Genomic DNA, 44,807 nt, shown 5'->3' with positions numbered 1-44,807 from the left:
AAACATAAAAAGCCTCCGCAAACATGCGGAGGCTTTTTATGTTTTCCACCCCATTAACTGAGATGAACCCATATATAAAGCGCATGCTGCATCAAAACGCAGCCTGCGCTTGAAACTCAAGCGGTAATTAAGCTTCCCCTGACTTAACCCAGGCTGAATGCTGCAAGGCTGCGGTATGAATCTGATGTTTGGACTGTAGAATGTTATCTTTCACATCTGCTAAAATCATAACGTTCGCCTCCCTTTTAAAATTCAAGATATTTGTAAGGTTACCGCAATTAGAAGTTATTGTCAATTACATTTTTATACTATTCAAATTATTCTAAACGCAAGAGCCTCTAACCTTGCTTGTAAAGATGAACTTGCACAATCTAATTTATGTTGCATTCAGCGATTCATTCCACCTGAAACTAAGCTGGTATATATCGAATAATTTTTGCCGAAGATGAAGGTAAAAATGGAAACCAGGTGAACTATGCGGGGCCTTTCACTCATTAACCCAAACTGCTCTCACAGTACAGCAACAAAAGAAGAATTCTTCGACATACAAAAAATACTTACTGCTGCTTATATCAAGGAAAATTGTATCAAGGAATTTAAATTGAATCCTTACCAGGTTTATAGCTACTACACCATTCCACATGCACTGCTTTATGATTTCCAAAAGTCCGGCATAAACAGCCTGGATATTCTCGTCATCTACTCTTTCTCTGTCATTGAACGATTTACTGAACTTTATCCGGAAAAATGGGAACAGCTTAAACAATGCTTTGGAGAGATTGTCTTTCTTTCGGAAACTTTGCCCGTTTCCCATTCAGCTGCCCCATAACTATGATAATTCCTGCTCTGTTGCGGTATGAAGTTCTATTTTTTTTTCAAAAGGCACTTTTATTAAAGTTTGTTGTTTTTTAATATGTTCTGTAAAGCGATCCCGTTGTTAAACCGGGTTGATTGAAGTGTAAGGTGTGAGTGTGAGACCCCGCACGCACTCCCCCGCGGAAAGCGGGCATCCTGGAGCGGAAATCAGCCCCTGTTCAGGTAGCAATAAAGTTTACGAAAACAGCCTTTCAAAAACAGAACGTAATGTAATATCTCTTCGGCACGGCAGTAAAACGAAAAAATAGCCAAGACACTGAAAAATCTGTCTTGGCCATGATTTATATTTTTTCAATAATATCTTTATAAATCATACGTATGGCATCTCCCCGGCTTACGACCCCGACCACTCTGTTTTCGGTGTCAACGACAGGTATCTTCTTGAAATGGTGCTTTGATATCAGGGATACAGCTTTGCTCAGGTCATCATCCTCGGAGAGTGTGACAATTTTTCTATTTTTCAAAAGCCGGGAGACAGGCTGCTGCAAGCTGGTTTTTACAGCTGTGCTCAAGGTTACATCAGGAATGACGGTGATGTGCAGGAAGTAATCATGGATGGTCTGCTTCCTTGGGGAGATATACCTTAGGATATCTCCATCACTGATCATTCCAAGAAGTTTCCCGTTTTCATCTATTACAGGAACTCCCCCGATTTTATTTTCAATCATGATGGTTAACAACTCTTTAATGGTTTGTTCAGGATGTGCAGTAAACACATTTTTAATCATAATTTCATTTACTAGCATACTAATCACCCCTTCTATATCCATTATACTCCTTACCTCTGCCTTTTTCCCTGCAGAAGCTCAAGTACAAGGGTATTATTTCGGGATTCCTATTTCATTTAACGGCCACACCTGCAATTTCACCTTCCCAATTACAGACTTTTGGGGAATAAAGCCGAAGATCCGGCTATCATTGCTGATTGGCCGATTATCCCCAAGCACAAAAAGCGAATCCTTTGGAACCTTTGTCCGTCCAGTTATTTCTTTAAGAGTAAAATCGCCTGTATATTTCTCTTTAAAAGGAAGTTTTTTCTTTCCCAGATTAAGATATGGTTCTTTATAGACAATTCCATTAACATATAACGTATCGTTTTTCATCTCCACAGTGTCTCCAGGCAGGCCGATTACCCTTTTTATATAATCTTCCTTTGAGTCTGTTGCATGAAACACTACTTCATCAAATCGCTTAGGCTCACCGATTTTACTGATGATCAGACAGTTTCCATCCTGCAGATTGGGCATCATGGATTCTCCCTTTACCAATGTTGGGGTAAAAATATATGTGCGGCAAATAACTACAATTATAAGAGCGATCAGCGCCGATTTAATCCAGGATAGCACTTCGTCAAAAACAGGATTTTTTTTCAAAAAACTCATCTTCCTTTACAGATATTTGAAAAACTTGCTGATATTCATTTTACCATATTCTTTAAGATTGACAGATAGTATTCCATTAATTTAAGAGTTTTACCAAAACACAAGCCATTCCAAACAGGCGTCAGGTTTACATTTGCCAGTATAATGGAATTGTAATAGAAGAATGATTGTTTTTATCTTACAATAAAGAAATAACTCAACTAATGGAATGGAGGTTTTTATTTGAATAATCACAAAATTGATTACAGGATCTATGGAGACGATATGCAATTTGTTGAAGTGGAGTTAGATCCCGAGGAAACAGTGGTAGCTGAGGCTGGGAGCTTTATGATGATGGATGACCGTATAGCCATGGAAACCATCTTTGGCGACGGAGCTGGAACAACTGGATTAATGGGCAAGCTTTTCAGTGCAGGCAAAAGAATGCTGACTGGAGAAAGCCTGTTCATGACTGCCTTTACCAATGAGGGCACAGAGAAAAAACACGTTTCATTTGCTTCACCATATCCAGGAAAGATTATCCCAATGGATTTGAGCGAGCTAGGCGGAAAGATCATTTGCCAGAAGGATGCCTTTTTAGCTGCTGCCAAGGGGGTTTCTGTAGGCATCGAATTTCAGAAAAAACTGGGAACAGGTTTCTTTGGCGGAGAAGGCTTTATTATGCAAAAGCTTGAGGGAGATGGAATGGCGTTCGTCCATGCCGGCGGAACCATTCAGAAAAAGGAATTGCAGGAAGGCGAAACGCTTCGGGTCGATACCGGCTGCCTTGTTGCCATGACATCAGATGTCAGCTATAGCATTGAAATGGTGAAAGGTGTTAAAACAGCATTATTTGGAGGAGAAGGTTTGTTTTTGGCAACAATGCAAGGTCCAGGAGCTGTCTGGATTCAATCTCTTCCCTTCAGCAGGCTCGCAAGCCGTGTATTTGCTGCTATGCCGCATAATGGCGGCACAAAAGATGAAGGGAGCATCGCTAAAGGATTATTCAACCTTTTGGATGGAGATTGAAGATGCAGGCGCAGCTTGCCTGCAATCCTGCTGTGAATTATTGTCAAGAGTCCGGGCTCCTGATCCAATAAAGAACACTGATAAAACAAGAGGACAGCTCATTTTCAGGATGCTGTCCTTTTGTTTTTGTACATGTTTTAAAGGGTATATGTGTATATATTGCCTAACAGGAGGAATAAGATTGAAGCTGCTTAAATGGTCATACCTCAGGAGGAATACGATAAAGACAAGCTTTGACATCTATCCTAATTCTTCTGTGATATTCCGCAGAATCAGAAATTACTACTTTATTTATAATGTTCAATGGTCCTATCCTGATCCGGCTGTAAATGAAGCAGAATTAAGGGAAATGGAACTTTTGCTTAATAAGGAATTGGGTTTTGAGGAGGGGTATAAAAACCGGAAATCCAAAAAGATGGATTAGTCCGGCGGCTTTTAAATGGTATTTTCAAAGGAAATACCATTTTCTCTGATCAGATTCTGAAAAACCCCTGCACTGCGTATAAATCCATCTTCCGGGATTCCCGAACTGCCTATGGACCAGCAGGAAGCCAGCACAGCATGGCAGAATCCCCATAATAAGATTCTATCCCTGTTCAAGTTCAGCTTTTCTGCAAATATATCTATCCTTTTCCTGATGGTGTATTCAGCATTAACTGACGGCAGTTCATTGATCAGAAACTGAATGGTATCATATTCCCTTTCTCCAGCAAGCCCTTTTGGATCAATTGCCGCCCAGCTTCCGTTTTCTCTCTTCAATATATTCCCATGATGCAGATCACCATGAAGATAATATAATTCTCCCGCCGTTGTATTCATATAAGCAAAAACCTTTAAAGCTTCCTTAATAGTTTCTGCAGAAATATCTCCTAAACCATCACTATGCTTCTTGCTCTCCATGATCAATTCCTTTTCTCTGTCCCTCACAGAATTTACCTTCCGAACTGGCTCAGCGGCTCTCCAAAGCTGTTTAAGGAGAGCCGCTGCAATTTCAGTCTTTTGTTCATCATCCATACAAATGGCTGCTAAGGAAACACCGGGTGTGATTTTTTCCAGAATCAGAAGGCCCATGTCTCCGTCATAATCCAGCAGCTCAGCTATATAAGGACCCCTCAGGTATTGAAGAGCCTGCAGTTCACTGATAAACTCACCACCCGGCACGGCCAGCTTTACAACTGCCTCCTTTCCGTTCTTAAATTCAGCAGATGCCACATAGTTATATGATAAATCAAAAATCCCGGTCATTTTCAGGGACCAGCGCCGTTCACATTCCTGCAATAAGCCATCAAGGTCTGCCAGCCACTTTCGCCCTTTCTCCCCATGAGAAGAAATCACATTATCAATAAAGGTTTTAGGCAAATCCATTCCCGCCAGCATACTTTCCTTTTTCACTCCTCGTAAATCATCTTCCTTGTCATTCCTCCATCTATCACCATGTTAATTCCTGTAACAAAGTTATTTTCATGAGCTGTCAGATACAAGCAGGCCCGTGCTATATCGTCCGGCTTTCCAACACGCCCGGAAAAATGCTGTTCATGGTCTTTGCCGCGGAGCCTTGAATAATCTCCTGTCTCTATCCATCCCGGGGAAATGGCATTCACAGTGATCTTGAATTCACTGAGTGATGCAGCAAGAGCATGTGTCAAAGCCACTATTCCTCCTTTTGTTGCTGCATATGCTTCTGAATCCGGCTCCGACATAGTAGCACGGGTGGAGGCTAAATTTACAATAGATCCTCCATGCTCATTTTCCCTAAAATATTTGGATGCCTCGCGTGATGCCAAAAACACACTCCGCAGGTTAGTATTTATAACATCATCCCACTCTTCTATGGATAGTTCATAAAGAGATTTAAACACAGCTTTTCCGGCATTATTGATTAAAATATCGATGGATTGATAAGTTTTTTTCGCTTCCTCCATCATGCTGGCGATTTCACTTTCTTTACGCACATCTGTTTTAATGAATCTGGCTTTCCCGCCATTTCGGCGGATTTCTTCAGCTGTTTCCTCACCCCTAGCTTCTTCTACATCAGCAATGACAACATTTGCTCCCTTACGCCCATAAGCTATCGCAATTCCTCGGCCAATACCGCTGGCAGCTCCAGTGACAATAACGGTCTTATTTTTATAATCCATGAAAGTCCCTTCCTTCATTTAATCTTGATTTCTGCAGCATGCAAAATTTACTTTCTGCCTATCTATGGGTCTACTTTCTTTATCCCCCATAATCCTGTTTAATAATCTCCTTCACCCTCTGCCGTATACTCTAAGCTATTGGAACAAACGCTGTGTAAAGCTTGTTTGTTTCCCGCTTCTTCCCCTATCAATTTGATGTCAAAATAATCATGAAACATAAAATACTGCAGCCGAACGAAAACCTATTTCCATTTTAAGAAAGGCTCTTTTCGTAAATATCGTTTAATATATATTTAAAGAAGGCAAAAGACAAGTATTATGAAACAAAGGAGTAATGAATTTGAGTAATGAAAATGGATTATTTAAAGCAAAAACTGTGATTGGAAACAAGGTGAAATTACGAATTTTAAAAAAATAGTATTGGTTCGTAATTAGCAAAACGAAATCAATCCGTGTTTTTCTCTATTTAATCTATTTTAAATCATAATAGTTCTCCGCTGTATAAACCGGCCAACTCCAGAAATTATCACCCTGGGACACAATATAACGATCCAAAAACAATTCAAAGTTTAATTCTAATGGCTCAAATAACTCTTCAGCTGGTATAGAGGAGATCATTAAATAATTTGGATTCTGTTCGTTAAGTCTTTTTATACTGATAACTAAAAAATGTTCCAGAACAGACCCTATAGGTATAAACGCCTCGTCAGTCTGTAAATCTTCATAGGTACTTTTAATTTCTTCTAAAGAATAGATTTCAAGCCCTCCACCTATATTTTCCCCTTCATCAAGAGTATCAAAAATCGTACACCCATTATGAAGAAGCAAAAACTCTATAAAATCCTTCGGTAAAATCCAATTTGTATCCATTTCAAATTCTCTAATTTGTTCCATAGTAGCTGGTTCGTTAAAGGAACAAACAACTTGTCCGTTTTCCCCTTCTGGTCTTGATACAATCATACTAAATTTTTCATCTAACCGATTTTTCAGACCTGTTAAAGTTTGTTCGATAAATGCCATATACATTCTCCTTATTTGTAATTATGCCACCAAGGGGAAACAAGTCTAGAATGCAGTTTCACTGGAAGAGGGAAAAGATTACCGAATGCGTTAGTTCCTCCGTATTCCAAAGGAATGATGTGATGTATTTGAGTAGTTTTACCGGTCTAATCCCATTTTGTTTTTCTCATGCTGAGCCTTCCCGATTTCTTCATATTGAGCTTTCAATAAACCGTACATAGTAACATCATAAAAACGGCTGTTTTGATGCATATATTCCTTCAATACACCTTCCTTTTCAAAACCGAGCTTCTGTAATAGCCTGTTGGAGGCCTCATTTTCTATGTAAACAATCGCCCCGATTCTATTAAACTTCATATGGAAGAAGCCATACGAAAGGACCGCCTCTATAGCTTCTTTAGCAAAACCCATCCTCCAGAAATCAGGATGGATTTCATATCCGATTTCTGCTCTTTTATGCGGCAGGGCCATATTGTTAAATCCTATGGAGCCAATAAGTCCATTCTGACCCTTCCGCTGGATGCCCCAGCGTATTCCCCGTTTATTTCTCCTGCTTTCTGCAAAAAATTCAATGAGTTTTCTGGCTTGTTCTATTTCCCTCATGCTGTCCTGCCCATAAAATTTTGTAACATCGTCTCTTGAAAAGCTGGCAAACATATCATTTGCATCACTTTCCTTTATTTCTCTAAGCACAAGCCGTTCTGTTTCCAGCTCTTTAAACATTTTATATTCCTTCCTCTCATATGGACAATGTGCCCCATCCACCTTTACCTAATTTGCATTGTACCTTTTCTGCTTCAAAAACAGTGTATGCTCAATAATCGCAGATTTGAGAGATAACATGTAAGTATGTATCATTTTCCAGAGGGCGGATGACTATCGGTTTCAGATTTCCGTAAAAACAGAACTTCACATTTTCTTCTTCAATTTCTTTTAATGCATCAAGCAGGTACTTTCCATCCATTGTTATTTTCAGCCTGCATATCCCGCTGCTGCCAAGCAATGGCTGTTTTTCGATGATTTCTCCCAGCTGAGGACCGGCTGCGGATAGCATCAAACTCGATGGTCCCTTAACTTCCAGCTTAACATTATGGTTATGCGAATCTGAAGACAGGAAATAAGACCTCTCGATACCCATCAAGAGCAGCTTCGCATTCAGTGCAATTTCTGTTTCAGGATGATCTGGAACCAGCTGATGCACATCCGGGAATCTCCCTGCAATAAGTCTTGTATATACCATGAGCCCGCCTGCTTCAAACCTGATATACTGCTGTGAAATATGGATGATGATTATCCTGTCTTCACGCCCCAGCAGCTTTAACAGTTCATGTACACTGGTTCCTGGGATAATATATGAGCCTTCAATTTGCTGTTCATTTATTTTAATTTTCGTCAGTGCCAATCTGTGGGAATTGGTAGCTGCACAATATAGAAAACCATCTTTAAATATCAGGTTCACTCCTGCGAGAACAGGGTTTCTAATTTGATTGGCTGCAGCAAACTTTGTTTGTTTAAAAAGCCGGGCAAGCACTTTTTCTTCCATGGATATAGAATAATCCGGGTCCATCTCCGGCAACTCCGGAAAGTCGCCAGCATTCATTCCCTTCCATTTCACTTCTATATCACCTGCTTTTAAAACAATTGATAATCCATCACTCTTGATCCAAACTTGACCTTTGGGCAATCTCTTGAACAGCTCAGAAAAATGTTTGAATGGCACAATAATTTCTCCTATTTCCACTATCTCCAGCACCTCGATTGTCTGATTGATGAATCTTGAGATGAAAATATCAAAATCGCTGCTTATGAGAGTAAGGCCTTTCTGTCCGGCAGATATTTTTATTCCGGTTATTATAGGATGAACAGAAGAAACGGAAACCGCCTTGCCCGCATCCGCGATGGCTTTTAACATTACTTCCTGTCTGATGGTAAACTCCATTTTTCCCTCCAGGTGTTTTTTATTTATTTTAACATATAGAAATTTCAGTAAATTATAAAACAGAAAGTCTGCTAAAAAAGTCATGTATGTATTTGCATTAATTAAACACAATAACATGAAGCAGAAGGAGGAGTATCAATGGATCAAACCCTAGGATATCTAAGAGAAATTTTGTCCGGCCATACAGATAGTGACCATGCAGGAAAGATTCTTTACCATAAACTTGTGAAAAACAACTATAAGAATGAAGAAGCATTCGTCAGGGATTTATCAAGTTCAGAAGGAGATTATTTGAATAAGGTACTTAAAGAAGCAATTGATTATTCCGAACAAGAGGGAGACAGCGAAAGAGCAGGGCAGCTGAATGAAGTGTACGAGCTCTTAATTCTCTGAAGGAGTAAACAGCTGGCCGAGGGGGGCATAGCCTCCCTTTTTCAAGCCTGTTTAAAATTACAAATCCATATACAAGATGAATTGTTCCCCTTTTTTTCCCATCACCCGATTTCCTCTATCTTCGAAACCGCATGCTTTATAAACATGCTGGGCAGCATGATTGCTGTGATTTACAGCCAGAACAATTTCATTTTTATCAGGGAAGTTTTCCTTTATAAAGGATGGTAATAGCTTAATTGACGCTTTGGCTATTCCTTTGCCCTGATGCGGCGTGTTAATTGAATAGGCCCGAAGCAAAATGCTATCCTGATTTTTACTGTACTGTTTGACCCCTTCCTTTTCATGAAGCACGAAAAATCCGGCTGGGGTGCAGCCATCCATGATCATAACCGGGTATCTTTCATGGTCAGTTTCGCATACTTGCAAGGCCTCTGCTGGCAATGCTGTAAATTGGTGCTGCTCCCCATCCAAATAAAAACGTTCTATTTCACTCCTATATCTTTCATTATAAAATCTAAGTGAGATTACATTATTTAATTGATTCATTGTTTGGCCTCCTTAATCTTCTGAAGATGCAATTCATCTGTTATTTTCGCGCATTGCTACTCTGTATCCTGCCAACTTTCGTAAAAAATTCCATTTTGTCTTTTGAGGATAAAAAAAAGAGCCCGGTTTCGGACTCGTTTTTCTAATTCGTGCTGCTGACATTATTTTTATTAAAGGTCATCAATTTTCTGATGGATATGATTAAAGCTCCCGCCCATAGAATGATAAAACCAGTATAAATGGAAGGATAATGGCTGGAATAGTTCGGCAGCCAGGTATTCAAAAGGGTTCTTGCATTCAAAATTATGATGAAGCCTCCAACGAAGACTCCCATCAGCTGTGCTGGAATAACTCTGACCAGCCAGGCAGCAATCGGCGCAGCAAAAATGCCTCCAAGCATTAAAGCACCAACCCATAGCCAATTGACCTGATTCCAGCCCAGTGAAATAATAAAGCCCAATGTTGCCGAAATAGAAACAGCAAATTCACTGGTATCAACAGTTCCAATTACTTTGCGGGCAGTCATTCCTTTTTTGGAAAGAAGGATTGGCGTGGAGATTGGCCCCCAGCCGCCTCCTCCTGTTGCGTCGGCAAAACCGGCAATCAAACCGAGGGGGATGGATTGCTTATAGGGCAAAGGAGGCAATTCCCTGTCTTCTGATGGCTTGAACAGAAACAGAAAACGTATGATGATATAGGCTCCTAGGATCAATAAAAAAGTCGAAACGTAAGGTTTTACAGCATCTCCAGGCAGGTTGCTTAAGAAACAGGCGCCAGTAAATGCCCCAATCGATCCAGGAATGATAAGGCGAAAAACCATTTTTTTGTCTACATTTCCAAAACGGATATGTGATATTCCGGAAGCTGCAGTGGTGACAACCTCTGAGAAATGAACTGATGCTGAAGCGACTGCAGGAGTGATGCCAAATGCCAATAGAAGAGAAGACGAAGTTACTCCATATGCCATCCCTAACGATCCGTCTATTAACTGTGCAAGCAATCCGATAAACGCCAAAATCAGAAGTTTCTTCATATTATACCTCCTTTTCCTACCTTAATAATTGGTTTTTCTTTGATAACTTCCCCTCATTTTCTCACTAAGAGCTCCATAAAATCCTTCCTATTCAGTTCGGAATGTCTATATTCTTCATCTGTTATTCTTAGGAGCAGCTCCGATTTTTCCTTATGTCCCAATTCGCTTTGATTAATTTTCTTGCGCGCTTTCCACAGAAAATCCGTATATTCAATATAGGATTCATCAAATCTGTCCAGCAGGTCTTTTTTTATTTTTTTAGCAAGATGAGGACTTGCTCCGCTTGTTGATATACCAATCGTAAGCCTCCCCCGATGGATAGAAGCAGGGATATGGAAATTGCCAAGTTCATGATCGCTTACAGACGAGACAAGCTGATTTTCCTGAGCGTTCGAAAGGATTTCTTCATTTAGGATTTTAGAATTTGTAGCAGCCACCAACAAGAAGGCATGATAATAATCTTCCTTTACTGCTTCCTTGTGCAGCACCTTTATTTTCCCCCTGCTCAACAACTCTTTCATGTCATCGCACAGCCCGGGGCTTATTACTGTTACTATGGCGCCTTCTGAAACAAGTGGCAGCACTTTACGATAAGCTATTTCGCCTCCGCCTATAATCACACATTCCTTGCCGGATACATTAATCATGACTGGAAACATGTGAGGCTCCTTCCGAAAGCTCTGCTGCCCGCTGCTGCAGGATATCCCCAATCCTCGGATGATATCCGAGATAATTGCAAAGGATAAACTGCTTTCCGGCTTCCCGCGATAGGGTGCTGATAGATTTTTGGATGGTCTTCATCAATATGCCCGTGAACAGAAGATAAGGTATGATCAGGACATTCTTGTAGCTGCTTTTTCCTGCAATCTCAAGCCCTTCCTCCAGTCCCGGGGAAGCCGCTGTTAAAAAGCAGACTTCCACTGCGGGAAAACCGGTTTTTATCTTCAGCCGATCTGCTATGGAGGTCAAATCCCTCTTAACACCGGGATCGCTGCTTCCCCTCCCCACAAGCAGAACAATGGAATTTTCAATGTCTGTTTGCCCTGTTTCTGCTATCCGCTCTTTCAAAATATCAATCATATAATCATGAGCCCCAATAGGAGCACCATATTTAATCTCTATAAAAGGAAAACGCTTCTGGATTCTTTTAAGTTCGTTCGGGATATCTTCCTTCGCATGCATAGCCGCCAACAGCAAAACCGGAAGTACAATGATTTTTTTTGCCCCTCTTTTGACACAGTTCGCGAATGCCTGTTCAATAGAAGGTTCAGCAAGCTCAAGAAAGCCATATTCCTGTATCGCTGCCGGATGCTGATTAATGCACTCCTTAATAAATGAAACTGCCTCCATGCGGGCCTTTTCCACCCTGCTTCCATGGCAGATGTAAAGAATTGCTTCCATTTAAAAGCCCTCACTCACAAGCAGGCTTTCACTGAATGTAAGCTGCTCAAACCAGCTTATTTTCTTTCTCATTTTTACGACTTCACCAATAATGATCAAAGAGGGGTTAACTACCTTTTCTTTTGCCGCCGTTTCTGAAGCTTTGCAAAGAGTGGTTACTACAGTTCTTTGTTCCTGAAAGGTTCCCCAGTGGATAAAGGCTACAGGCGTTTCCGGATTTTTCCCATGCTCAAGCAGCTTTTTCTGGATGTATTGAATATTTTTCACTCCCATATAAACTGCAAGAGTATCGATGCCCTTAGCGAGTGCTTCCCATTTATAGGTATCTTTTTCTCCATTTTTTTTATGGCCGGTAATAAAAGCGAAGGATGAGCCATAGTCACGGTGCGTTACTGGAATCCCGGCATAGGCAGGAGCAGCAATTCCGGCTGTGATGCCGGGTATAATTTCAAATGGAATCCCGTTCATGGCGAGTGCTTCCGCTTCTTCCCCGCCTCTGCCGAATACAAAAGGATCTCCTCCTTTAAGTCTTGTAACCACATTCCCTTTTTTGGCATATTTCACAAGAAACCGGTTAATTGTTTCCTGCTGCATCAAATGAAAATCTGGAAGCTTGCCGCAGTATATCAATTCTGCTCCAGGCTTTGCGTTTTTCAGCAGCTCCTCATTGACCAGGCGATCATACAAAATCACATCCGCTTCCTGGATGGACCTTAAGCCCTTCACGGTAATTAAATCTGGATCTCCTGGACCCGCGCCAGTCAGGTAAACCTTTCCCATAATACTCACCCTTTCTCTGCAAAACTAAAAAAACTTCCATGGGCAGGTGCTTTACACATTCCCCATTGATGGCCAGTTAACGAAGCATTTTATCTGCCTCCTGTTTCGGGTGAGCATCACTGTCCCGATAAAACAAAACCCGCTCCTTTTCTGATTTTCTTTTTTTCATGAAGAGAAATATCATCAATAACTGGAAGCCTTAAATAATGTTTTTCCAATTCTATGTCAACCATTTCAAATGCTGCTTCATCATTTTCTGCGGCAATAATGACATGAATCACTTCTTTATCTGCTGTAACCTCAAAACGATATAAGTTCATATTCCCACCTGCCAATTTCTAGACTGCCACGCTCTCCAGGTATGTATCGAGCCTTTCCTGAAGCTTGCCAGTCCCCGTTCTTTCGACATATTCAAAGAAAGTTTCTCCAGGGATTTTTGTTTCATGGAAAAATACCAAAAGGTCTTTTAAAACATGCTTCAGCTGCTCCGCTGCAATCTTGCCTTTCAGCTTTTCATTGAACTTGCCGCCTTTATGCAATGTGCCTCCTACGTAAATTTCAAAGGCTTCCACCATAACCTTATCTTTATTTTTCATTTTGATTCCTTGAAGGCCAATTTCAGCTATTTGCCTTTGGCCGCATGAATTTGGACAGCCTACCATATGAATCCTTACAGGAACATCGAGTTGGAGCTCCTCATCCAGAGCTTCTGCCACACGTCGCATTCTTTCCTTCGTTTCTACCAATGCGAGATTGCAATATTCGATTCCCGTGCAAGAAACCGCATAACCCAGTATTTTTTTTGGAGACACCGGGAACTTTTCAAAAATCGCTTCTTTTAAAAATGATTCTACACTTTCATCAGGTATATTTGGTATGATCAGATTCTGCGAGTTGCAGTTTCTGATTTCCCCGTTGCCGTATTTTCTTGAAATGCGGGCAAGTTCCAAAACCTCATCAGGTGTCAGCCGGCCTACAGGAATATGAATCCCGGCATAGTTCAGCCCTTCCTGTTTTTGCTTGTGGACACCATAAAAGTAACCTGCATTCCAGCCTTTTGAAGCATCTTCCCCTTTTTCCTGAAGAGGTCCAGTATACTCAAGCAGCTTTTCCTTGAATTTCTCCGGACCCCAGTCGGCAACTAGAAATTTCAGGCGTGAATGGTGCCGTTTTTCTCTGTATCCATAGTCCCTGAAAATCGTTGTGACGGCAATGGCCACCTTCAGTGTCTGATCTGGAGTGATAAATATATCCAGTGTTTCCGCAAGCTTCGGAACGGCTGATAGTCCCCCGCCAACTTTCACATGGAAGCCCTCGATTCTTGCACCATTCACTTCCTTATACGCCGGCACAAAGGAAACATCGTTGATTTCGGAATTGGATGCATTATAAAGATTGGCTGAGACAGAAATTTTGAATTTTCTTGGCAAATTAGAAAAATCTTCATTCTTGCTGAAATAATGAAAAAGTTCATTGACCGATTCTCTTGTATCAAATAATTCTTCAGCATCTATCCCGGCAAGCGGACTTCCTACAATATTCCGGGTGATATCCCCGCATGCCCCCGCTGTCGTCAAGCCTGCTTTTTCAAGGCGGCTGAAAATATCGGGTATTTGATCGATGGTCAGCCAGTGAAACTGCACGGCCTGCCTTGTTGTAATATCATATACCCCGCGTCCGTAATCCCTGGCAATAAGGGCCAGCGTTTCTGCCTGTTCGTTAGTCAGGATGCCTGATGGGATAACGACCCGCATCATAAAGTAGCCATCCTCTTTAGGCCTCTGCAAATAAAGGCCAGCCCACTTAAACATATCCCATTGTTCCTTTGGAATTGATTCAAATCCGTTTTCAGCATAAAAAGGAATATCTTCAAAAATCCTGAGGCCATCTTTTTCAAGCTTCTTGATTTCTGTTTTATTTAGTTTAGGATGATCCTGCCAATTTTTTTCGTAACCCATGTCCCGTTCCCCCCTGCTTAAATAAAATTTCTGCTAGTTAAATAGTGCAGTAGCTGGCTGACACATTCTTCGATGGAATAACGTTCTGTTTCAAGAATGATTTCTGGATTTTGCGGTTCCTCGTAGGGAGAATCTATGCCGGTAAAATTCTTGATCAGACCGCTCCGGGCTTTCCGATACAGTCCTTTAGGATCACGGCTTTCACATTCTTCAACCGGGCACCTGACGTATACCTCAATAAATTCGTTATTTTCAAGCAGGTTTCTGACTGTATCGCGGTCCTCCTGGAAAGGAGAAATGAAAGCAGTCAAAACGACCTGGCCGCTGTCGACGAAAAGTCTTGAAACTTCTCCAATACGGCGGATATTTTCCTTTCTGTCACTGTCAGTAAACCCTAAATCCTTATTCAGTCCATGACGGATATTGTCACCATCGAGAACATAATTGCCGATTCCATTTTTGTACAAAGCATTTGCCAGTTCATTTGCTATCGTTGATTTGCCTGAACCAGAAAGCCCTGTGAACCAAATGACAAAGCTATGATGCGCATTTTGCACTCTTCTGAATTCCTTTGATAATGATAATTCATGCCATGTAATATTTAAACCTGTCTCCAAAACCGTGTCCCCCTTTTTCTAATCAAACCTGCACTTCATCCTTTTTCATCCCTTTAATCAGTACTTCGATGACTTCCCTGCGGCTGAATTCAGCCGGAGGAATTTCTCCGTTCCGAAGCATTTCCCGTACTTTTGTGCCTGATAAAATAACATGATGCTCTGAGTTATGCGGACAGGTTTTGGCAGAGGCCATGTTTTTGCACTTGCTGCAATAAAAGCTATGTTCAAAGAATAAGAGGGTAATTCCAAGCTCTTGTTCTGTAAAATTCGAAAAGATTTTCTGGGCATCATATGTGCCGTAATAATTGCCGACACCTGCATGATCGCGGCCAACTATGAAATGCGTGCAGCCATAATTTTTGCGGACCATTGCATGAAATATCGCTTCTCTTGGTCCTGCATAGCGCATCGCTGCCGGAAAAACGGACAGAAATACTCTGTCTTTTGGATAGTAGTTTTCAAGGAGCACCTGATAGCTCTCCATCCTGATGTCTGCAGGGATATCATCTGACTTCGTCTCCCCTACCAGAGGATTAAGCAGCAATCCATCTACAATTTCCAGTGCCGTTTTTTGGATATATTCATGGGCACGGTGGACCGGATTTCTTGTCTGGAAGCCTACTATTGTATTCCAGCCCTTGTCAGAAAAAATTTTTCTGGTTTCTTCCGGATCTCTGTAAAAATTCCTGAAGCCCTTCCTCTCGACTCTTTTAGTCAGCTTTATTTCTCCGCCTATATACATGTCCCCCCTGCTGTAAAGCTTTTGTACCCCCGGGTGTTCGATGCTCCCAGTTCCATAGACACTGCTTGCTTCTTTGCTTTTATCAGGTTCATAAATATCAGCGATAATTATGGTTCCGTACGTGATGCCATCATGGACCAGCCTTGCTTCTTCACCTATTGACAGGCTTTGTGCTGCTTCCCTGGAGGCGGGAAGAGTAATAGGAATGCTCCATACCGCTCCACTCAAAAGCCGCATATTTTCAACCACGGAATCATAATCCTTTTGTGCCAAAAATCCCTCAATCGGGCTGAAGCCCCCGGTTCCAATCAATTCAAGATCACTTAATGAAATAGCATCAAGCTCTATTTCTTTTTTTATATGTGCTGTCTCATAATGGGGATTCCACTTATTGATAAGTGTTCCTCCATGCGGTTTGCTTAGTGTCACGTTTTCTGGCCTCCCATGTTTTCTTGTGTTCTATTTTTGTGGCTCTTTTTTAATTTTTTTTATGAAGTATGAAGCCCGCACTCCGTTTTCCCGGTAGCTGACCATCTTCCTGACCTCAGGTCATCTTCATTCACAGCAGCGGCCGTACACGTTTCACAGCCAATGCTTGGATAGCCTTTATCATGCAAAATGTTATATTGCAGATCATTTTTATGGGCATACCGCCAAACATCCTTCCATGTCCAATGAATAAGCGGACAAATCTTAACAGATTTGAACTTATTGTCTTTATTAAAGTACTCGGTATTACCTCTGGATGGGGATTGTTCCCGCCTCAGACCAGAAATCCAGGCAAGCGGCATAGAAAGGACTTCATTCAAGGGAATGATTTTTCTGAGTTCGCAGCATTTATCAGGCTCCCTTTTCCATAATTCAGGTCCATATTGTTCTGCCTGTTCTGCAAGCGTCAGTTCAGGCTTCTTCATTTCAATCTGCAGATTCGGGTACCTTTCACTTACCCTTTCAATTAATTGATACGTTTCCTTGAAATGCAGGCCGGTATCTAAGAAAACAATTTTTGCCCTATCCGTTATCTTTGAAATCAAATCGATCATAACAATACCTTCTATTCCGAAACTGCAGGCATATACCAATTCATCAGCATAGGTTTTATAGGCCCAATCTAAAACTTCAAGAGCTCCTTTCGTTTCGCTGCCTGCTGGAAAATCAACAGGGGCATGTTCATCAAAATTCTGATACACCAATATACTATTGCCCATAAACAGCCTCCTTTTATTGTTCATTCCTGATTTTTGAATAAAAAAAGGCAGCATTAACAAAAACCCGCTAATACCGCCTCTAGTTGTCTAGTCAGCTATTTTTATTCATTTGTGAGCAGAGATTTTTATAAAAAAAAATCTTCCGCTTTGGAAAGATTTTGGCAATGTCATATAAACATATACCTTATCTCCCAAAATGCATCACATTTTGTTGGAGTTAGCACCTTGCATGCTATGCAGGTTGCCGGACATCATCGGGCCAATTCCCTCAGTCTCTCTAGATAAGTTTGATTATTAAGAATAATAACACAACAGGAAAATATGTCAATAAGTTATCTTATTTATTTACTTGGATATTAATTATCATCTCTTAAAAATATTACTATGCCGACGGACGCCATTTTGGACCTTTCATTTTGCATTTCACATATATTGCATCATGCGTTAATTTTAAGGGGGAATTTATATTTTTCCGATAAAGACACTTTTGAATTATATCATGGCTTCAGCCCAGAAAAAAAATGAAGCCTCAAAAAACCTGCTGAACCCCCAGACATTCACTGTGTTAAACACTCTTATAAAAAAAGAATTGGCTTTTCCTGCAGAAATCGATAAAGGCCTCCTGCCTCACGAAACAGCAATTGTAAGCAAGGTACGGGAAGAAACCAAACAAGCGAATCGGAATAACCTGACCCGAACGAACGCTTATCTTGATTGCTATGAAAAAAATCCGGAACTCCATTGGTCCCTGCTTGCCCATTTGGTATCCAGAAACGGCGGATATCATATGACAGATTTAAAAGGGGAGAGCATGAACCATCTTTTCGGCAAGGATGATCAGCAAATATTCTTCCGCTTTTTAGAGCATGCAAATGCAGCCATCTTTTCAGATGCCTATCCGCAGCTCCTGTTATATGAAATCTATAAAGAAAAACCCTTTAAGCTCAGGAAGCTTCTAAACATCTTTCATATTTCCCGATTTATGCATCCAATCTGGGAAATGTTCGCGGCAGAGAAAAATCCTCCCCTGCTCACTGCTGCCATGATAATAAATGAACAAAGGATGCTTGAAGATCGCATATTAAAGCGTACCAGCCATGGAGAAGTTCTAAAGAGAATTGATTTTCAGCTCCAGGAATTTTTAGGTTTCACTACAGTCATTTTTCCATTTTCCTATAAAAAAACGGCACCAAGCTCCCTGACCGGCCTCACAGTAAAACGCTTTGCCGATTTGTCCCATCGAATTATGACTGGCAAGAAGCTGTACGCAATCCTCTTTCAGCATCCTGAAATTCATAAAGGAATTTATCACTTTTCAAAGTCAATCCCTCATACAGGATCAAGAGCGGATTATTGGCCCTATATATTCGGGAAAAATAAGCAGCAAGGCAAAATTCACAGCCCCAGCTTAACGGATGCATGGCCGGATGAACAGCTCCCGATTATTCCGATGCTTGACTGGTTTAAAAATGAGGACTGCATGGATGACCTTATCGAGCTGCCTGCCATGAAAAAACTGGACATAACAGAAACCGTGATAAATAACCTCCGCCAGCTGCAGCTAATCAATGAAATAAAGGCCATTATATAAAGCCCCGTACTCATTTCTTTATGATTATGCTGAACGAGCCGGACTTTTACTGGCAATTGATCAAAATGGCGGGGGAGTTTCCGCGAACATAATCATTCTGCCTATATTCCGCTGTTTACAATCTCATTTTGCTGCTGTTGCAAACATTTTTTTTGCGTTAAAAAAATCCATTTCCTTATTCAGGAAACGGAAACTCTTCAGGCATGTACTCCCGTTTGTAATGGAGCATTTTTCTTAATGAACCTCGGCAGGATGATGCTATAGAATATACCAACAAAGAACAGGCAGGATCCGACAAGCCAAAATAAAGATTCAACTGTAATATATTTAGGATAAAAGCCTGCAATCAAAAGCAAGGTACCCGATTGGGACATCATCATCAGGGGATTGACCCAGCCCTGTACCCGCCCCATCATTTTGGGATCAACAATCCTTGGCATCCATCCTCCAATCGCTACGTTAATCATTGGAAGAGATAGGGCGACCGCTCCAGAACTGATTAAATACAGCATTGTGGAAGGAACCACTGCCCCCCATGCCGTTGCTATCCCAGAAAGCAGCAAACCGAGCACAAGCATTTTATAAAGCTTCATCTTCTGTGCAAGCATGGAAGCCATTACACTGCCGGCAAGCACTCCTGCACCAAAGACAATTCCGAGGACGATGCTATACTCTTCATAATGGCTAGGCTCCAACTTGTACTTTAATATGAATACCTGCATGACTGAAAAGGCTCCATTGATAATTCCAAAAACGATGAACCCGCAAATCAGGCTTGCCAGCAGCTTGTTTTTAAGAATGTAAAAGATTCCGACTTTAAAGTCACTCAATACAAAGGAGAAATTCAAATCCTTCAATGAATGGTTTCCATTCGGAAGGCGCACTTCCTTGCTTAACCTGCAGGACTTTATTAAAAACCCGCTTATAATGAAACCAAGCACATCAATCAGGATGGCACCGCGGATGCCAAAGTGCCAATAGCAGAAAATTCCAAGTCCAGATCCAAACAGCATGAACAAACTTGAAACCATCTGGTTCAGCCCGGCAGCTGTCGTATAATCTTCCGGTGTTAATATGCCTTGTATAATCGCCGATTCTGCGGGGGAGAAAAAATTCCGGACTGCACTTCTTAAAAACAAAAGGGCGAAAGTAAGCGGAATCCATTGAATAATTAATGAAAGAATAAACAGGAGAGATAACCCTGCACATATCCAGTCACAATAAAGCGCTACCTTTTGGCGGTCCAGGCGGTCAGCTGCAACACCTACCATGAAGAAAACTGCCAATGCAGGCAGAGAAAACATCAGCTCCGTTATCGTCGCATATACCGGCTGATTTGAGTAGCGGTGAAGCAGATAAAACATAAACGCAGTAAGGCCAATCGTACCGCCCATTTGTGATGTAAAGGCGGCTAAGAATAGCTTTGTGAAATTTTTTTCGCGGAAAACACTTGCCATTTTGTTCATATTAAACCTGCCTCTTCTTAATATTTATTAACATAATTATACAGAAAAAGGATAATTTTAATATATAGCCTGCCGCTGGTTTTTCTCTCCACCTATAGTCTGAGAAGAATGTCCGCATGCAGTATTACCAATGGCTTAAAATACAGTGTTTTATTAATAATTATTCCTCTTCAAACGTTCCCCTTATCAAGGCTCGGCCATTTTCGACCATCATCCTCCCTTTGGCAAATACCGTTTCAATTTGATATGTCTTTTTATGCATGAGCAAAATATCTGCATCTTTTCCAGCTTCTATTCTCCCTTTTTGGGAAAGTTTTAAAATATTTGCAGGGTTTTCTGTAACTGCCCGAAAGCTATTCTCTGCCGATACTCCATCAATAGTGATCGCATCCTTAACAGCTTCATATAAAGACATGCATTTTCCTATACTAAGCCCTGCTAATCTTCCGGCGCTGTCAAAATCGGGAAGGCTTGCCTGCCCATCAGATGTAAAGGTCATTCTGCTGATGTCCACACCTGCTTCAAGTCCCAGCTTTAGAGCAGTACTTGCCTTCACTTCTCCATCTTCAATGAATTTTTTGATGGTACTTGTCGTAAAGTCAATATATCCGCCATTTTTTGCATATTTAATTCCTGCATGAAATAAATGATGATTTCTGTTAATATGTGTCGGATAGAATTGGCTGATTGGCACCTCGGTATTTTCTACGACTTGCTCAATCACTTCAAGATGATCCATACTGTCTCCAACATGGATATTGACAACTCCTGATTTTCCGGATAACAAGCCTCCAACACGTGCCTCTGAGGAGAGTCTTGCAATTTCCTCCGCTGAAGGCTGTGATGATCTGTGGTCTGCTATGGCTATTTCCCCTACTCCGATAATTTTATCAATTAGAATTAAATCATCCTCTATTTTTCCGGTTAACGTTTTAACTGGCACTTGATAAGAGCCTGTATGCACATAGCAGGTAATTCCTTCTTCTTCAAGAGCTCTTGCCTTGGCAAGCAGTGCAGGCATGGTTCTTGTCGTTCCATCTGTGCCAATTACTCCAACCAGTGTAGTAATGCCTGCAAGTGTTGCATCTGTCAGCTGGATTTCCGGTGTTCTTGTTTTGTAACCTCCCTCGCCTCCGCCGCCTATAATATGAACATGGGCATCTATAAAACCCGGTACTACAAGCTTACCTGATGCCTGGATGACTTTGACTTGATTAAAGGATTCTGGAATTTCAATTTCATCTTCTATAAACCCTATTTTATCGGCAACAAGCAGTACATCCTTTTTCCCAATATATTCAGGGGCATATACTTCTCCATTTTTTATTAGCGTAAGCATATTGCTTTCACCCTCCAAAGTAATCTTTTTTTAACTTGCCTGCTGATTCCCGGTTCAATCAGTAAAGTGCGTAAGCCATTTCTTCAAGAAATTTTCATTAATAATAATTCACTTTATTACAATAGCATTTTTTCTGCACATCAAAGGTTTTAAAAGATGCGCCCAGGGTAAATATCAACCATAACCCTACCAATTAAAAATTATCATATAAAATACCACTAACAAAAGGAGAAAAACATGATGAGTGAATTGATTTCCACTGAAATATCATTAAATAAGAAGCTGACCATGAGACAATTAATGGAATTGCACCAAATTACCAAAAATTCCGGGAGTACTGCGTATTTCATGTGCAAACAAAAAATCGTTGATTCTGCCAAGCTTTCAAGTCTCGTATCCTTCATGCTCACGCTTAATGAATGTTCAGATATCAAAGTAATCATTGAAGGAGCCAATGTTCAGGAAACCCTCCAAAGCATAAAGGATTGCTGCCACTCATCAACTATTTGGCAAAATGATAAATTTAAATTTTTTGCCAATCCCGAACAGACTATACAGATATAATGATATTCCGCGAACAACATATGAAGGCTGCCTTTTAAAAATGGCGGCTTTTTTTAATTTCCTGGAATAACTTCCATCTGCAATAAGCAGGAAATTGCAGAAAAATAAGCCGTGTTCAGAAGCACACGGCTTATTTTTCTGCTTTCAGCAGTGCTATTTCCATTTAAAAATTCTATTCTTCCATTTGTCAATGTTCTTTTTGAGATTTCCGCCTTGTTCCAGCCAGTATTTCCACTTATCCTGCTGTTCTTTTTCCTTTTGCCTTTCTTCAATGAGAGTCCCAATATCCTGTACATTAAAAGATTCGGGTTGCTCTTTGGCCAAAGCCTTTGACATGATTTTTTGAAATACAATGGCAGCCCCTTCACTGCTGTGCGTTGTCAGATAGTTGCTAGCATCAGTTTTATCAGTTCCTGCCCATACAGCACCAACCAATTTTGGCGTGTATCCTACAAACCATTGATCCTTAACGCCAGTGTCCCTGCCATTTATTACTGCCTGGGCAGAGCCTGTCTTACCGGCAATTTCATAACCTGGAACAGACGCATTCTTTCCTGTCCCGTATTTAACAACACCAAGGAGCATACTGGTTATTTTCTCAGCAACCTTTTTTGTTGTCACTTTTGTCTTCTTCTTTGTCCAGTGAGCGATTTCTTTCCCCTCAGAGTTTTCAATTTTGACAATCGTGTGGGCATCTAACCGTGTACCATTATTGGCAAATGCCGAGTAAGCTTCTGCCATATCCAGCGGTGAAACCCCTTTATCCATCCCGCCCAACGCAAGAGCTAAACTTTTATCCTTTTTATCAAGCGGTATCCCAAACCTTCTGAGAGCATCAACGCCCTTATCAGCTCCTATTTCATTAAGCAGCCAGACAGTAGGAACATTGAGGGATTTCATGGCTGCTTCATACATGGGAACTTGCCCTTCATATTGACCATTAAGGTTGGATGGCTCATAGTTCCCAAATTTCATTTTTTCATCTTTTAACTCACTTGTGATTTCATAACCTTCCTCTAGTGCAGGGGTATAAACAGCGAGCGGCTTCATAGCAGATCCAGGCTGGGCTCTTAGCTGGGATGCGCGGTTGTATCCCAGAAAAACATGTTCCCCCCGTCCCCCTATTAATGCTTGAATGCCGCCCGATTTTGGGTCCATTAATACTGCACTGCTTTGTACGATTCCTTTGTTTGAACGATCCAGAAAATCAAGCTCATTATTATAAACATTTTCTGCATCCGCTTGCATTTCCTGGTCAAGGGCAGTGAAAATCTTGTAACCGCCTCTCAGCAGTTCATCCGTTTTCAAATGATACTTTCCAGCTGCTTCACGAAGAACCTGATTCACATAATAAGGGAATTTCTCCTTTAATGGATCCTTAAGGTTTCTTCCATCAAGTATTAACCTTTCATTTCTCGCTTGTGAATATTCACCTTTTTTCAGTTTTCCATTGGATTTCATTCTGGATAAAACCAGATTTCTCCGCTCAATGGTCTTATCCATATGTTTATAGGGGTCAAGGGCTGACGGTGCATTGATCATTCCGGCAAGTGCAGCGCTCTCCGATAAGGTCAATTTTGACGGGTCTTTCCCAAAATAAATTTCTGAAGCTTTTTGGATTCCCCAAGCTCCATGGCCAAAATATACCTGATTTAAATACATTTCCATAATTTCGCTTTTTTTATATTTTCTTTCCACTTCACGGGCAAGGAAAAATTCTTCCCATTTCCTCTTAAAGGTCCTCTCAGGTTTCAATAAGGATATTTTTACAAGCTGCTGTGTAATGGTACTTCCTCCTTCAACTACACCCCTTGCTTTAATATCTGTTAAGAGAGCCCGCATGATGCCTTGATAATCAATGCCATGATGTTCATAAAAACGGCGGTCTTCAATTGATATCACAGCATTTTTCATAGATACTGGAATTTTTTCAATTGGAACGCCTTCCGTTTTATTTGACGTAATCCTGCTTGCAAGCACGCCTTTCCCATCATAAATTTCCGTAGGGCGGGCAAGTTTATCATTTAAATTGATTTTCGGCCTGTAAAAGGCTGAAAATCCAGCCGCCACTATTGCAATAATGCAGAAGACCGCAAAAATACGCGGCCATGCTTTTTTTCTATATTTTTTTCTGTTTCTTTCGACTCTTTTCATAATGCCTCCCTATTTTTGCGTTGGCAAAACCAATTTTAACAGCTTTTAATTCCTTTACCCACTTTTAGTTGATGCTCTTTATATATTTTTCCTAATATCATCTAAACTATCTCTTTTTATCATGCAGCCGTTCATATTGGACCAAAAAAAGCAGCCGCGGATTAAACGGCTGCCTTGCAGGATTCATGCTTATGTCATTACAGAATGAATGGCCTCTGTACTTTTGCCTCTTTTATTTGATTCGATTTTCCGGTGGCGAGTTCCCTGCATAATGTCTCCATATACATATATACTAACTGTCTTGTTTTATGGTCTGTCCCGATGACCTCCAAGTGCTGCAGGCATCGTCTTATGGTCGGATGAACATTGGCATGTATTATTTCAACCACCCCTTTTCACTTCGCTTGCCACAATTATAGTGCTTTTTTTCCGGTATGTAATGGTACTTTTTTCTCATAGTGTTTTAAATATGACGGAAAAACTGATTTTATATCCGTTTGCTTTTTAATATTTACTAAAATCCCCTATCATTTTCATCATTTCCAGGGAACATGGATAATTTCCGTAAAATGGGGTATTAAAAAACTAATCCGAAAAATACGAATTTTGGCTTCGTTAAAGCACTTTGCTGATTGCGGCAAAGTCATTAGATTCCAGAAAGTCTGGCACCGGGAGCGGCAATCACCAGGCAAGTCAGGCAGAGCCTAATAAATATTCATGTCAGGAGATGAAACATATGTCCATTGCTTTTAAACAAATTGTAGTTGCCTATGACGGCACTGATGAAGGAAAAAGAGCCATCGAATACGGAATTTACTTCAAAGAAAGAATTCCTGAATCCAATCTTACTATTGTCCATGTTTATAATGAAAGAGTAGAGCAAAGAGCCGTGGGGAATCCAGGATCTGCCGGATTAGCAAATGACGGCTATTATATTGATCCGACTCAAATGCATCCTGTGCTGCCGGTTGAGAATAATTTTAACAGAGATGCTAATACACATCTTGTAGTTTCAAATAGTGTGGCAGCAGCGGAAAGCCACTGCTTAAGTATCCTGAGCGAAAACGGCGTAGACGGGAACTTTGAAATACTCGAAGGGAATCCTGCAGAAAGCATCAGCAGCTACGCTGAGCGAATTGGTGCAGATGTGATTATAGTCGGAAACAGCGGAAAATCAGGGATTCAAAAATTGTTCACCGGAAGCACCGGGAGCTCCATAATTAAGGATGCATCTTGTCCTGTCCTGATAGCTAAATAGTGCTTAACATCTCCAGATCTAAACTTCTGTTTCCACAAGGCTCAGCTTTTGACTGGCGGCTGCATCAGCACCATGCAGCCGCCGATTATCTGCATCAAATTCAACTTGGTTTATTCAGCCTCCCTTACCAGCTCATGATATCTTTGTACTGCATCTTGTTTGTCGGCTGTACTGTAAAGCCGGTAATTATCCTCATCCAATATACGGTAATGCTGGCTGATCATATTTTGCTGAAGCACAAATCCATATTTGGAATATACTTCCTTCCACCAGACCTTGCCGCCCATTGTTTTTTCCTTTTTAAAATCTGCACCGGCCCTGGCGACCGTTTCAACCGCTTCAAGCGGATCTCCTCCAAAGGAAGATTGTATAACATAACTTTCGCGAAAAAGCGCACATATGGCAATCACTGCCGTCCAGCCAGCCCGGGTTCTTCCTTTTTCAATTTGAACCAGAGTTTTTTTTGACAGCCCGATTATTTCCGCCATTTTATCCTGTGTATAACCCATTTCCACCCTGACAAGCTTGATCTTGTCGGAGACTATCTCAATAATATCCTGCTTATTCACACTCTCACCGCCTCTTAAGGCCTCTGCCAAGAAATAAAAGCCGCCATGTACTGGCAGCTTAAAATCCATTTATTTTTTTATTTTTTATCGGGCCTGTACTGCAATCTGATGAACAAGACTTCTTTAACGCACAAGCACCGCATTTTCCCTGTTTAGATTTGCTGATGAATTTATACATGGCCCATGATGCATATCCAATGATCAATGCGCCTAAAATGAAATTAATCATGAAGCTGCCTCCTGTCAGAAAAATAATTTTCCTCCTTGATAAATGGCAATCGAAATGATGTAGGCAAGTATTAAAGCATACACAACAGCAAAGAACGTCCATTTCTTAGAGCTGGTTTCTTTGAAGATAGTCGCAGTAGTAGCCAGGCAAGGGATATACAATAAGATAAATGCCATGAAGCTATATGCTGATAGCGGTGTAAAGAAATCACCCAGCAATCCCTGCAGGCGAACATCTCCTGAAGTATGGTAAATAATATTCATCGATGAAATAATCGCTTCTTTTGCTAAAAATCCAGTAATCAGCGATGCTCCGGCCTGCCAGGTCCCAAATCCTAAAGGTGCCAGCAGTGGAGCAACCGTACCGCCAATCATGGCAAGGAAACTATCATCCATATTCACTCCCCAGCCGGACAGGCCGGAACTAGAAAGCAGCCAAATAAAAACGGAGCCTGCAAAAATGAATGTTCCAGCCTTTTTGACAAAGCCCTTTCCCTTATCCCACGTGCTTCTCCAAAGGGCTTTTCCCTGAGGCATGCGATACGGCGGCAGCTCTATTACAAAAAAGGAGCTTTCACCTTTTAGTATGGTGGAAGAAAATATCTTTGCCAGAACAAGTGCGACTGCTATTCCAAGCAAATAAAGCGATAATACGATTAAAGCCTTATTGTGCACAAAGAACGCGCCGGCAAAAAGTGTATAAACAGGCAGCCTGGCCGAGCAGGACATTAAAGGTGTAAGCAGGATAGTCAGCAGCCTTTCCTTAGGCTGTTCAATTGTTCTTGCAGACATGATCCCGGGAACGTTGCATCCAAATCCGATAATCATGGGAATGAATGCTTTTCCGTTCAGCCCGACAGATTCCATCAGCCGGTCCATCACCAGTGCCACCCGTGCCATATAGCCTGAATCCTCAAGGATGGATATAAATAAGAATAAAATAAAGATTTGAGGCACAAATACAAGCACTCCGCCCACACCGGCTACAATTCCATCCAAAATAAGCGATTTAATAAATCCGGATGCACCTGCTGCATTCAGGATCAGGGTAATCGTTTTAGTCAGCGGCCCTGACATGAAGGCATCCAGGGCATTGGATAACGGAAAGCCAAACCAGTCAAATGTCAGCATAAACATGAGATACATGACGCCGCAAAAAATAGGGATGCCAAGGTATTTGTTTGTCACAATCGCATCCACGCGATCTGTCAAGGTAAGTGTTTTTGTCTCTTTGCGCTCCATCACTTCATGAACGATTTCTTTTATCTTCTTCTGCCTTGTTTCATATATATAAGATTCAACGCTTTTCGAATTCCCGGCAGCTATGACTTTTTGATTGATTACAGAAATGAACTCCTCAAGCCATTGATGATCAGCGTATTGACCAAGATAATGCTTTACATCAGGATTCCCTTCCAAAAGCTGAAGGCACAGCCAGCGGACAGATAATCGTGTTTCAGGCAGCTGTTTTCCCAAAAGAGCAATGCCTTCCTCGACTGCTTGTCCATAATCAATGAAAGAGCTTAATGAAACCTGCACGTTTTCTTGAACGACTGCCTCTGCAAGTTCGTCACACCCTGACCCATTTCTTGCGGTTATCGGAACAACAGGCAATCCTAAAATGGAGCTCAGCTTACCTGCATTAATTTTAATTCCTCGTTTATCAGCAACATCGCCCATATTCAAACCAATAACAATCGGCTTTCCATATTCAATGATTTGCATGGTCAAATGAAGGTTTCTTTCTAGCTGGGAGGCATCCAGTATATTCAGCACAGTATTGCACGTTTCATTCAAAAAGAACTGAGTGACAACTCCTTCATCCCGTGAAAGAGGATTGAGAGTATATACACCTGGCAAATCAATAATCTTTCCGCTTGAATGCTTTAATGTGCCCACCTTTTTTTCTACCGTTACACCGCTCCAGTTTCCTACATATTCATATGAACCTGTTAAGTGGTTGAATAGTGAGGTTTTTCCTGTATTCGGGTTTCCAAGCAGTGCAATGCTCATGCCAATTCCCGCTCTACTTCTATCTCGTCAGCATCCCTGCGCCTGATGGCAACAGATTGCCCATTGCATTCTATCATGTAAGGTCCGCCAAATGGCATGATGCATCTAAGGCAAACCTCAGAGCCTTCACAAATCCCTAAATCAAGCAGCCTTCTTCTTACTAGCTGGTTTGTCTTTACCATGCTAAAAACCACTGCTTTTTCCCCTGCCTTTAAGCCTGTTAACATGCTGATCCCCCCAAACAGTGAAAAATGTATCTTAATATATGTTTTTAGGCTGCCCGCTGGAAGCCTGTTTCTAATATAGCTCAATGACAGATTATCCTGTCAATTTATGATATGAAAATGATTATCATTTACATTTGATATTTATCATTATATTACATAACAAAAGAAAATAGAAAGAAATATTCTTCTAAAAACTAAAATTACATTTCTACTTTTTCCTGAAGAGGATTTTCATGTAAATCATGTGATTTCCGGATGGCATCTGCACCTGCTCCAGAAAAAATCACAGGTTTTATGTACAGCTAATTAAAGCTGTGACAAACAGGATAGAAGTCATTGGATTATCATGGAACACCATGTTGCCATAAAAGTCTTCATCCCAAGCGGGTGATTTATCTGCACTGGATAATTTGATTCTTTTCATATTTGAATTAAATCTCTTTTACTAGCCATTTAGCCTTATTTTTCTTCAATTGCACCTAAAATGTTTTTTCTCCATTCGGGAAAAGCCCTCCTGTTCCTGCTGGCCTTTTCCCCTATCTTTCCGACCTTTTCCGAGACTATCAAACAATTCTTCCGGAAAATCCGCAAAATTTGCTGAATTAATTAAATTTACAAATATTCTGTCATCTATAATAATTAAAAAGAATTTTATTTTAATTGAGGAGGAATTTTATGAAGCGTAAATCTATGGGATTAGCACTCGCTGCCGGCCTAGTCCTGACTGGCGGGACCGTACAGGCTACAGCTGCAAAGAAGCCTGTTGTCCATCATGAGCAAACCGTACAAAACAGCTTCCTTAAGAAACTCAGTGCAGACAGAATGTACAACACCATTGCATTGCTTTCGAAACAGCCCCGTGAAGCTGGTACGGAAGGGGAGCTGAAGGCCGTACATTACATAGAAAATGAGTTCAAGAAGCTTGGCCTGAAGACAAAAATTCAGCCCTTCCCTATTTATGACTTTAAAACAAATCACGCATATGCAAAAATTGCCGGCCAGGATATTGAAGAAAAACCGTATGCATTCAGCGGAAGCGGAAGCGGAAAAGTTACTGCCCCACTCGTATATGCAGGCAAAGCAAAGCCAGAAGAAATTGGCGATGTAAAAGGGAAAATCGCACTGGTTGAGCGGGGAGACATTCCTTTCATTGAGAAAATAGCAAATGTTCTTGCCAAAGGAGCTGCTGGAGTTATTATGTTTAACAACTCTGCAGAAGGCAATCAATTTGGACAGGCCGGCGAGGGGCAGAATATTCCAGCCGTTGCCATCACACGGGCTTCCGGGCTGAAGCTTGCAGAGCAGCTAAAAACAGAGCAGCTCATTGCGACTCTGGACGTTGATATTCAAAAAATAGAAAAAACCTCCTACAATGTTATTGCCAGCATGAAACCCACTTCCAAAAAGACAACCGGCCAGGTTATCACCATAGGCTCCCATCATGATTCTGTCCACGGCGGACCCGGCGCTAACGATGATGCTTCCGGAGTATCAGCTGTCCTCGAACTGGCAAGAGTACTTTCCAAAGAAAAAACAGACACCGAAATCCGCTTCCTGACATTCGGCTCTGAAGAAAGAGGCCTTGTCGGATCATCCTACTATGCTGCACACCTACCAAAGACAGACACAGACCGGATGGTAGCACACTTCCAGATGGACATGATTGGCGGACGCGATGCAGGTAAAGGCAAGCCAGCCGGAGGCTTGATTATGTATACAATTGACGGCAAGAAAAACCTGGTTACAGATCTTGGCGCTAAATACAGCTACGAAATATTCAAAGAAACCATTCCTTATGGTGAATTAGGCCGCAGCGACCACCAGCCGTTCCATGAGCTTGGCATCCCTTCTGCCTTGTTCATTCATTCGCCTGTCGAACCATGGTATCACCAGCCGACAGATACACTGGATAAAATCGATAAAAAGAAATTGCTTCAAGTTGCTAAGATCGTCGGATCATCAGCTTATGAAATAGCTGATCCAAAATCGCCCGCCATTGTAAAATATCCCTTTGAAGACCGTCCGGTAGATTGACAGAAAGGGGCTCGCCTGAATATAGGCGAGCCCCTTTCTTCTTTTGGGCCATAATCATAGAATATACAGTCATGTGCATCATTGCTTTATATAGGCTTCGTCTGTTTCGTCTGCTGATTTCCGCTTCAGGAAGCAACCGAAAAACAAGATTTCTGCATGATTTAAGCACAATAATATTTCCCGAGGAACATCATTGCATGCCGATAAAAAAAACCATCACCATATTATGCCTGAAAAGACTTTTTAATCAGCACCTTTGAAGCTCCCGAGTATAACAGCACCACGATAATCGCTGACAGGATAAAGCTTGCCAGCATATACGTGCCATTATATACCAATGAGTAAACAGCCACGTTCTGTCCTTTTGGCGTATATGACGCAAAGAATACAATGCCTGAAGTGAAATGGCATAAAAATCTAAGAAAACTTCCAAGAAGAATGCCGGCTATTCCGTACATTTTCCCTTTGCCTGTATGGCCATCTTTATAGCTTGTGACAACTTTGTTCATGAATATCCCTGATATTCCCACGAGGGAAAATGCAAGGAAGTAATCAAGAAAACCCTGCACAGGATGAGCAATAACCGGGTTTCCAATAACGATTTGAAGAAGACCCAAAAGCAGCCCTGTCACAACCCCTCCTTTTACACCCCAGCGGTATGCCATCAGAAAGATCGGGACCATCGCTATGGATACCGAACCTCCTTGTGGCCATATTCTTGAAAAGATAAAACCAGATACTAAATCGAGCAGCAGTGCCAAAGCAGCGAAGACAGCCACTTCAACCATAAACAATGTCTTATTTTGCATATTTTCCTCCTTCTCCCCAGTGAGAAGCTTACAAGAGCGTGCCTGTATGTTTTTATTGCCAATGCAAAAAAAAGCAATACAGGGCGGTAATGGATTCCCTTTATTGCTCTTATCCAATACCACATCCCTACGCTAGCATTAACTAACAGGTTCATAGGGTCTGAACTAAATCGCTCACTCTCAGCCTAAGGGCTCCCCTTGTGGATTACTATATTTTTTTATCCTCGAGTGAAATATACTACGTGTTTCAGGAATTTACAAGCACTATATTTCTGCAGAAACTGACTTTAATCCTTAATATTCTACTATAGAACATTTTTATCTGTTAAAAAGGGTTTTTTTTCTATACTATAGAATTAGAACTAGGACGAAATAATCTTATAATTTACCTTAGTCGGAGGCCACAATGGTGTTTATTAATGAAACATTTATTGACTTTTTAATTTTCTATAAGGAAAGTATTGTTTCAGAATGGAATGAAAGGATCATGATTTCCTCACATGACCCATATATGGAGAATATCGCAGAAAATAGGGAGCGTTTTTTTGATTTAATCATCAAGTCCCTAAGTGAGCCGGAAAACTTGGTGGACGAATATATTAAAAGCTACTCCCATCTTGTTGCCGGACAACGTTACAAGGCAAATATACATATTGATGAATTCATCCATAACTGCTCACTCGGCAGATCCATTATTTACTACCGGCTGGCTGAATTGCAAAAAAAACCTGAAGAGCTCTGTAATGTGCTGCTGCGGGTTAATGAATGTTTTGACAAGTGTATTTTTTACGCAGTTTCACACTACTCAGAGCTAAAAACACAAATTATAGAATCACAGTATAATTTTCTGAGCCAGACCCATAAGGACAGGCTCACACTGCTCGGCCAAATGACGTCTAGCTTTGTTCATGAATTCAGGAATCCGCTTACTTCAATCATGGGATTTGTTCAACTTCTGCAATCAGAGCATGCTGAAATCAAATATTTGGATATCATTTCAAAAGAGTTGGAACAGCTTAATTACAGGATTACGCAATTTTTGAATTTATCAAAAAAAGAAAGCTTGGTATATGAATCGAAACTCTTTTCTGTGAGTGAATTAGCCAATGAAGTTATTGAGTTCCTTTATCCTGCCATCCTTGAGGTGAATGCTGCCATATCGGTCAGTATTCCAGACGGCCTTTATATCCATGGAGCTAAAGAAGAATTCAGACAGGTGTTTATTAATATCATTTTAAATGCACTGGATGTCATTTCAAATATCAGTTTGCCATCCATAAGCATAACCGGCGAGGAAAACCCTGAAGGCTATCTTACGCTGCACATTGCAAACAATGGCCCGAAAATTCCGGATGACATTATTTCTACTATCTTCGAACCATTTACCACCACGAAAAAAACAGGCACAGGACTCGGATTATTTGTCTGCAGGGAAATTATCGAAAAACACAACGGCACATTAAGCTGTACCTCTTCTGCTTCACTGACGACTTTTACCATACATACTCCATGTGTTAAACCAGGATTGGATTATGAAATACATCCATAAAAAAATCAGCAGTTCCATTGGAGCTGTTTTTTTATGGACCGTTTCACTTTTATCCTTCCCGCAATCCTGTTTCCAAATCGTTTATTCCTGCCTGATTAGGGGTATTCCAAAATTAGCGGCCCTCTATACAGGGAAACCGTAACCTTTGACTGGTGCATATCTTTTTCCTTATACTAGTTACAAACTGGACAAGCCCTGTCCTGCATGAAATAAAATGCGCAGTACAATAGAATAATAAAGCTAGCAGGCAAACTCAAGAAAATTTTTCGTTAAACGGAGGGTTCAAGAGGCCTTTCGGTGAAAGCGGCCATAAATATCAGCAAGCAGGATTAGCCGTAAGGCCATTTAATATTAAAAAGCAGTCAATACCGCGTATAAATATCATTCATTGCCCCGGGAGGTGACCGGGACAGCTTGTAGGGGAAGTTGATTATTATCAAATTCACTTTCCAATGGGCGGTCCCAGCGTTTTTGGACATAATAAACTTACTTTTAGTCGTTTTTTTAATTGCTCTCACAGCTTTTTTTGTAGCTTCTGAATTTGCCATCATCAGGGTTAGAGGATCAAGGATTGATCAATTGGTGGAAGAAGGAAACCCGAAAGCCAAGGCAGCCAGAAAGGTGACCACCAATCTGGACGAGTACTTATCTGCCACACAGCTCGGAATTACCATTGCAGCCTTAGGGCTTGGCTGGCTGGGGGAGCCCACCGTTCAGCACATCCTTGGACCTTTGCTCAGGAAAATGGATATTCCGAACAGCATTGTACAAATCCTCACCTTCCTGATTGCCTTTTCTGTCGTCACTTTCCTTAATGTAGTGATCGGTGAATTGGCTCCGAAAACGGTCGCCATACAAAAGTCTGAACAAGTTAGTCTTCTGATTGCAAAACCGCTGATTTTCTTTCACAAAATCATGTTTCCTTTCATTTGGATATTGAACCATTCATCGCGCCTGGTGACAGGTGCATTCGGGCTCAAGCCTGCTGCAGAAAGCGATATCGCCCACTCTGAAGAAGAATTGCGTATTATCTTATCAGACAGCTATAAAAGCGGCGAAATAAACTCATCGGAATTTAAATATGTAAATAATATCTTTGAATTTGATGACAGAATAGCTAAAGAAATCATGGTTCCCCGGACTGAAATTGTCAGCCTGGCTAAGGATGACACCATACAGGATTTCATTAACACTGCCAAAGAGGAAAAATTCACCAGATATCCTGTCGTTGAGGGTGACAAAGACCATGTTGTGGGGCTTATTAACATTAAAGAAGTATTTTCTGACATTGTAAAAAAGAAAAACATTGCCTCTGAAACACTGGATTCATATATAAGGCCTATTATTAGAGTCATGGAAAACACACCCATTCACGATCTGCTTTTGAAAATGCAAAAAGAAAGAATTCATATGGCTGTCCTTATGGATGAATATGGCGGTACATCCGGTCTTGTAACTGTCGAGGATATACTTGAGGAAATTGTCGGAGATATACGGGATGAATTTGACATCGATGAAGTGCCTTCCATCCGGAAAATTAAAGACGGACACTATATCATTGATTCAAAATTACTTGTGAAAGAAGTCAATGACCTTCTCGGCATCCACCTGAACGAGGAAGATGTAGATACTATCGGAGGCTGGATCCTGACAGAAAATTATGATGTTAAAATCGGTGATATTATTGAAAGTGATTCGTTCTGCTTTAAGGTTCTGGAAATGGAAGATCACTCCATTAAGTTTATCGAAGTAACGAAAAAGGTGGAAAAGCTCCCGCTGCAGGAGGAATATTCAACTGAATTATAATATATAGGAACGAAAGAGCAGCCATCCCTGGCTGCTCCTTTTTTATCCTAATTATAGAGGAAGTATTCATGCATAAAAATCCCGCTGGGTATATGCATTTAATCTTTATTCTTCCTTGGAACTGTCACAATTGGCGGTGTTCGCCTTTTCTTCCAGAAAAAATAAACAGCCGCGATTACAAATGCCAAAATCATGACCGGCAGCACAATTGGAGCAGCTTTTTCTTTAATATCCTTCCAGTTGCTCCCCAATACCATCCCAAGATACAAAAACAGTACAGTCCATGGAATGAGGGCTGCGACGGTATACAAAGTGAATTTAGCCCAGGACATCTTCGCAATGCCTGCAGGTATGGAGATGGCATGTCTGACAACCGGAATGAAGCGTGCAGAGAAAATGACGCCTACTCCATATTTTTCAAACCACTTCTCAGCCATATCGATTTGTTTTTCTTTAATCAATATGTATTTCCCGTACTTTAAAAGAAATGGCCTGCCCCCGAAGTAACCAGCCCAATATAAAAACAGCTGGGCAATAGTACCGCCTACAACACCAAAGACAGTGGCCAAAAAGAAATTAAGATCTCCCTTGCCTATCAAAAACCCGCCATAGCCAAGAACAAACTCACTAGGAATAATTTCGATCATTAGGCCGAGCATGATTCCAAAATAGCCCAGTCCGGAAAAAAATTCTAATATCTTCATGATAAACTCAGACATAATTAACTCCCTATTCTTTATTGTTTCTCTTTCACAATAAGGCTGCTCCATTTTTTTTGCAAATATTTTTTCATTTTGTCCTTAAATAATACTACTGCAATTTACCTGTTAATATTCACTATCAGTATCCCGTTTTATCAGACAATAAAAAAGCATACCATTTTATCAGGCATGCTGCTGAATGTTAAAACTCATTAACTTTTTGTTTATCAGTGTGAATGCATGAGAGACGGGCTGCGAAAATAGAAGCCTGAAAAGCCAGTAAAGAAGGATCGGACTGAAAGACACTTGAAAAAATTTCATTCCTGGACTTGGTTTTTTCAATTTTCACTCCTTTATTTCTAAATTTCAAAATCAGCTCATTTTCCAATCATCTCACCTCAGTATTTTATTTATGTGTTTACAAATTACATTCCCAGGATCTCACATGTTAAAACATGTAATATTAATTTCGCCAGATCAGTTTCCCTGATATTAGAGAAATATTCGCTAATATATTATTCCCTGCCGGTTCCCTCACATCCTGCTGCAAGACAGTTTTTAAGAAATTAGTCCTGCAATTTTCCTGAGGCATCCATCATTGTGACCGATGTTAAAAGGCCTACGGTTAATATGGTAAGGCAGGAATACAAGAAAATCGTTATACCCACCAGTCCAAGACCGCAAATAATCACTGCTCCATCAATGATGAATATAACAACACCAACATTCACCGCCATTTTACTGGAAATGATTTGTGCCAGCAGGTCAGTTCCTCCCGTACTGACTTCATACCGGAGCATCAATCCGATCCCAAGACCAATGATGGCTCCCCCTATCACAGCATTGGCGAACAAGGGCAAATCCCAGGGTACTTTCTTACCGGCAAAAAGGTCGATGAATATAGATGAAAACAGCAGCCCGTGCAGACTGTTAAAAAAAAGTTTTTTCTCGTTCCGCCAAGCATATAGATAAAGGGGGATACTTGCCAGGAGCATGCTGAGCCCTGCTGGAAATCCTGAGTAATAATTAATCAAAAGACCTATCCCGATCAATCCCCCGTCAAGTAAATGATAAGGAGCCAAAAATAAATTAATCCCGACTGCAAGTAAAGTGCTGCCCGCGATCATTGCGCCTATCTTCTCCAGCATATAAATGGTAAGCCTCCCTTGTCCCTCTTTACATGTTATGGCGGTTATTTATATTTAGTCTAACTCCCTATTCATCTTCGCTATTTTTTGAATACTCTATAACAAATGCCCCTGTTATTGCTGATCTTTTATTTTAGCAGCTCATTAAGGCGTTACTCTCATACCCGCATTGGTGCAATTTGCCCAAAACTGCAGAAAGCTTAAGGAAGAGCGTAAAACAGTCTGTCATATAAGCTAAAAAAAGCTAATATAGAGGAGAAAGCGGCCATATATTATGTTATAAGCTTCTTTTTGGATATTTAAGCGATTTGACGGTATTTTATACTTTTTCTATAATAAAGATATTTACTTAATTTGCAGATGAGGTGATAAGATGGGATATTAAAAATTGCATGTTTCTTTAAGCTGGCAAAGCCTGCTTTGTACGGACTGAAAAGTAAAGGCGCTTGTTATGCAAATGAACATACCGCCCTTCTTTCGCCTATCAGAACGTATTTGCCTGTCTTTTAACCAGGCTCTGTTCTTCTAATTTGCTGAATTTGCTCCAGGAACCCCGCCGCTTTGGCAGGAGTCCAGGCAGCTTGGACCACGAAATGGCCAAAAAATCAGCAGAGAGCTTTAATGGAGCTAAAAAATAATTGATTCAAACTATATTTTTAAATTATAGGAGGTGGACTCCTTATTCGCCATTCCGGCGGATAAAGGGAGACTATTGGACATAATAAACTTGGTTATTATCGCCATTTTAATTGCTTTGACAGCATTTTTTGTAGCTTCGGAGTTTGCGATAGTCAAAGTGAGAAGTTCAAGAATTGAACAGCTGATTGAAGAAGGAAAAAATAACGCACTCCAGGCAAGAAAAGTCATTTCAAGCCTCGATGAATATTTGTCAGCCTGCCAGCTGGGAATCACAATGACGGCGCTTGGAATTGGGTGGCTGGGAGAACCGACGGTCGAACATATTTTAGCTCCTTTATTTCATAAGTTAAACGTTCCCGAGACAGCAGCAGAATTTCTTTCGATTGTCTTGGCCTTTGCCTTCATTACCTTTATTCATGTGGTAATCGGGGAACTGGCTCCAAAAACACTTGCAATCCAAAAGGCGGAAGAAATCACCTTGCTCGCTGCAAAACCATTAATCCTGTTTTACAAGATATTGTATCCATTTATTTGGCTGCTGAATAAGTCTGCAGGATTGATTACAAGAATGTTTGGCTTACAGCCGGCTTCAGAGCATGAACTCGCTCACACTGAGGAAGAATTACGCATCATTTTATCCGAAAGCTACAAAAATGGTGAAATTAACCAATCTGAGTTTAAGTATGTGAATAAAATTTTTGAATTTGACGATCGCATCGCTAAGGAAATCATGGTGCCCCGGACAGAAATTGCCGCATTATCCATCGAGGATACTCTCGAGGACTTCTTTGCAACAATGAAGGAAGAAAAATTCACACGGTACCCTGTCATTGAAGGTGATAAGGACCACGTAATCGGCATGGTGAATGTGAAGGAATTTTTCACCGAAATGATTTCGGATCGAATAAAACCAGCAGATACAACCATAGAAAAATTCGTACGTCCGATTATCAGGGTGATCGACAGCATTCCTATCCATAATCTGCTGCTTAAAATGCAAAAGGAACGTATTCACATGGCGATATTAATGGACGAATACGGCGGTACTTCAGGTTTGGTTACTGTTGAAGACATCCTGGAAGAAATCGTAGGCGACATACGCGATGAGTTTGATTTGGATGAAATACCGATGATCCGCAAATTGAAAGAAGATCATTATATATTGGATGCCAAGGTTCTGATCAGTGAGGTAAATGACCTCCTAGGACTTGAAATCTCTGATGAAGATATCGATACAATCGGAGGCTGGATGCTCACGGAAAACTACGAAGCCAGGCAGGGAGATATCCTGCAGCAGGGTGATTACCATTTCAAAATCACGGATATGGAAGAACATCATATTCGGTACATTGAAATTTACAAAAAAGCAAAAATCACAGCTGAAGTTTCTGAAGTCATGGAGTTTCCAGTTGTACAGCAAACTGAAATTGTATCTTAACGCAAAGAACCCGTACCGGCTGGTACGGGTTCTTTGATTTTCTCCTAAGCAGGACACTTTCTTTTACAGCCCTGCAAAACAATGCTCTCTAGATATGTCTCGGTCCCCATAAGATAATGGCCGCTCCAGCCAGGCATAAAATTGCACCCGCCATATCATACACATCCGGAGTCTTCTTTTCAAGTGCCCATGACCACAGCAGCGACAGAATGATAAACACCCCGCCGTATGCTGCATACACCCGTCCAAAAGACGGAAAGCTTTGAAACGCAGGAATGATTCCATAAACGGCAAGTATAATTGCGCCAATTATGCCAAGCCAGAATGATGCCCCCTCTTTAATCCAGATCCACATCAGATAGCCACCGCCAATTTCAGCAATACCCGCCAGGACAAAAAGTATTATGGATTTCGCCATTGATTCCCTCCCTTCCTGCAGACAAGAATGGATAATATGCATACAGTATATTTTATACTAGCATATTTTCCGCGTTCGATTAAGAGCGTCGCGGTCCACGTACAGGAAGGGCTAAATCTTACATTTTAATTTTCAGTTTTATAAAGCCTGCTTTTTTTAGCGTTTCAAAGACAATGACCGCAGCCGGCCCAATAAAGAGACCGATAAAACCCATCAGCTTTAAGCCTAAATATAAACTGATCAGCGATGCTACGGGAGTTAAACCAAGATTTGCTGAATATACCTTTGGCTCGATAATTCTTCTGATCACTGTAATACTGATAAATAAAATGATAAGCCCGATTCCTAAATGCCCGTTTCCCTGAATGATAGCTATTACTGCCCATGGCACCAGCATTGAGCCAGTTCCCAGTATTGGAAGAATATCCACCAAAATAATCAAGAAAGCAAGCAGAAGTGTAAATGGTACCCCAAGAATCCATAATCCGGTGTATGCAAGGAGAAAAGTAATGAAGCTTAAAAACACCTGTGCTTTCAGGAAACCTATGGCTGCTTTACTCAAATCGCTGCAGACAAGAGAAATTTTTTGATAGGTTGTCTCCTTCAACAGATTCTTCGCCTTTTTCCTTATTACTGGGAATTCCAAACAAAATAAAAACAGGGCGATTACATATATTAGAAAATCGATAAAAAAGCCCGGAACAAGTGCAGCCAGCTGTACGGTACCCTGCATGAGTTCCTGCAGAAAGGCTTCCAATGAGCGGATACCGCCTTCAACTGCCCGTTCTGCTGAAGAAATGACATTTGCAGGCAGTTTCTCGGAATATTTATCCCACTGCCCAACTGAAGGCAAAATTGCAGAGTAGTAAAGTTCCTTAATTAGACGCGGCAGCTTTTCTGCGAACGTGACGACTTGGCCTGCCAGCACCGAAACAGCAAAGTAAACGGCAGACAGCAATCCTCCAATATAGCAGATAAAAGTAAGTAAAACAGCCCAAAATCTGTTCAGCCTCCAAGAACGGATAATAAAGACAATCAGCTTTTCAAGAAAGGCAGCTGTGCCAAGAGCAAATAGCAATGGCCATGAATAAGGAATTAAAAATAAAATACCCGCAGCAAACACAACTCTCCAAAACCAGCTTGATATCATGATGCCTCTTCCTCCCTGCCTTCTGCCGGCCATGCCTTATGTATACAATCCTGCACACGGTTATCATACAACAGCACCTAATATTTGAACGCCATTATTACTATATGTATGGCTGTACCACTCATTACATTCATTCTTAAAGGCTCTTTTCTTAGAGAATGATGTTTTTGTAATTTGTTATATGACGCCTTCCCATTATAAGCGCATAAGGTGCGAGAATCCTTCTTAGATGAGCAGAACAGGTGAGAACTAAGCAGGCGCAGCAAGGGGACTCACCGGCTGTCCTGCAGCCACCTTGTTTCATAGCAGCAAAGCTTACGAAAACAGCCTTCTTATAAGAAAATCTGCCGTATATCGCAAAAATTTATGGTAACCCGCTCCAAAAATGGATAAGGCCTCCATCTACAAGATGGAAGCCTCCCTACTATATGACGCCGCAGTTAATAACCAGGTTCAATTAATAGCCAGAAGGCGGATGATAGAACCCTTACATGTTATTCCACTGTGAATTTTGCTGCAAGTGTTTGCAGCTCTTCTGATAATTGAGACAATGTAGCTGAAGAAGCTGTGATTTCTTCCATTGTTGCTAGCTGTTCCTGAGTGGCAGCAGAGCTTTCCCGGCTCCCCAAGACACTGTTTTCAGCAATAGCTTTCACAGAGTGTATCGTGCCCACAATTCCCTCACTTATTGATGAAAGATTCTTGACCGATGACGATACATCCTCAACCTTTTCTGATACATCTGAGATTGACCCTGAAATCTGGGTGAAGGCGTTATTAACTTCGCTGGTTTGCTCTAGTCCATTAAACACCTGTTTATTTCCCGCATTCATTGCTTCCACTGCTCTTGATGTCTCACTTTGGATATGCCCAATCATTTCATGAATCTGGGAAGCGGACTTTTTTGACTCCTCAGCAAGTTTTCTCACTTCATCTGCCACTACTGCAAACCCTTTTCCATGCTCGCCGGCCCTTGCCGCCTCTATCGCTGCGTTCAGTGCAAGCAAATTGGTTTGATCGGCAATAGAAGTAATCATTTCAACAATATGGCTGATTTCATTCGATCTGCTGCCGAGCTGATGGATAGAATGCGTTGCATCCTTTACTGTCTCATCGATCTTTTTCATCTGTGCTACGATGCCTTCCACTGATTTCTTTCCTTTTTGGCTTAATAGGCCCGCCAGTTCAGCTGCATGAAGCATTTCCTCACTGTCTGATGCAATCTTGCCCATTCCTTGGGACATTTCATCAACAGAATCCGATACCTTGTTAAATTGCTGTAACTGCCCCTCCAGCCCGCCAGCCTGGTCCTGGGTGATGCTTGCAATCTGCTGGGCTGCTTGAGAGCTTTGTTCAGCACTCGCCAATAATTCTTCACTGCTTGAAGCAACCTGCAGGGAGGAATCCTGGACTCTGGCAATAATGTTTCTTAAATCCTGTTTCATTTGGTTCAGCGCCCCGACAAGAACGCCAATTTCATCCTTGTTTTTCACCGATATCATTTGGCCTGACAAGTTTCCTGCTGCCAGCTCCTTTAAATCGCCGGAAACAATTCGGATCGGTCTTGTGATGGACCTTCCAAGGCTGATAGCCAGTATAATACCAATGATTACAGATAAAATGTTTACAATCCAGACGATCGCCTGAATGTGACTTGAATTATCATGTGCATTCTTTCTTGCCTGGTCCACTTTCTGCTTCTGGTATTCCACAAGCCTGGCTGTTTTATTGGAAAAGTTTTTCCCCATGCCGGCAGCAGAGGTTTGAACTATGCTTACATAAGTTTCTTCTTTATTTTGCTGTTTGAATAGAATTTCCCTTTTAACCATAGCTTGATATTGTTTATCGGTATCCTTCAAATCCTTCAGCAGTTCTTTTCCTTTTTTATCATCTGTACTGCTCAGCAGTCTATTGTAAGTGCTCTCAAATATCTTGACTGACTGCTTATAATCATTAATGAAAACAGGATCTCCAGTTATTAAATACCCCCTGATATGATTGGACTGATCCATGACGGATGCCCTTAAATCTTTAACAGCAAGCAGGTCCCTTATATTCTGATCGAACACCAGCTCATAGGTTTGATCAATTTTTCCTAGCTGCCAGTTTGTTAATGCAGTGGCACTCCCCAGCAAAAGCAAAACCACAGCGAAGGCCCCAATCAGTTTTCTAGAAATAGTTAGCTTCATATCTGTCTCCTTCACTCTTCAAATGTCCTAATTTTTATCGGACAAAAATAGCAACATTTTACTGTTATCGAAGAGTGAAGAAAAAATATACAACAATTGCCTTAATTTTTCTTATCTATTTCCGACTCGAATTTCTCCTCAATTTCGTTTTTATTTCCATACAGATAAATCCGATCTCCCTCGTTGATGGTAGAGCCATTCAGGCCTTTACGTACCTGAACTTCTCCTCTTTGAATAAAAAGGATAGTAATATCATCATCTTCCGAAAGGATATCACCCACCTTTTTTCCGATTAAAGGGCTTCCTTCCTTAATCGCCAGGTCGGTCACCAGATCATTTTCATTCAAAAAAAGAATATCCTTGATTGGACGCTCATACATTTGGTAATTTTGCTCCATTTCCTCCGTAACTTTACCTTCAAAGCGTTTTTGAATCCATTTTGTTTTGCCGATAAAAAGGAGGACAAGCAATGCTCCGCAAATAATGGAGAGTTCATGTATCCTGAGATCGTCAGACAGAATGGTACTCACGGATGAAATGATGACTGCAAGTGAAAAGGCCCCGAATAATATTAGAAATGCAGCTATTTTTCTGCGAATTGGATGATCAATGATGGCACTTGATTCATCTGTTGTAAATCCGGTGCCAGTCAGCATGGAAATCACCTGAAACCGTGACACCTTCGTCTTCATTCCTGTCATATTAAAAAGAATCACGGAAATTTCTATAACAAGTGCAATGATCGCAAAGTATAAAAGAATAAATACAAATTCCAGAACCAACACTTCCTTCCTCCTTAGGTATACCTCTATTCCGGATGCAAAAAACCCCTATGCCTTCCCTGTTTCTAGTATATCTTCCCATGATTTTTTTATAAGCCCATGAACCCCTGCTATACAATCACTGAGCAGGCACTATGTGTTTGACAATTTTTTATAGGGGAAAAGATAAAAAACTCATGAAAAAGGAGAGATCTGTTATGAGCCATAATAAGGATAAAGAAAAATACTTGGAGGAAAGAAACGAAAAATCCAAGGCATTTAAAGAAGATCGTGAAACACAGCTGGAAAGAGATCAAACTGTTATGCCAATTGATGACCTTCCATTGGAAGATATAAAAATGGAAAATCAGGAAGAACGGGATAAGGAAGATACAAAAGACCATTCGTCCAGTGATAAGTAATGCGTCCCCGCACCTCAATCTTGAAAAATGATAATGTTTATCTATGAACTTGAAAGCAGGCTAGTTTCGCTTCAGGCTCTAGATGGATAATCTTCTTTAAGCCATAGCGGAGCCCAATTAAAAAAGGGTGCATCTCATTTCACGAGATGCACCCTTTTATTACTCTTAAACTTCAGCAGCCAGAACTTCAGTCAATACCGGAACAATTTGCTTCTTGCGGGAAACTACTCCCTTTAAAACTGCCGTATTATTTGCAAGAGTTACATTGTAGGCTTTTTCAACAGATTCTGCTGAACGACCCAGTGCAAGGCCAACGGAATCATTGTTCAGGATATCTGTAACCACAAACAGGAATAAATCCAGGCTGCGTTCTTCTATGACTTCAGAAATGGCTTTTTCAAGCTCATCCTGCTGTGATAGAACGTCATTTGTATCAACGGCATTAACCTGGGCAATAACAGCTTTGACATTTCCCATCTGGAATTCCTTTGCATCCAGCGAGATAAGCTGTTCAATGGACTTTTCACTTAAATCGGCCCCTGCCTTCAGCATGTCAAGACCGTATTTCTCTGCCTCAACTCCTGCAATGGCTGCTAATTCAAGTGCACAGGCAACATCCTGGTCCGTGCAGGTCGGTGATTTAAATAACAAAGTATCTGAAATGATCGCAGAAAGCATCAGACCGGCAATTTCCTTTGGAATGCTGACGCCGTTTTCTTTGTAAATCTTATTTAAGATCGTTGCTGTACAGCCAACAGGCTCAGCCCGATAATATAGCGGATCGCTTGTTTCAAAGTTTGCAATTCTGTGATGATCGATTACTTCCAGAATCCGCACTTTCTCAATATCATCCGCACTTTGCTGGCGTTCATTATGATCAACCAGAATGACAGTATCCGCTTCAGCTGAAACTCCCTCAACAAGACGCGGTGAATCCATGTTGAAGTGGCTTAATGCAAATTGAGTTTCTCCGTTAATTTCACCAAGACGGACGGGTTCTGCATTCATGCCCAGCTGCTTTTTCAGATCAGCATAAGCAATGGCTGAACAAATTGTATCTGTATCTGGATTTTTATGTCCGAACACTAATATTTTTTCCACGTTATTACTCCTTTTGTTCTTGATTGAATTTTAGCTCTTTCCCAAATTTGGTGCACAGCTTTTCCATCTATTTTATCACAACTTCATTGTCCTTTAATTATTAAATTTTTTCAAGTTTCCCCTTCTCTTTTTGACAGAAATTTGTCTGTTTCCATTTTCCTTCTAAACAATTAAAGCTGTTTTCGTAAACTT

46 protein-coding genes, 1 pseudogene and 2 riboswitches are annotated in these 44,807 nt (G+C 41.0%); of the genes and pseudogenes, 12 read left to right on the top strand and 35 right to left on the bottom strand.

Translation table 11 applies throughout. From position 1 onward, the window contains the following. Positions 1 to 475 precede the first annotated feature (475 nt). The gene (locus BIV59_RS19440) at positions 476 to 829 is read left to right on the top strand and encodes a hypothetical protein (protein WP_071353109.1); all 354 of its coding nucleotides are present in this window, start codon (positions 476 to 478) and stop codon (positions 827 to 829) included. A gap of 328 nt (positions 830 to 1,157) precedes the next feature. Here BIV59_RS19440 and BIV59_RS19435 read toward each other — a convergent pair whose 3' ends face one another. Together BIV59_RS19435 and lepB are read right to left on the bottom strand one after the other, a co-directional pair. Beyond that, positions 1,158 to 1,622, bottom strand: a complete 465-nt coding sequence (locus BIV59_RS19435; protein WP_071353108.1) for a CBS domain-containing protein — start codon at positions 1,620 to 1,622, stop codon at positions 1,158 to 1,160. 75 nt (positions 1,623 to 1,697) lie between these two features. Beyond that, positions 1,698 to 2,258, bottom strand: a complete 561-nt coding sequence (gene lepB, locus BIV59_RS19430; protein ID WP_071353107.1) for a signal peptidase I — start codon at positions 2,256 to 2,258, stop codon at positions 1,698 to 1,700. A 222-nt stretch (positions 2,259 to 2,480) separates the two neighbouring features. On the opposite strand from lepB, the gene BIV59_RS19425 reads away from it, so the two are divergent. Beyond that, the gene (locus BIV59_RS19425) at positions 2,481 to 3,266 is read left to right on the top strand and encodes a TIGR00266 family protein (protein WP_071353106.1); all 786 of its coding nucleotides are present in this window, start codon (positions 2,481 to 2,483) and stop codon (positions 3,264 to 3,266) included. A 181-nt stretch (positions 3,267 to 3,447) separates the two neighbouring features. Next, positions 3,448 to 3,690: a hypothetical protein gene (locus BIV59_RS19420; protein WP_071353105.1), complete on the top strand. Its 243-nt coding sequence runs from the start codon at positions 3,448 to 3,450 to the stop codon at positions 3,688 to 3,690. A gap of 11 nt (positions 3,691 to 3,701) precedes the next feature. On the opposite strand, the gene BIV59_RS19415 is transcribed toward BIV59_RS19420, so the two are convergent. The 5 genes from BIV59_RS19415 to dnaN form a co-directional block, all read right to left on the bottom strand. Beyond that, positions 3,702 to 4,658, bottom strand: coding sequence for an aminoglycoside phosphotransferase family protein (locus BIV59_RS19415; RefSeq protein WP_083392266.1), 957 nt, complete (start codon positions 4,656 to 4,658; stop codon positions 3,702 to 3,704). After that, the gene (locus BIV59_RS19410) at positions 4,655 to 5,404 is read right to left on the bottom strand and encodes a glucose 1-dehydrogenase (RefSeq protein ID WP_071353104.1); all 750 of its coding nucleotides are present in this window, start codon (positions 5,402 to 5,404) and stop codon (positions 4,655 to 4,657) included. Before BIV59_RS19410 ends, BIV59_RS19415 begins: the two co-directional genes overlap by 4 nt. A gap of 471 nt (positions 5,405 to 5,875) precedes the next feature. Then, positions 5,876 to 6,424 (bottom strand): SMI1/KNR4 family protein, encoded by a 549-nt coding sequence (locus BIV59_RS19405; protein WP_170846198.1) that lies wholly within the window; start codon positions 6,422 to 6,424, stop codon positions 5,876 to 5,878. A gap of 138 nt (positions 6,425 to 6,562) precedes the next feature. Further along, entirely contained in the window at positions 6,563 to 7,147 is a 585-nt protein-coding gene (locus BIV59_RS19400) for a GNAT family N-acetyltransferase (RefSeq protein WP_071353102.1), read from the bottom strand. A gap of 91 nt (positions 7,148 to 7,238) precedes the next feature. After that, positions 7,239 to 8,363 carry a DNA polymerase III subunit beta gene (gene dnaN, locus BIV59_RS19395; protein WP_071353101.1) on the bottom strand — a complete coding sequence of 375 codons (1,125 nt, stop codon included), beginning with the start codon at positions 8,361 to 8,363 and terminating at the stop codon, positions 7,239 to 7,241. Positions 8,364 to 8,501: 138 nt separating this feature from the next. On the opposite strand from dnaN, the gene BIV59_RS19390 reads away from it, so the two are divergent. Then, positions 8,502 to 8,756: a sigma-G-dependent sporulation-specific acid-soluble spore protein CsgA gene (locus BIV59_RS19390; protein ID WP_071353100.1), complete on the top strand. Its 255-nt coding sequence runs from the start codon at positions 8,502 to 8,504 to the stop codon at positions 8,754 to 8,756. A gap of 57 nt (positions 8,757 to 8,813) precedes the next feature. Here the strand turns inward: BIV59_RS19390 and BIV59_RS19385 are convergent, their stop codons facing one another. From BIV59_RS19385 to BIV59_RS19340, 10 genes are all read right to left on the bottom strand, one after another. Next, positions 8,814 to 9,302: a GNAT family N-acetyltransferase gene (locus BIV59_RS19385; RefSeq protein WP_071353099.1), complete on the bottom strand. Its 489-nt coding sequence runs from the start codon at positions 9,300 to 9,302 to the stop codon at positions 8,814 to 8,816. 142 nt (positions 9,303 to 9,444) lie between these two features. Then, positions 9,445 to 10,335 carry a sulfite exporter TauE/SafE family protein gene (locus BIV59_RS19380; protein WP_071353098.1) on the bottom strand — a complete coding sequence of 297 codons (891 nt, stop codon included), beginning with the start codon at positions 10,333 to 10,335 and terminating at the stop codon, positions 9,445 to 9,447. Positions 10,336 to 10,388: 53 nt separating this feature from the next. Beyond that, positions 10,389 to 10,994: an NAD(P)-dependent oxidoreductase gene (locus tag BIV59_RS19375; RefSeq protein ID WP_071353117.1), complete on the bottom strand. Its 606-nt coding sequence runs from the start codon at positions 10,992 to 10,994 to the stop codon at positions 10,389 to 10,391. After that, positions 10,975 to 11,736: a sirohydrochlorin chelatase gene (locus BIV59_RS19370; RefSeq protein WP_071353097.1), complete on the bottom strand. Its 762-nt coding sequence runs from the start codon at positions 11,734 to 11,736 to the stop codon at positions 10,975 to 10,977. The genes BIV59_RS19375 and BIV59_RS19370 overlap by 20 nt, the downstream gene beginning before the upstream one ends. Beyond that, a complete protein-coding gene (cobA, locus tag BIV59_RS19365) occupies positions 11,737 to 12,516 on the bottom strand; it encodes a uroporphyrinogen-III C-methyltransferase (RefSeq protein ID WP_071353096.1) in 780 nt (259 codons plus the stop codon). Between the two features lie 116 nt (positions 12,517 to 12,632). Further along, entirely contained in the window at positions 12,633 to 12,836 is a 204-nt protein-coding gene (locus BIV59_RS19360; RefSeq protein WP_071353095.1) for a DUF3906 family protein, read from the bottom strand. Positions 12,837 to 12,854: 18 nt separating this feature from the next. After that, on the bottom strand, positions 12,855 to 14,474 hold the full coding sequence (locus tag BIV59_RS19355) for a nitrite/sulfite reductase (protein WP_071353094.1): 1,620 nt from the start codon (positions 14,472 to 14,474) through the stop codon (positions 12,855 to 12,857). Between the two features lie 17 nt (positions 14,475 to 14,491). Further along, the gene (gene cysC, locus BIV59_RS19350) at positions 14,492 to 15,091 is read right to left on the bottom strand and encodes an adenylyl-sulfate kinase (protein WP_071353093.1); all 600 of its coding nucleotides are present in this window, start codon (positions 15,089 to 15,091) and stop codon (positions 14,492 to 14,494) included. Between the two features lie 22 nt (positions 15,092 to 15,113). Then, complete coding sequence (gene sat, locus BIV59_RS19345; protein ID WP_071353092.1) at positions 15,114 to 16,262, bottom strand: sulfate adenylyltransferase; 1,149 nt, start codon at positions 16,260 to 16,262, stop codon at positions 15,114 to 15,116. A gap of 59 nt (positions 16,263 to 16,321) precedes the next feature. Further along, positions 16,322 to 17,041: a phosphoadenylyl-sulfate reductase gene (locus BIV59_RS19340; protein WP_083392264.1), complete on the bottom strand. Its 720-nt coding sequence runs from the start codon at positions 17,039 to 17,041 to the stop codon at positions 16,322 to 16,324. A 181-nt stretch (positions 17,042 to 17,222) separates the two neighbouring features. Beyond that, a riboswitch (SAM riboswitch) is annotated at positions 17,223 to 17,329 on the bottom strand. Between the two features lie 211 nt (positions 17,330 to 17,540). Between BIV59_RS19340 and BIV59_RS19335 the strand changes: the two genes are divergently transcribed. Next, complete coding sequence (locus BIV59_RS19335) at positions 17,541 to 18,632, top strand: DUF2515 family protein (RefSeq protein ID WP_139194420.1); 1,092 nt, start codon at positions 17,541 to 17,543, stop codon at positions 18,630 to 18,632. Positions 18,633 to 18,829: 197 nt separating this feature from the next. Here BIV59_RS19335 and BIV59_RS19330 read toward each other — a convergent pair whose 3' ends face one another. Continuing rightward, positions 18,830 to 20,098 (bottom strand): MFS transporter, encoded by a 1,269-nt coding sequence (locus BIV59_RS19330; protein WP_071353091.1) that lies wholly within the window; start codon positions 20,096 to 20,098, stop codon positions 18,830 to 18,832. 160 nt (positions 20,099 to 20,258) lie between these two features. After that, entirely contained in the window at positions 20,259 to 21,437 is a 1,179-nt protein-coding gene (iadA, locus tag BIV59_RS19325) for a beta-aspartyl-peptidase (protein ID WP_071353090.1), read from the bottom strand. Positions 21,438 to 21,677: 240 nt separating this feature from the next. Here iadA and BIV59_RS19320 point away from each other — a divergent pair, with 240 nt between their 5' ends. Then, complete coding sequence (locus tag BIV59_RS19320) at positions 21,678 to 22,001, top strand: hypothetical protein (RefSeq protein WP_071353089.1); 324 nt, start codon at positions 21,678 to 21,680, stop codon at positions 21,999 to 22,001. A 153-nt stretch (positions 22,002 to 22,154) separates the two neighbouring features. On the opposite strand, the gene BIV59_RS19315 is transcribed toward BIV59_RS19320, so the two are convergent. Then, positions 22,155 to 24,155 (bottom strand): transglycosylase domain-containing protein, encoded by a 2,001-nt coding sequence (locus BIV59_RS19315; protein ID WP_071353088.1) that lies wholly within the window; start codon positions 24,153 to 24,155, stop codon positions 22,155 to 22,157. 197 nt (positions 24,156 to 24,352) lie between these two features. After that, a complete protein-coding gene (locus tag BIV59_RS23330; RefSeq protein WP_139194419.1) occupies positions 24,353 to 24,544 on the bottom strand; it encodes a hypothetical protein in 192 nt (63 codons plus the stop codon). A 347-nt stretch (positions 24,545 to 24,891) separates the two neighbouring features. Between BIV59_RS23330 and BIV59_RS19310 the strand changes: the two genes are divergently transcribed. Next, on the top strand, positions 24,892 to 25,413 hold the full coding sequence (locus BIV59_RS19310; protein WP_170846197.1) for a universal stress protein: 522 nt from the start codon (positions 24,892 to 24,894) through the stop codon (positions 25,411 to 25,413). Positions 25,414 to 25,523: 110 nt separating this feature from the next. Here BIV59_RS19310 and BIV59_RS19305 read toward each other — a convergent pair whose 3' ends face one another. The 4 genes from BIV59_RS19305 to BIV59_RS19290 are packed head-to-tail and all read right to left on the bottom strand — an operon-like array spanning position 25,524 to position 28,450. Continuing rightward, positions 25,524 to 25,982 (bottom strand): helix-turn-helix transcriptional regulator, encoded by a 459-nt coding sequence (locus BIV59_RS19305; RefSeq protein WP_071353113.1) that lies wholly within the window; start codon positions 25,980 to 25,982, stop codon positions 25,524 to 25,526. A gap of 58 nt (positions 25,983 to 26,040) precedes the next feature. Next, the gene (locus BIV59_RS19300) at positions 26,041 to 26,211 is read right to left on the bottom strand and encodes a FeoB-associated Cys-rich membrane protein (protein ID WP_071353087.1); all 171 of its coding nucleotides are present in this window, start codon (positions 26,209 to 26,211) and stop codon (positions 26,041 to 26,043) included. A gap of 14 nt (positions 26,212 to 26,225) precedes the next feature. Beyond that, on the bottom strand, positions 26,226 to 28,223 hold the full coding sequence (feoB, locus tag BIV59_RS19295; RefSeq protein WP_071353086.1) for a ferrous iron transport protein B: 1,998 nt from the start codon (positions 28,221 to 28,223) through the stop codon (positions 26,226 to 26,228). Next, positions 28,220 to 28,450, bottom strand: a complete 231-nt coding sequence (locus tag BIV59_RS19290; RefSeq protein ID WP_071353085.1) for a FeoA family protein — start codon at positions 28,448 to 28,450, stop codon at positions 28,220 to 28,222. The genes feoB and BIV59_RS19290 overlap by 4 nt, the downstream gene beginning before the upstream one ends. Positions 28,451 to 29,125: 675 nt before the next feature. On the opposite strand from BIV59_RS19290, the gene BIV59_RS19285 reads away from it, so the two are divergent. Beyond that, positions 29,126 to 30,484: a M28 family peptidase gene (locus tag BIV59_RS19285; RefSeq protein WP_071353084.1), complete on the top strand. Its 1,359-nt coding sequence runs from the start codon at positions 29,126 to 29,128 to the stop codon at positions 30,482 to 30,484. Between the two features lie 224 nt (positions 30,485 to 30,708). Here BIV59_RS19285 and thiT read toward each other — a convergent pair whose 3' ends face one another. Next, on the bottom strand, positions 30,709 to 31,293 hold the full coding sequence (gene thiT, locus BIV59_RS19280) for an energy-coupled thiamine transporter ThiT (protein ID WP_071353083.1): 585 nt from the start codon (positions 31,291 to 31,293) through the stop codon (positions 30,709 to 30,711). A gap of 107 nt (positions 31,294 to 31,400) precedes the next feature. Then, positions 31,401 to 31,502, bottom strand: a riboswitch (TPP riboswitch). Between the two features lie 197 nt (positions 31,503 to 31,699). On the opposite strand from thiT, the gene BIV59_RS19275 reads away from it, so the two are divergent. Continuing rightward, positions 31,700 to 32,842, top strand: a complete 1,143-nt coding sequence (locus BIV59_RS19275) for a sensor histidine kinase (RefSeq protein WP_071353082.1) — start codon at positions 31,700 to 31,702, stop codon at positions 32,840 to 32,842. Between the two features lie 471 nt (positions 32,843 to 33,313). Next, positions 33,314 to 34,648 carry a hemolysin family protein gene (locus tag BIV59_RS19270; RefSeq protein WP_071353112.1) on the top strand — a complete coding sequence of 445 codons (1,335 nt, stop codon included), beginning with the start codon at positions 33,314 to 33,316 and terminating at the stop codon, positions 34,646 to 34,648. 98 nt (positions 34,649 to 34,746) lie between these two features. On the opposite strand, the gene uptA is transcribed toward BIV59_RS19270, so the two are convergent. The 3 genes from uptA to BIV59_RS19255 form a co-directional block, all read right to left on the bottom strand. Next, positions 34,747 to 35,367, bottom strand: coding sequence for an undecaprenyl phosphate transporter UptA (uptA, locus tag BIV59_RS19265; RefSeq protein ID WP_071353081.1), 621 nt, complete (start codon positions 35,365 to 35,367; stop codon positions 34,747 to 34,749). 184 nt (positions 35,368 to 35,551) lie between these two features. Continuing rightward, entirely contained in the window at positions 35,552 to 35,719 is a 168-nt protein-coding gene (locus BIV59_RS24560; RefSeq protein WP_481747452.1) for an Lmo0850 family protein, read from the bottom strand. A 196-nt stretch (positions 35,720 to 35,915) separates the two neighbouring features. Then, on the bottom strand, positions 35,916 to 36,497 hold the full coding sequence (locus BIV59_RS19255; RefSeq protein ID WP_071353079.1) for a YitT family protein: 582 nt from the start codon (positions 36,495 to 36,497) through the stop codon (positions 35,916 to 35,918). 712 nt (positions 36,498 to 37,209) lie between these two features. Here BIV59_RS19255 and BIV59_RS19250 point away from each other — a divergent pair. Then, complete coding sequence (locus tag BIV59_RS19250; protein ID WP_071353078.1) at positions 37,210 to 38,574, top strand: hemolysin family protein; 1,365 nt, start codon at positions 37,210 to 37,212, stop codon at positions 38,572 to 38,574. A gap of 88 nt (positions 38,575 to 38,662) precedes the next feature. On the opposite strand, the gene BIV59_RS19245 is transcribed toward BIV59_RS19250, so the two are convergent. From BIV59_RS19245 to BIV59_RS19230, 5 genes and pseudogenes are all read right to left on the bottom strand, one after another. Then, a complete protein-coding gene (locus BIV59_RS19245; protein ID WP_071353077.1) occupies positions 38,663 to 38,992 on the bottom strand; it encodes a YnfA family protein in 330 nt (109 codons plus the stop codon). Positions 38,993 to 39,110: 118 nt separating this feature from the next. After that, the gene (ytvI, locus tag BIV59_RS19240) at positions 39,111 to 40,142 is read right to left on the bottom strand and encodes a sporulation integral membrane protein YtvI (RefSeq protein WP_071353076.1); all 1,032 of its coding nucleotides are present in this window, start codon (positions 40,140 to 40,142) and stop codon (positions 39,111 to 39,113) included. Between the two features lie 494 nt (positions 40,143 to 40,636). Next, on the bottom strand, positions 40,637 to 41,587 hold the full coding sequence (locus tag BIV59_RS24555; RefSeq protein ID WP_481747451.1) for a methyl-accepting chemotaxis protein: 951 nt from the start codon (positions 41,585 to 41,587) through the stop codon (positions 40,637 to 40,639). Further along, positions 41,582 to 42,331 (bottom strand): annotated as a pseudogene (locus BIV59_RS24550) (CHASE3 domain-containing protein); the annotation flags it as partial. The pseudogene BIV59_RS24550 and the gene BIV59_RS24555, both read right to left, overlap by 6 nt. A gap of 101 nt (positions 42,332 to 42,432) precedes the next feature. Then, positions 42,433 to 43,113 carry a TrkA C-terminal domain-containing protein gene (locus BIV59_RS19230; RefSeq protein WP_240501951.1) on the bottom strand — a complete coding sequence of 227 codons (681 nt, stop codon included), beginning with the start codon at positions 43,111 to 43,113 and terminating at the stop codon, positions 42,433 to 42,435. Positions 43,114 to 43,310: 197 nt separating this feature from the next. On the opposite strand from BIV59_RS19230, the gene BIV59_RS19225 reads away from it, so the two are divergent. Further along, positions 43,311 to 43,514: a hypothetical protein gene (locus tag BIV59_RS19225; RefSeq protein WP_071353110.1), complete on the top strand. Its 204-nt coding sequence runs from the start codon at positions 43,311 to 43,313 to the stop codon at positions 43,512 to 43,514. A 165-nt stretch (positions 43,515 to 43,679) separates the two neighbouring features. Here the strand turns inward: BIV59_RS19225 and BIV59_RS19220 are convergent, their stop codons facing one another. Continuing rightward, on the bottom strand, positions 43,680 to 44,615 hold the full coding sequence (locus BIV59_RS19220) for a manganese-dependent inorganic pyrophosphatase (protein ID WP_071353074.1): 936 nt from the start codon (positions 44,613 to 44,615) through the stop codon (positions 43,680 to 43,682). Positions 44,616 to 44,807: the final 192 nt, after the last annotated feature.

Origin of the sequence: Bacillus sp. MUM 13 (assembly GCF_001866725.1) — a bacterium.
Lineage (GTDB): Bacteria > Bacillota > Bacilli > Bacillales > DSM-1321 > Peribacillus.
Note: the sequence above shows the minus strand (reverse complement) of the source record. Positions and strands in the feature narration are given on the sequence as shown.

Bases quoted from the DNA above. Each gene is read 5' to 3' on its own strand.
- BIV59_RS19440 (WP_071353109.1), top strand. From the start codon at position 476: ATGCGGGGCCTTTCACTCATTAACCCAAACTGCTCTCACAGTACAGCA.
- BIV59_RS19435 (WP_071353108.1), bottom strand. From the start codon at position 1,622: ATGCTAGTAAATGAAATTATGATTAAAAATGTGTTTACTGCACATCCT.
- lepB (WP_071353107.1), bottom strand. From the start codon at position 2,258: ATGAGTTTTTTGAAAAAAAATCCTGTTTTTGACGAAGTGCTATCCTGG.
- BIV59_RS19410 (WP_071353104.1), bottom strand. From the start codon at position 5,404: ATGGATTATAAAAATAAGACCGTTATTGTCACTGGAGCTGCCAGCGGT.
- BIV59_RS19405 (WP_170846198.1), bottom strand. From the start codon at position 6,424: ATGGCATTTATCGAACAAACTTTAACAGGTCTGAAAAATCGGTTAGAT.
- BIV59_RS19400 (WP_071353102.1), bottom strand. From the start codon at position 7,147: ATGTTTAAAGAGCTGGAAACAGAACGGCTTGTGCTTAGAGAAATAAAG.
- dnaN (WP_071353101.1), bottom strand. From the start codon at position 8,363: ATGGAGTTTACCATCAGACAGGAAGTAATGTTAAAAGCCATCGCGGAT.
- BIV59_RS19390 (WP_071353100.1), top strand. From the start codon at position 8,502: ATGGATCAAACCCTAGGATATCTAAGAGAAATTTTGTCCGGCCATACA.
- BIV59_RS19385 (WP_071353099.1), bottom strand. From the start codon at position 9,302: ATGAATCAATTAAATAATGTAATCTCACTTAGATTTTATAATGAAAGA.
- BIV59_RS19380 (WP_071353098.1), bottom strand. From the start codon at position 10,335: ATGAAGAAACTTCTGATTTTGGCGTTTATCGGATTGCTTGCACAGTTA.
- BIV59_RS19375 (WP_071353117.1), bottom strand. From the start codon at position 10,994: ATGTTTCCAGTCATGATTAATGTATCCGGCAAGGAATGTGTGATTATA.
- BIV59_RS19370 (WP_071353097.1), bottom strand. From the start codon at position 11,736: ATGGAAGCAATTCTTTACATCTGCCATGGAAGCAGGGTGGAAAAGGCC.
- cobA (WP_071353096.1), bottom strand. From the start codon at position 12,516: ATGGGAAAGGTTTACCTGACTGGCGCGGGTCCAGGAGATCCAGATTTA.
- BIV59_RS19360 (WP_071353095.1), bottom strand. From the start codon at position 12,836: ATGAACTTATATCGTTTTGAGGTTACAGCAGATAAAGAAGTGATTCAT.
- BIV59_RS19355 (WP_071353094.1), bottom strand. From the start codon at position 14,474: ATGGGTTACGAAAAAAATTGGCAGGATCATCCTAAACTAAATAAAACA.
- BIV59_RS19340 (WP_083392264.1), bottom strand. From the start codon at position 17,041: ATGGGCAATAGTATATTGGTGTATCAGAATTTTGATGAACATGCCCCT.
- BIV59_RS19335 (WP_139194420.1), top strand. From the start codon at position 17,541: ATGGCTTCAGCCCAGAAAAAAAATGAAGCCTCAAAAAACCTGCTGAAC.
- BIV59_RS19330 (WP_071353091.1), bottom strand. From the start codon at position 20,098: ATGAACAAAATGGCAAGTGTTTTCCGCGAAAAAAATTTCACAAAGCTA.
- iadA (WP_071353090.1), bottom strand. From the start codon at position 21,437: ATGCTTACGCTAATAAAAAATGGAGAAGTATATGCCCCTGAATATATT.
- BIV59_RS19320 (WP_071353089.1), top strand. From the start codon at position 21,678: ATGAGTGAATTGATTTCCACTGAAATATCATTAAATAAGAAGCTGACC.
- BIV59_RS19315 (WP_071353088.1), bottom strand. From the start codon at position 24,155: ATGAAAAGAGTCGAAAGAAACAGAAAAAAATATAGAAAAAAAGCATGG.
- BIV59_RS19310 (WP_170846197.1), top strand. From the start codon at position 24,892: ATGTCCATTGCTTTTAAACAAATTGTAGTTGCCTATGACGGCACTGAT.
- BIV59_RS19300 (WP_071353087.1), bottom strand. From the start codon at position 26,211: ATGATTAATTTCATTTTAGGCGCATTGATCATTGGATATGCATCATGG.
- feoB (WP_071353086.1), bottom strand. From the start codon at position 28,223: ATGAGCATTGCACTGCTTGGAAACCCGAATACAGGAAAAACCTCACTA.
- BIV59_RS19290 (WP_071353085.1), bottom strand. From the start codon at position 28,450: ATGTTAACAGGCTTAAAGGCAGGGGAAAAAGCAGTGGTTTTTAGCATG.
- BIV59_RS19285 (WP_071353084.1), top strand. From the start codon at position 29,126: ATGAAGCGTAAATCTATGGGATTAGCACTCGCTGCCGGCCTAGTCCTG.
- thiT (WP_071353083.1), bottom strand. From the start codon at position 31,293: ATGCAAAATAAGACATTGTTTATGGTTGAAGTGGCTGTCTTCGCTGCT.
- BIV59_RS19275 (WP_071353082.1), top strand. From the start codon at position 31,700: ATGGTGTTTATTAATGAAACATTTATTGACTTTTTAATTTTCTATAAG.
- uptA (WP_071353081.1), bottom strand. From the start codon at position 35,367: ATGTCTGAGTTTATCATGAAGATATTAGAATTTTTTTCCGGACTGGGC.
- BIV59_RS19255 (WP_071353079.1), bottom strand. From the start codon at position 36,497: ATGCTGGAGAAGATAGGCGCAATGATCGCGGGCAGCACTTTACTTGCA.
- BIV59_RS19245 (WP_071353077.1), bottom strand. From the start codon at position 38,992: ATGGCGAAATCCATAATACTTTTTGTCCTGGCGGGTATTGCTGAAATT.
- ytvI (WP_071353076.1), bottom strand. From the start codon at position 40,142: ATGATATCAAGCTGGTTTTGGAGAGTTGTGTTTGCTGCGGGTATTTTA.
- BIV59_RS24555 (WP_481747451.1), bottom strand. From the start codon at position 41,587: ATGAAACAGGATTTAAGAAACATTATTGCCAGAGTCCAGGATTCCTCC.
- BIV59_RS19225 (WP_071353110.1), top strand. From the start codon at position 43,311: ATGAGCCATAATAAGGATAAAGAAAAATACTTGGAGGAAAGAAACGAA.